This is a genomic window from Streptosporangium sp. NPDC002721 (genome assembly GCF_042888905.1).
Taxonomy (GTDB): domain Bacteria; phylum Actinomycetota; class Actinomycetes; order Streptosporangiales; family Streptosporangiaceae; genus Streptosporangium.
Window position 1 is genome coordinate 112,297 of record NZ_JBIAQI010000019.1, and the last position, 57,274, is coordinate 169,570.

Consider the following 57,274-nt stretch of genomic DNA (forward strand, 5'->3'; position numbering starts at 1 on the left):
CCACCGCGTGGAAGGACAGGCTCTTGGCGAACGGCGCGAGCGGCAGCGGCCTGTTCTCCGCGATGTCGCGCTTGCCGAGCTCCACGAACCGGCCGAAGGGCGCCAGGACGCGCAGTCCCTCGTCGACGGCCTCCCCGGCCAGGCAGTTGACCACCATGTCGACCCCGGCACCGCCGGTGACCTCCATGACGCGGTCGGCGAAGTCCAGGGAACGCGAGTCGAAGACGTGCTCCACGCCCTGTTCCCGCAGCCAGGCCCGCTTGGCGGGCGAGCCCGCGGTGGCGATGACCTCCGCGCCCGCGCGCCTGGCCAGCCGCACCGCCGCCTGGCCGACGCCCCCGGCCGCGGCGTGGATCAGCACCCGGTCCCCGGCCTCCAGGCGGGCCAGCCGCTCCATGCCGTAGACCACGGTGACGTACGCCGCGGGCAGCGTCGCCGCCTCGGTGCAGCCGAGGTCGTCGGGGATGGGGACGGCGAGGCGGGCGTCCACCGTGACGTGCGAGGCCATCGCGCCGATCTCGGCGACCAGGGCCGCCACCCGGTCGCCCGGGGCCAGGCCGGTGACGCCGTCGCCGACGGCGACCACCTCGCCCGCGCACTCCAGGCCGTAGCCGAGGGGTTCGGGCTGCTCGCCCAGCATGCCGATCCCGCGCAGCACGTCGTTGAAGTTGAGCCCGGCGGCGTGCACCCGGATCCGCACCTGCCCCGCTTCGAGCTCGCGGGAAAGGTCCTCCTCGACCAGGGTCAACGTGGCGAGGTCCTGCTGGGCGCGCTGGACGAGCCGGTGCGGGCCGCGCGGCCCGGCCGGTCGCGGGGTGAGGCGCGGCGCGAACGCCCGGCCGCCGCGCAGGGCGACCTCGTTCTCACTCCCCAGGTCCCAGATCGGCCGCTCGTCCACGGAACCAGCCGGGGTCCAGGTGGACGGGTCGTCCCCGGCGTCCAGGTCGATGAGAACGCAGCGCAGTTCGGGGTGCTCGTGCCTGACCGTGCGGGCCATCCCCCACACGGCGGCGGCATCGGGGTCGACCGGGTCGCCGGGCTCCACGGGCTGGGCGTTCCTGGTCACCACCCACAGCCGCTCCGGCTCCGGCGCGGCGGCCAGCTCCTGGACCAGCTCCAGCAGCGAGCGCAGCGACTCCTCGGCGGGCCGTCCGGGCTCGACCCGGTGGACCACGCCCTCGAACGGCTCGCCCTCGCCGGGCTCCACCCGCACCCAGCGGGTGGTGTGGACCCAGCCTCCGGCCCCGGCCTCGCGCTCGATCGCCCGCAGCCGCACCCCGCGCAGCGCCAGGACGACCCGGCCGTCCTCGTCGCAGGCGTCCACATCAAGCGACACGTCCGTGTCACTCACGCCCGCTTCGGCGACCCTGGCGTACGCCCAGCGGGCCGTGCCGAGCTCGCCCGGCACCGACACCCGGTCCACCGCGCGGGGCAGGAGCAGGTCGTCGCCGCCGCCGAGGGCGGGCGCCGCCGCCTGCAGGCAGGCGTCGATCAGGGCCACGTCCAGGCGGTACGGCCCGGACGCGGCGGCGGGACGCAGGCGGGCGAGGGACTCGCCGGGGGCGGTGAAAACCTCCTCGACCCGCCGGAAGGCGGGCCCGTACTGCATGCCCCTGGCGGTGAAGCCCGCGTAGAGCTCGTCCGCGCCGGTCCGGGCCGCGCAACGCGCCCCGATCGCCGGAAGGTCCAGGCGATCGGCGGGCTCCGGCGTCGCGCGGCGGGCCGAGGCGTGCGCGCGTCCCTCCACCACGAGGTCGATCGCGTCGCCGTCGAGAACGGCGCCCAGGCGGCGCGGGGCGTCCAGCGTCAGCGGGACGCGGAACTCCACCCCGGCCAGCGCGTCCGAGTGCTCCAGGGCGGCGGCCACGTACCCGGCGCCGGGGAAGACCGGCCGGCCCTCGACCCGGTGGTCGCCCAGCGGGCCGTCGGCGGTGAGCTCCACCTCGCGCAGCCGGGCGAGGGAGCCCGCGAAGGCCGCGGTGTCCTCCTTGTGCACGGACGGCAGCAGCAGGGCGTCGACGTCGCGCAGCCCCGACAGCAGGGTGGGGTGCGGGCTGAGCTCGACGAACGTGTCGTGTCCATCGGCCAGCAGCTGCCGGATCACCGGCCAGAACAGCACCGGCTCGCGCAGGTTGCGGCACCAGTAGGCGGCGTCGGGCGTCGCGCCGGGGCGGCCGGTGACGGTCGACCAGAGCGGGACCGTGGCGGGGAGCGGCGCCAGGGCGGCCAGCTCCTCGCGCAGCTCGGGCAGGAGCGGGTCGACGTGGTGGCTGTGGCCGGCGACGTCGGCGCCGACCAGGCGGCAGAAGACGTCCTCCCAGCGCAGCTGCTCGACGAGCGCGTGGACCGCGTCGTGGTCGCCGGCCACCACGGTCGAGCCGGGCGCGTTGGACGCGGCCAGGCAGATGCGGCCACCGTGCCGGTCGCCGTGCCGGTCGTCCTGCTCGGCGACGACGGTGGCGGCCTCCTCCCAGCCGAGGCCGAGCAGCGCCATCGCGCCCGTACCGCTGAGCCTGCGGTAGAGGCGGCTGCGGACGCCGACGATCCTGGCGGCCTCCTTGAGGGTGACGGCGCCCGCGACGTACGCGGCGGCGACCTCGCCCAGGCTGTGCCCGACCACGGCGGCGGGCACGACGCCGTTGGCCTCCCACAGGCGGGCGAGCCCGACCTGCAGGGCGAAGAGGGCGGGCTGGACGACGTCGATCCTGTCGGCGTCGGCCCTGCCCGCGAGCACGTCGGTGACGGAGCGGTCCAGATACGGTTCGAGCGCGAGCTCGCACTCCCGGATCGCCGCGGCGAAGACCGGTTCCTGCTCCAGCAGGGCACTTCCCATGCCGCGCCACTGGGCACCCTGGCCGGGAAAGACGAAAACGACACCGTTCATGCCGAGAAGCATCGCCAGGCGCGGCCCCGGCGTCTTCCGCCGCAGGGCGCGGACCGTACCTAGCCTCCAGGCCGGGTCGCCGGGGGAAGCCTAGCCCGCCGACGAATACCCATATGTCGTCCTATTGGAGATCGTCCTGACCTGTGGACGAAGAATTCGGCTCCCTGGCCTCGGCCTTCTACGAGCACGTGCTGCGGCGGCCCGACGCGCTCGCCGTCACCGACGAACACCGATCCGTGAGCTACGCCGAGCTGGCGGACGCCGCCTCCGGGATCCGCCGCTCGCTCGGCGAGCTGGGCCTGGTCCCCGGCGACCAGGTCGGCGTCTTCATGCGGCGCTCCTGGCGGGTCGTCGCCGCCGTCGTGGCGGTGATCGGCCACGGCTGCACGTACGTCCCCCTCGACCCCGACTACCCCGCCGAGCGGGTGCGGTTCATGGCCGGCGACAGCGGGCTGCGCGCGATCTGCGCCGACCCGGACGGGCCCTGGCCCTTCGCCGGGGTGCCGAGGATCGAGGTGACCGGCGCGCTCGCGGGCGGGAAGGTCCTGCCGCCCGCCCGGCGCTCCCCGGAGATCCCCACCCACATCATCTACACCTCCGGCTCCACCGGGACGCCCAAGGGCGTCGCCACCCCCGAGGGGGCGGTGCTGGAGCTGTTCCGCTCCGCCCGCGAGCGGTTCTCCTTCAGCGGGGACGACGTGTGGAGCTGGTTCCACAGCCACTGCTTCGACTTCTCCGTCTGGGAGATGTGGGGGGCGCTGCTGCACGGCGGGCGCGTGGTGGCCGTCCCGGTCTCGGCCGGACGCGACCCGAGGCTGCTGCTGGAGACGCTGGACGCCGAGCGGGTGACCGTGCTCTGCCAGGTGCCCAGCATGTTCAGGTACCTGGCCTGGGCGATGGAGCAGAGCCCCCGCCCGCTCGCGCTGCGCTACCTGATCTTCGGCGGCGAGGCCATCGACCGCGACACCATCCGCGCCTGGATGGACCTCACCGGCGGGCGCGAGGAGATCGTCAACATCTACGGCCCCACCGAGACGACCGTCTTCTCCACCTGCGCGGTCGTGGACCGCGCGACGGTGGAGGACACCTCCGGGCCCACGAACATCGGCCGGGCGCTGCGCCACGTCCGCACCGCCGTCGTCGGCCCGGACGGCCGCACGGTGCCGACCGGCGTGGAGGGCGAGCTGTGGGTGGGCGGCACCGCGCTGGCCGCCGGCTACGTCGGGCGCCCGGAGCTCAACGCCGAACGGTTCCCGCTGGCGGACCTGGGTGACGGGGAGCGGCGCTGGTACCGCACCGGCGACCTGGTGCGGCAGCTGGAGTCCGGGTCGTTCGAGTACCTGGGCCGCATCGACTCCCAGGTCAAGATCCGCGGGTTCCGCGTCGAGCTGGGCGAGATCGAGGCCGTGCTGCGGCACACCCCCGGCGTGAGCGACGCGGCCGTGATCGTGCGGACCCCGCCGGGCGGCGAGCCGCTGATCGTGGCCTACCTGGTCGGCGAGCCGGTCTCCCCCCGCGAGCTGCGCGCCCTGTGCGGGGAGCGGCTGCCCGCGCACATGATCCCGGCCCAGTTCCGGACCGTGCCCGTACTGCCCCTGAACCCCAACGGCAAGCTCGACCGACTCGCCCTGGAGGCAACGCGATGACCGACGCGATCAGAGACGCCGTCCTGTCCGGCGAGAGCGACCCCGGCCACTTCGCGGCACTGGCCGTGCCGGAGTCCTACTGGGGCGTCACCGTGCACGCCGACGAGGTCGACATGTTCGCCGGGATGCGCGGCGAGGACAAGGACCCGCGCAAGTCCCTGCACGTGGAGGAGGTCGCCACCCCGGAGGTGGGGCCCGGCGAGGCGCTGCTCGCGGTGATGGCCAGCTCGGTCAACTACAACACCGTCTGGTCGGCGATCTTCGAGCCGGTGGCCACCTTCGGGTTCCTGCGCCGCTACGGCCGCCGCAGCGAGCTCGCCCGCCGCCACGACCTGCCGTACCACGTGCTCGGTTCCGACGTCTCGGGCGTGGTGCTGCGGGTGGGGCCGGGCGTCACCAAGTGGAAGCCGGGCGACCGGGTCGTCGCGCACTGCCTGTCGGTGGAGCTGGAGGACCCCGAGGGGCACGACGACACGATGCTCGACCCGCAGCAGCGGATCTGGGGCTTCGAGACCAACTTCGGCGGCCTGGCGGAGCTCGCGCTCGTCAAGGCGAACCAGCTGATGCCCATGCCCGCCCACCTGACCTGGGAGGAGGCGGCCTGCTCGGGGCTGGTCAACTCCACCGCCTACCGGCAGCTGGTCTCGCGCAACGGCGCGGCCATGAAGCAGGGCGACACCGTCCTGATCTGGGGCGCCTCCGGCGGGCTCGGCTCCTACGCCACGCAGTACGCCCTCAACGGCGGGGCCACCCCGGTCTGCGTGGTCTCCTCCCCCGAGAAGGCCGAGCTGGCCAGGAGCGCGGGCGCCTCCCTGATCATCGACAGGTCCGCCGAGGGGTACTCCTTCTGGCAGGACGAGCACACCCCCGACGTCGCCGAGTGGCGGCGCTTCGGCAAGCGCATCCGCGACCTGACCGGCGGCGACGACCCCGACATCGTGTTCGAGCACCCCGGCAGGGACACCTTCGGCGCGAGCGTCTACGTCTGCCGACGCGGCGGGACGATCGTGACCTGCGCCTCCACCACCGGGTTCATGCACTCCTTCGACAACCGGTACCTGTGGATGAGCCTCAAGCGCGTCGTCGGCACGCACTTCGCCAACTACCACGAGGCCTGGCAGGCCAACCGGCTGGTCGCCCAGGGGCGTATCCACCCCACCCTGTCACGCACCTACTCCCTGGAGCAGAGCGCCGAGGCCGTGCACGACGTCCGGCGCAACGTGCACCAGGGCAAGATCGGCGTTCTCTGCCTCGCCCCCGCCGAGGGTCTCGGCGTGCGCGACCAGGAGCTCCGCGAGCGGCACCTGCCGGCCATCACGCGCTACCGGTCCTCCTAAGGAGAGAGCCATGACCTCGACAATCCTCGAACCCGGCGGGCCACCGGCAAGCGGGAGCGACAGGCCGCTGGACATCTGCGTCTTCTGCGGCGCGGGACGGAGCAACTCCCAGGCCATCGTCGACACGGCCAGGACCACCGGCAGGCTCATCGGCGAGCGCGGCCACCACCTGGTCTACGGCGGCGGCGGCTCGGGCCTGATGGGCGAGGTGGCCTGGGCGGCCTCGGAGAGCGGCGCGGCCATCCGGGGGATCATCCCGCGCTTCCTGTACGAGCGGGAGCGGGCGATCGCCGCGCCGATCCAGGAGACGCACCTGACCGACACCCTGCACCGGCGCAAGGAGCACATGCTGCGCTGCTCCGACGCCTTCATCGCGCTGCCCGGCGGCTACGGGACGCTGGACGAGATCCTTGAGGTGATCTCCGCCACCTACCTGGGCAGGACGGCGAAACCGCTCGTCCTGGTGAACACCGACGGCTTCTGGGACGGCTTCGTCAACCTCGTCGACACGCTGCGGCGCTACGAGCTGATCGCCACGACGGGTTCGTCGGCGCAGCCGGTGTTCCACTCCGTCCCCTCCCCCGAGGCGGCCCTCTCCCTCGTCGAGCAGCTGGCCGTCCCGTCGGCCTGACCCCTTACCGGAGGACTTCGATGGAGACCCGAGCACCACTGTCGCCCGCGGACAAGCGCGCCCTGCTCGCCAGGCTGATGAGGTCGGGCGACGCGCCCTTCCCGCTCTCGTACGGGCAGCAGTCCCTGTGGTTCATGGACCGCGTGCGCCGGGAGGCGAGCGTCGCCTACAACATGCCGTTCGCGTGGACGGTGCACGACGACGCCGACCCGGTCGCGCTGCGCGGCGCGTTCGAGTGGCTGATCGCCCGGCACCCGATCTTCCGCACGACGTACGGGCACGTCAAGGGCACCCCGGTGCAGCGGGTCGCCCCGACGAGCGGCCTGGACTTCTTCGTCGCCGACCTCGCGCCCGGCCAGGACCTCGCGGCCCTGCTGGGCGCCGAGGCGGCCCGCCCGTTCGACCTGGAGCACGGGCCGGTGCTGCGGGTGGTGCTGGTACGGCGCCCGGCGGCGGCGCCCGTGCTGCTCTGGGTCACCCACCACATCGCGATCGACGGCTGGTCGCTGTTCCAGCTGCTGGAGGAGCTGGGGCAGGCGTACACGGCGCTGCGCAACGGGGTCCGGCCGTCCGCCGCGCCGCCCGCCGCGACCTACGCCGACTTCGTGGCGTGGCAGGCGGCGATGCTCGCCGGTCCCGACGGCGCCCGGATGGAGGCGTACTGGACCGGGCTGCTGGCGGACCCGCCGCCGGTGCTGGCGCTGCCCACCGACCGGCCCCGCCCCGCCGACCAGGGCTTCCAGGGCTCCTCGTACGCCTTCCGGCTGGGCGCGGAGCGGTCGGCGGCGGTCGAGAAGCTGGCCGCGAGGGGCGGCTCCACGCTGTACACGACGTTGCTGGCCGCCTTCCAGGTGCTGCTGGGCAGGGCGTCCGGCCAGGAGGACTTCCTGCTGGGCACCTGGACCTCCGGGCGCAGCCGCCCGGAGTTCTCCGACGTGGTCGGCTACTTCGTCAACCCGGTCGTGCTGCGCGCCGACCTGTCGGGGGACCCCGGGTTCTCCGAGGTGCTCGGCCGCACCCGGGAGGCGGTGCTCGACGCCCTGGACAACCAGGACTACCCCTTCCCCCGGCTGGTGGAGCGGCTGGGCGCGCACCGCGACCCGAGCCGTTCCCCGCTGTTCGACGTGGCGTTCACGCTGCGCGCCTCGCAGCGGGGGGAGATCGTCCGGGCCGACTCGCCCGAGGCGGTGTCGCCGCTGGGCGCCTCCTCGGCGGGCGAGCGGGGCATGCTGCTGCGGCTGGGCGAGCTGGCCCTGTCGACGTACCCCCTCGACCAGGCGACCGTCCGCTTCGACGTGGAGCTGGAGCTGGTCTCGGCGGACGGCGAGATCTCCGGCCTGCTGCGCTACGACACCGGCCTGTTCGACGAGGCCACGATCGCCTGGCTCGCCGAGGGCTACCTGCGAGTGCTGGACTTCGCGGCCGGGGACCCCGGCCGCCCTGTCGGCGCCGTGCCGTGGGAACCGCGGCCCGGCGTCGTGACACGCGACGGCGCCCCCACCCCGAGGGCTCCGGCGACGTCCCGAGGCGACCGGGCACCCCACACGGGCCCCCCGGACGCCGGAGCCCGTGCCACCACGACCGGGGAGACCCCCACGGCCGGGAGCACGGGCAAGACGGGAACCGGCACGGCCGGGACGGGCACGACAGGAGCGAGCACGTCGGGAACGAGCACGTCGGAAACGAGCACGTCGGAAACGAGCACGGAAGGGAGGAACGCGACAGGGGCGGGCGCGACCGAGCTGCTGGAGACCGTCGTCGGCATCTGGAGCGAGGTGCTCGGCCTGGACCCCGGGGAGATCGCCCCGGACGACGACTTCTTCGACCTGGGCGGCCACTCCCTCGCCGCCGTCCAGGTGGCGATGCGTATCCAGGACCGGCTGGGCGTGGAGGTGTCCATCTCCGACGTCTTCCACCACCTGACGCCCGCCGAGCTGGCCGGCTGGCTGGCCGGGCCCACCGAGGCCGGGCCGCGACCGGTGCCCAGGACACCCGGCGCCACCTACCCGCTCTCCCACGCGCAGGAGAGCCTGTGGGTACTCAACCAGCTGGCCCCGAGGAGTCCCGCCTACAACGCGCCGCACGCCTTCCGGCTGCGCGGCCCGCTGGACGTCGAGGCGCTGGAATGGGCGATCGGGCGGGTGGTCTCCCGGCACGAGTCGCTGCGGACCACGTTCACGATGACCAGGCGGGGGCCGGTGCAGCGGGTGACCGGCCCGGCGCCGGTGCCGCTGCCCGTGGTGGAGACGGCCGACGCCGCCGGGCTCGTCCTGGAGGAGTACCGCAGGCCGTTCGACCTGGCCAGGGGCCCGCTGCTGCGGCCGGTCCTCTACCGGGTCTCCCCCACCGAGCACGTGCTGCTCGTCCTGGCGCACCACATCGTCTTCGACGGCTGGTCGACGGCGGTCTTCTGGCGGGAGCTGTGCGCCTTCTACCGCCTGCGGGCCGAGGGCTCCGGCTCCTGCGCGGAACCGCCGGAGCCCGGCGTGCAGTACGTCGACTTCGCCGTCTGGGAGCGCGAGTCGCTGACCGGCGACCGGCTCGCCGGCCTGGTGGACTACTGGCGGGAGCGGCTGGCCGACTCCAAGGGCACCGCGCTGCCCACCGACCTGCCGCGCCCCAGGCGGCCGCTGTTCCAGGGTGCCCAGCACGCGTTCGACCTGCCGGTCGACGTCCGGGAGCTGTGCCGGGCCACCGACACCACCCCGCACATGGTCTACCTGGCCGCGTTCAAGGTCTGGCTGGCCCGCCGCGCCGGGACCCGGGACGTGGTGGTCGGCTCGGTGGTCTCCGGCCGGTCCAGGACCGAGGTCGCCGACCTGGTCGGGCACTTCGTCAACACGCTGGCCGTCCGCACGCACCTGGGCGGGACGCGCACCTTCAGCGAGGTCGTCGGCCGGGTGCGGCAGAGCCTGCTCGGCGCCTACGAGCACCAGGAGCTGCCGCTGTCGCGGCTCACCGCGGAGCTGGGCACGGGCCGCGGGACCCTGTTCGACGTGCTGTTCACCCTGCACGACCGGCGCCTGCTGGAGTCGGCCGACGACGGGCTGCCGGGGGTGACGGCCGAGCGGCTGTTCGTCCCGCTGGGCACCTCGCAGTTCGACCTCGCCCTGGAGGTCACCGACCTGGGCGGCTCGGCGCGGGCGGTGCTGGAGTACGACACGGCGCTGTTCCGCCCGGAGACGGTCGCCGGGATGGCCGCCGAGCTGGAACGGACGATCACCGCCCTGGTGACCGCCCCGGACCTCCCCCTCTCACCGTGAGACTCACCGTGAGACCGGTGAGGCGGCGGGGCGACGAGATGACGACGTGTGAGGTGACGCGATGACGACGACGCGCGTGCTCGACCGCGCGGCGCGGGCGGTGAGCTTCCCCGCCCCCCGCCCGCGGGCCGCGATCCGGCTGTTCTGCCTGCCGTACGCGGGCGGCGGCTCCGTGGAGTACCAGCAGTGGGCCGACCTGCTCCCCGACACGGTGGAGGTGGTGCCGGTGCACCTGCCGGGACGCGAGCGGCGGTTCCGCGAGGCCCCGCACGCCGCGATGGACGGCCTGGTCACCGAGCTGGCCGACTCCCTCACCCCGCACCTGGGACGGCCGTACGCGCTGTTCGGCTACAGCATGGGCTCCTGGGTGGCGTTCGAGCTGGCCAGGGAGCTGCGGCGGAGGGGCGCGCCCGCGCCCCGGGCTCTGCTGGCCGCGGCGGCCGGGGCGCCGGACGGCCCGCGCGCCCCCGCCGTCCACGACGCCCCCGACGAGGAGCTGGTGGCCTGGATGCGCCGCCTGGGCGGCAGCGGCGGCCTGCCGCTGGACGACCCGCGGCTGCTGGCGGTGATCCTGCCGCGGGTGCGGGCCGACCTGCGGGTGACCGAGACCTACCTGCCCGCGGCCGAGGCGCCGCTGGCGTGCCCGCTGGTCGTCTACACCGGCGACGGGGACGAGATCGTCTCGCCCGGCGAGGCCCTGCTGTGGGGCCCGCACACCGGCGGGGACTTCCGGCTCCGGGTGCTGGACGGCGACCACTTCTTCCTGCACGAGCGCCGGGCGGAACTGCTCGGCCACATCATCCGCGACATCGGCGACCTGGAGGTCTGACGTGAGCACGTACGCAGTGGTGGTCAACGACGAGGAACAGTACTCCCTCTGGCCGCACGGGCGGGCCCTGCCCGCGGGGTGGACCGCCACCGGGACCACGGGCGGCCGCGACGAGTGCCTGGCCCACATCGAGCGGGTGTGGACGGACATGCGTCCCCGATCGCTGCGCACGCCATGACCGTCCTGCAGGGGACCCGGCCCCGTGTCAACGCCGGGCGCCTGGTGGACCACGTGGCCCGGCTGGGCGCGATCGGCGCGGTCCCCGGCGGCGGGGTGACGCGGCTGGCGTTCACCCCGCAGGACGTGGAGGGGCGCGCGTACGTGGCGCGGCTGATGGAGGAGGCGGCCCTGGCCGTGGAGGTCGACGCGGCCGGCAACCTGATCGGCCGCCGCCCCGGCTCGGTGCCGGGGGCGGCCGCGCTGGTGCTGGGCTCGCACATCGACACGGTGCTCGACGGCGGCGCCTACGACGGCGCCTACGGGGTGCTGGCCGGCATCGAGGTGGCCAGGACCCTGTACGAGGAGGGCGTGCGGCTGAACCACCCGCTCGCGGTGGTCGCCTTCAGCGACGAGGAGGGCGCCCACGGCACGATGGGGATGCTGGGCTCGCACGGGTTCGCCGGCGCGCTGCCCCCGGGGGCGGCCCTCGCCCTCGACGACCGCGGCGTCGCGGTCGCCGACCTGCTGGCGGCGGTCGGGGGCGACGCGGACCGGCTCGCCGAGGCCGCCTGGTCGCCCCGCGACGTCGCCGCCTACCTGGAGCTGCACGTCGAGCAGGGGGACGTGCTGGAGCGGCTGGGCGTGCCCATCGGGGTGGTCGAGACGATCACCGGGCGGGTGAACGTCTCGGTCACCGTCGAGGGCACGGCCGGTCACGCGGGCACCACGCCCATGGAGCACCGGGCCGACGCGCTGGACGGCGCCGCCCGGCTGGTGCTGGCCGTGCGGGCCATCGCCGCCGCCGAGCGGCTGGTGCTGCGCGCCACCACCGGCACGTGCTCCGTCGAACCCGGCATGTGGAACGTCATCCCCGGACGGGTCCGGCTGGGGGTGGAGTTCCGTGACACCTCGGCCGGGGCCCTGGACGCGGCGCTGGCGCGACTGGCCGAGGTCGCCGCCGAGGTCGCGGGCGCGACCGGCACCCGCGTCACGGTCGTGCCCGGGGCGCGCACCGCGCCGGTCGACTGCGACCCGGGGCTGCGCGAGATCGTCGCCCGCTCCGCGGCCGGGCAGGGCCTGCCGTACCACCGCCTGCCCAGCGGGGCCGGCCACGACGCGCAGATCGTGGCGCGGATCGCGCCCGTCGGCATGATATTCGTGCCGAGCCGGGGCGGCGTGAGCCACGCTCCCGCGGAGTACACGGCGCCCGAACACCTCGCCTGGGGGGCGGACGTGCTGCTCACAGCGGTGCTGATGCGCGACGCGACCCCGGATATCGGCCGGTTGCCGATGTGATATCGACTCGATCGCGCCTCATTCTACGTTTGTCGCAGAACGGAAGAAGGAAAGAAAACAACAAGACGAATGAGGTCGGAAAATGTCTCGGTGGATTATCTGGGCCGCGAAAGTCACCGCCACTGCCACGCTCTTCACGCTCCCCGTGGCCGTCGTTCAGGGCACGGTCTCCGCGGCGGCTTCAATCGCCCACACCACCGGCGACAGCACATGGACCTGATGATCCGGAGGGAATGACGGATAAAGTCGCCAACCGCTCGGTGATCAGCCGATAATCCTCGGAACCGGTGTCGGCACAATAATCCAGAGCACGATTCAGCGCATCAAAGGCCGCGGGCTCGTCCCCCTTGAGGATAAACACCTCACCCAGCGCGGACAGGGCCCGGAAACGCCACAACCGGGTGTCCATCTCGGTGGATATCTCCAGCGCCTCCCGCAGGTGGGCCACAGCCTCGTCGAACCGGCCGCACCGGGCGTGCAACCGGCCGAAGGCCAGGTGGATCCGCGCCTCCACGAACCTCTCCCGCACCCCCTGGGCGATGACGAGCGCCTCGTCCAGGCTCTCCACCGCGGCGTCCGTCAGGTCCTGGCGGATCTGGATCTCCCCCAGCCCGCACAGGATGTACGCCTGCCCGATACCGTCCTGCCTCTTCCTGACCAGGGCGAGCGCGGCCCGCACGGTCTCCTCCGCCTCCACGGTCCGGTCCTGGCGCAGCAGCGCCTCCCCCAGCCTGTTGAGGATCTGCGCCTGCCCCCGCTCGCTGCCCAGCGTGCGGAAGACCTCCAGCGCCTGCCTCAGCAGGGGCTCGGCGAGCTCCAGCCTCCCCCGGTCCACGTGGACCTGGGCGATGCCGCCGAGCACGTGGGCCTCGGCGAAGTGGTCGCCGACCTCGGCGAAGACCCTCTTCGCCGCGAGGAACCCGTCGAGCGCCATGTCGAAACGACCCGCGAGCCGGTCGAGCAGCGAGGTGTTGCGCAGCGCCAGCGCCATCCCGTACCGGTCGTCGAGCCTCTCGAACAGCTCGCGCGCCGCGCCCAGGTACTCCCCCGCCGGCTCCGGTACCTGCTGGAAGAGATACATGCTCCCCATCGAGCACAGCACGGCCGCCTCGCCGCGCGTGTCACCCGCCTTGCGCGCGGCGTCCAGGGCCGTCTCGTGGGTGGTACGCCAGTCGTCGAAGTAGCTGCGGACCTCGAAGAGGGTCGTGGCGGTGACGGCGAGGTCCCAGCACAGCTCGGACTCGCCGAGGTGGGCGGCCTGGGAGATCGCGGCGACGAGGGCGCCGCGCTCGGCGTCCAGCCAGTCGAGGGGCCGTTCCAGCAACTCGTCCGGGTCGGCGGGCCGCCAGCGGGGCACCGAGCCGTGCAGCTGGGTGAAGGCGCCGCCGTACTCCCGCTGGTGGGCCTCCTCGGCCAGCGCGAGCCAGCAGCTCAGGGCGCGGGTGATCGCGGCGACGCGGTCCCCGGCCGCCTCCTCGGCGTGGGCGCACTCCCTGGCGTACAACCTGACCAGGTCGTGGAAGCGGTAACGGATCTGGTCGGCGCCGTCGCGGCCCAGCACCTCGACCAGCTGGGCGTCCACCAGCTGGTCGATCAGGTCCTCGGCGTCGAGGTCGTCGATGCCGAGCAGCGCCGCCCCCGCCCAGGAGGCGAAGTCGGGCGCCTCCAGCAGCCCCAGCCTGCGGAACATCAGCGCCGCCTGCGGGCTCAGGTCGCGGTAGCTGAGGGCGAAGCTGGCCCGTACGGTCAGCTGGCCGTAGCTCAGCTCGTCCAGGCGGCGGCGCTCGTCGGCGAGACGCTTGGCCAGGCGGGCGGGGGTCCAGTACGAGCGGGCGGTGAGGCGGGCGCCCACGATCCGCAACGCCAGCGGCAGCCCGTCGCACAGCTCGCCCAGCCGGGCGGCGGCCTTGGGGTCCTCCTCCATCACCACCGAGTCGGCGACCCCGGCGAGCAGCGCGGCGGAGTCGGCCGAGCCCAGCACCTCCAGGTGGATCACGCTGGCCCCCTCCCTGGGGGCGAGGTCTCCCAGCGGGTCCCGGCTGGTCACGATCACGCAGCAGGTGCCCGAGCCGGGCAGCAGCGGCCTGACCTGGTCGATGACGCGGGCGTTGTCCAGCACCAGCAGCACCTGGCGCTTGCCGATGACGGTGCGCAGCAGGCCCGCGCGCTCGTCCAGGTCCTCGGGGATGCGCTCGCCGCCGATGCCGAAGGCCCGCAGGAAGCGGTCCATCACCGCGCCGGGCGTGAGCGGCTGGGCGTTGAGGTCGTAGCCGCGCAGGTTCACGAAGAGCTGGCCGTCGGGGAAGCGGGAGGCGACCCGGTGCGCCCAGTGCACGGCGAGCCCCGACTTGCCGACCCCGCCCACCCCGGTGATGAGCGCGATGGTGAGCAGCCCCTGCCCGAGCCGCTTGTCCAGCAGGGCGTCCAGCTCGGCGATCTCGCCGGCCCTGCCGACGAAGTGCGGCACGTCCGCGGGCAGCTGCGCGGGCACCACCCCGTGCTCGACCTGGCCCGGCTGGCCCGCCTGGCCCGCCGCGGGCTCGGCGGGCGCGGGTACGTCCTCCTCGGCGACCTCGGGCTCGGGCGTGCGGGCGGGCGTGCGGGCGTGCGGCGGCGCGGGCGCCGGGGTCAGCTCCGGGTCGTCGCGGAGGATGGCGTCGTGCAGGGCCTGCAGCTCGGTGCCCGGTTCGATGCCGAGCTCCTCGACCAGCTGCATCCGCCCGATCCGGTACGTGTCGAGCGCCTCCGCCCGGCGCCCGCCCCGGTACCTGGCCAGCATCAGCTGGGCGCGCAGCCGCTCGCGCAGCGGGTTGGCGTCGACGAGGACGGCGAGGTCGTCGATGAGCTCCCGGTGCCTGCCCAGGGCGAGCTCCAGCTGGACGCGCTCCTCGGTGAGCGTCAGCTGGCGGTCGTCCAGCCTGCGCGCCTCGGACTCGACGAACGCGCTCTCGATGCCCGCCATGACCGGGCCGCGCCACAGGCCGCACGCCTCGGCGAACAGCCGGGCGGCTCCGGCGAGGTCGCCCGCGCTCTCCGCGGACCGCGCCTGGGAGGCGAGGCGCTCGGCGAGCAGGACGTCGACCTGCGAGGGATCGGCCTGCAGGACGTAGCCGGGAGAGGAGGTGCCGAGCAGGTTCGCCGGGGCGCCCGCCTCAAGGAAGGCGCGACGGAGCCCGGAGACGCAGATGACCACCTGGCTCCGGGCGGTGGGAGGCGGGCGTTCGCCCCAGATCGCCGTGGCGAGCAGGTCGACGGGGACGACCCTGCCCGCGCGCAGGATGAGCGTGGCGAGAATGATGCGCTGGCGTGAACCGCCGATCGAGACCCGTTGCTCACCTACCAGGACTTCAAGTGGACCGAGAACTCGAAACGACAGAGCAGTGTCCATGCGCCACCATCAGGAAGTGTCCGACTGCCCCTTACGCAGGGTGAATCACTTACTCACGAAAAACCTCATTCCAACAGCATTTGTCATGGCATGTCCAGTCTTTATGGTGTGAGTGCTCCCGAACACGGTTCCAGTTGCGGGATTGTTGAGACTTTCGACGACCGGATGTCCGTATTCACGCCGACCGGCGCGGCCGGAATCGGACGAAAGGGCGGGTCGCGTCAGTTGCCGCGGTCACCGGCACCATCGCCACCGGCCCTGTCGTCACCCTCCGGCGCGGACCCGGCGGCGGTGCCGACACCGGCACCGGCGATGGCATTGGTGGTGGCGTTGGTGGTGGCGTTGGTGGTGGCGCCGACGTTGGCGGCGGCGCCCTCCGTCACGGGTGCGCCGTCCGCGGGCCGGGCACCGGTTCCCCCCGTCCCCCCGGTCCCCTTGGTCCCGCCGCCCCTGACCAGCCTGGCGGTGCGCAGCCCCAGCCAGAGCAGCACGGCCAGCACGGCGACCAGCAGGTACTCGATGGCGGGGATGCGGACGATCTCGTCGATCCTGCCGGAACCGCGCATGCCGTACACCAGCAGGACGGCACCGGCGTAGAGGGCGGCGAGGACCCACCTGGTGGCGCGGGACAGGCCCAGGCCGTGCATCTGGGTGATCACGAAGATCCCGAGGAAACCGAACAGGAACATCGGCCACATGCCGCCGGGGCCGCTGTTCATCACCGCCACGAGGGTGCCGTGCACGGCGACGAGGAGCTCCAGCGTCACCGTCCACCAGCGGTTGGTGTGCGCGCGGGTCATGAACAGGCTGCCCTGCAGCAGGAGCAGGAACATGTAGAAGAAGCCGATCAGGTGGCCGCTCGAACTCTCCATCGGGTGGTACCAGAAGGTGAATATCGCCGCCCAGCTGAACAGGTAGCCGTGATATTTGCGGGCGAACCCCACCACCTCCGTGGAGATGGGAGCGGGCCGCCCGGCGAACAGGCCCCGGCGGCCGTTCTCCATCAGCAGGACCATCACCAGCAGCAGGACCACCGACCCCTGCGAGCTGAAGATCGACACGTCCTGCGCGAGCCCGTCGTAGAACAGGTGGGTCTGCAGGGTGTGCAGGACGATGAAGCCGAAGTTGACCGCCAGCGCCAGGACGTTCACCCGGTGCAGGCCGGCGGTGTAGCGGCGCACCCTCGTCTGGGCGTAGTAGATCAGCCCCCAGACCGCGAGCTGGTGGGCCGCGTAACCGAGCCACGCGGAGGCGCGGGTCCAGAAGGTGGGCTCGGGCAGTTTCCAGTAGTACCAGGAGGCGCCCTGGTCGGGCAGCAGCCGGATGCCCTGCAGCCGCTGGCCCAGCAGCCAGACCAGCCCGGTGAGAACCGCGCTGGCCACGATCCCCAGCACGAGGGTACGACCGGCACTCGGGCGGCGAATATCGTTCAGCACACTGAGCATTATGCATTTACTCAGCTTGCTGAACAAATAGGTGTTCCGACCTTCCGTGCCCCCGCACGATCAGGAAACCGGGAGAGCTCAGGTCTCGGCCGCCCTCAGCCAGGCGCCGATCCCGGCCAGCGCGCCGGAGCCGTAGTCGGAGGTGACGTCGCGGGCCAGGTCTGCCACCGAGACGGCCCGCAGGGCGTCCCGCCAGACGGCCTCGGCGGCGGCCATGGCGCGCCTGATGGCGCAGGGGGCGGTGCAGGACTCCGGCGAGGCGGCCATCGGGCCGCGCTGGCGAATCTCGGTGCAGACGAAGGCCGGGCCGGGCCCGTCGACGGCCTCGACGACGTCGAGCACGGTGATCAGCTCTGGCGAGCGGGTGAGGACGTAGCCCCCCGCCTTGCCCTGGACGGATTGGACGAGCCCGGCGCGCGAGAGGGCCTGGAGCTGTTTGGCCAGGTAGCTGGGCGAGACGTCGTGCAGTTGCGCCAGCCGCGCGGCCGGTGCCGGCTCCTCCACCGAGGTCAGTACGACGCAGCAGTGCAGAGCCCACTCGACCCCACCAGACATCTTCACCTCTTCACCCTAATCCACCACCCGTTGACTCGGATAAAAAATGTCCGTGTAGCATCCCGGATAACAGATGTCCGAGTTAGCGGGCATGGATCGTCAACGAAAGGCAGGACGTGTCATGAAGTTCGCAGTCATCGGCGGAACCGGGCTCATCGGGTCGAAGGTCGTGAGGATCCTGAACGAGGCCGGGCACGAGGCTGTGCCGCACTCGCTGTCCACCGGGGTCGACGTGCTCACCGGCCAGGGGGTGGACGCGGCGCTGGCCGGCGCCGACGTGGTCGTCAACCTGACCAACTCCCCGACCTTCGACGAGGCCTCCCCCGCGTTCTTCCAGACCTCGATGGACACCCTGCTCGCCGCGGCCGGGCGCGCGGGCACCAAGCACTTCGTCATCCTGTCCATCATCGGCGTCGACCAGGTCCCCACCGACTACTACCGCGCCAAGACCCTCCAGGAGGACCTGCTCAAGGCCGGTCCCGTCCCCTACTCCATCGTGCGCGCCGCCCAGTTCATGGAGTTCGTCGACGCCATCCTGTCCTGGACCGCCGACGACGAGACCGTCCGCCTGCCCCGCACCCCCCTCCAGCCGGTCGCCGCGGCGGACGTCGCCGCCACCGTCGCCGACGTCGCGGCCGGTGCGCCCCTGAACGGCATCGTCGACCTGGCCGGCCCCGACGTGTACCCGCTGGACGAGCTGGGCCGGATCACCCTCGCCGCCAGGGGCGACAAGCGCTCGGTGACCACCGACGACACCGGCGGCATGTTCGCCGCCGTCCCCGGCGACGTCCTCACCGCCAAGGACGGCGCCCGCATCGCCCCCACCCACTACGCCGACTGGCTGAAGAAGTAGGACCGCGCGTCCCGGGCCGGTACGACCCTCGTGAGAAGGGGGCGGCCCCGGCTGCCGCCCCGGACTCAGGTGAGTTCCAGGCCGCCGTCGACGGTGAGGACCTGGCCGGTGATCCAGGTGGCCGCGGGGTCGGCCAGGTGCACGATCCAGGCGGCCACCTCCTCGGGGGTCCCGCGGCGGCCGAGCGGGATGCTCGCGGCCTCGTCCCGCTTGATCCGCTCGACCGCCGCCTCGGACAACCCGGCGGCGGCCAGGGCCTCGCTCTCCGTGGGGCCGGGGGCCAGCGCGTTGACCCGGATGCCGTCGGCGGCCAGCTCCAGCGCCCAGCTGCGGGTCAGCTGCTCCAGGGCGGCCTTGGACGCGGCGTAGTGGGCCGCGCCGGGCAGCGGCCGGTGCCCGTAGGTGGAGGAGACGTTGACGATCGCGCCGCGACCGGCGCGAAGGTGGGGCAGGGCCGCGTGGGCGAGCACGCTGGGCGCGGTGACGTTGAGGGCGAACAGGTCGTCGACGCGCCTGGCGTCGGTGTCGGCCAGCGGCATCATCGCGGTGGCCCCGGCGTTGTTCACCAGGACGTCCAGCCGCCCCCACCGCTCGATCACCTCGTCGACGATCGCCCGCGCGGCCCCGTCGGCGCGGATGTCGACGGCCAGGAAGGCGATGCCGGGATGCCCGTCGGCCGTGTCCCGCAGAGGTTCCTCGCGGCGCCCCACCCCGAGGACGTGCGCTCCGGCGCGGGCGAAGGCGAGCGCGGTGGCACGGCCGATCCCGGATCCGGCTCCGGTCACGATCACGGCACCGCCCCGCAGGCGGCCGGCGAGCTGGTCTGTCATGGGGTCCCCCTTGTTCGATGTTTATGAAACATCGAACAACGTATAACATCGCAGGATGAGGCAGGCACACCACCCCGAGACAGGCGAGATCGAGCTGACCAGGGTGATGGCCGCCCTCAGCGACCCGATCCGGGTCGGGCTGGTGCGCGTGCTGGCCGACGGGCGCGAGCGCGGCTGGGGGGAGCTACGGGCACCGGTGGCCAAATCCACGCTCAGCCACCACCTGCGGGCCCTGCGCGACGCCGGGCTGACCCGCACCCGCCAGGAGGGCACCCGCTGCTACGTGGTCCTGCGTCAGGAGGATCTGCAGGCGCGCTTCCCCGAGCTGCTGCGTACGGTGCTCGCCGCGGCCGAGACCGACGACGTCGGCGGCCACGTCGGCCTGCAGGGCGACCCCGACACCACCCGGACGAGCGGGCTCGACGACGGGTGCTGAGGACCATCCACCCAGTCCGCTTTCGACAGGGAGGCGGCCCCGGTCTACCAGAAGGCCCTGGGCTGCTGGACCGGCTCCATCGTCTGGACGGCCCCCCGCTCACGTCGCCGCTTCGGGCTACTCACGTCAGCACCGCGGCGGCGACCGTGTCGGTGTACCAGCGCTCGAACCGCTCGACCGGCCAGCCGCGCCGGCGTACGAGCCAGTCGTAGTTGCGGAAGTCCATGGCCAGCCACAGGACGTCGGCGACGCTGTCGACATCGTGGTCGGAACGAACGGATCCGGTGGCGACGATCTCGGCGGCGAGCATGGTCATGCCGCGCCTGCGGTCTTCGACGTTCTTGTCCCAGATGCGCGCGGCGTCGGCGTCCGCGGTGGCCGCGCCGGCCAGCGCGATCATCACCTCGGTCTGGCGGGCGTGGGTGACGACGAGGTGCCGGGCGTAGCGGGCGAGCTTGGCGCGAGGGTCGGAAAGGGCCCGGATCTCGGCCACGAACGGCCGGTCGGGCAGTGCGACCGGCTCGTCGTCGCCGGCGACGGTGACGTCGACGAGTTCGGACAGCAGCTGGTGTTTGCTGCCGAAGGCCGCGTAGATCGTCTGGACCGCCACTCCGGCCTCGGTGGCGATGGCGGTCAGCGGAGTGGCCGCGTAGCCGGGGTCGACGAACAGCCTGCCGGCCGCGTCCAGGATCGCCCTGCGGGTCTGGCGGGCCCGCTCCCGGCGTTGCGCCGACTGGTAGCTCCGCTTGCCCTCCACCCGCGTTAGTATAAGGTTCGATTAGATAGAGTCTCACTCTATCCAATAGAGAGGCGATCGCGATGCCGTTCGGAGTGCTGCAGGAGATGCCCGGCGTGACCGAGGAGGAGTACCTCGCGGTGGAGCGCAATCTGGGCCCGGACCGGCCGCCGGGCCTGCTCGCCCATGTCGCGGGACCGGTCGAGGGCGGCTGGCGGATCATCAACGTCTGGCAGGACGCGGAGGCGTTCCGTCGATTCCAGTCCGAGCGGCTCGTGCGCGCCGCCGGTCTGGCCGCCCAGACGGACGGGTTCGACGCGGGCAAGGCCGCGAATTTCCGGTCCGTGACGGTCGACGGCGCCGAGATGCCCTTCCAGTGACCGACATCGCCGGCATGCGGGCCCGCAACATCACGTTCTGGGCGCGGGCAGCGCCGGGATGGATACATCACGCCGACCGTCAGGACGAGTACGGCCGGCCGCTGGGCGCCGCGGCGCTCGACTGGCTGCGCCCCCGGCCCGGGGAGCGGATCCTCGACGTCGGCTGCGGGTGCGGCGGTACCACCGCGGAGCTCGCGGCGGCGGTCGCCCCTACCGGCGCGGTGGTCGGCCTGGACCTGGACGACTCCATGGTGGCCGCCGCGGCCGCGCGGTTCCCGGGTGACCGCCATCCCGGCCTGAGCTTCGCCGCCGCCGACATCGAGACCGTCGGCACCATAGCGGGGGCGCCCTTCGACGCGGTCTTCTCCCGGACGGTCCTCATGCTGCTGGCCGACCCCGTCACCGGCTGCTCCACGATCCGGCGGGCGCTGCGTCCGGGGGGACGCATGGCCGCCACCGTCTTCCGTGACGGCGCGGCCTGCCCCTGGATGCACGCGGTGCTGCTCGGCGCCGCGCCGCATCTCGGGCCGCTTCCGCCGATGCCCGCCGGCGACGAGCCGGGCCCGTTCGCGTTCGCCGACTCCGAACGGGTGATTCGCATCCTGACCGAGGCCGGTTTCGAGACCGTCACCGTCCAGCCGCGCGACATCACCCTGTACGCCCCCGACGACCCCGGCACCGTGGCCGAATGGCTGATCGAGATCGGCCCGGCCGGAGCCGCGTACCGTGACGCCGCACCGGCACAGCGGGCGGCCGCACGGGCCGGGGCCGCACGGCTGCTGGCCCGCTTCCGCGAGCCGGAGTCCGGCTACCGGTTGACGACCGGGATCTGGCTCATCACCGCGACGACCGCCCCGTGAGGCGGGCGTCGTCGTGACTTTCGCGGCTTCGGGATCATCAGGCCGTGACAGCCGGTGGCGCGAGGTCCAGTGGCTCTCGCGTCTGTGACAATTGGCGGGTGGCCAAGGAAGATGAGCAGCGAGTCGCTTCGGATCCGGAGGCGATGCGGGCGGACATCCGCTCGTGGCCCACGGGCCGTCTGCTGTCGGTGGCCGCCCGCATGGTCGAGGGGCGCTTCCACGACTTCCTCGCCGCGCACGGCCTCACCCACGCGGGCATGATCGCCCTGCACCACGTCGTCGACGGCCGCCTGTCGCAGCGGGAGCTCGCGACGCTGTGCCGGGTGACCGACCAGACGATGAGCCGGACGATCGAGGGGCTGCGGCGGGCCGGTTACGTGGTGCGCGCGACCGACGAGCGCGACCGGCGGCGTACGCTCGTCGAGATCACCCCCGAGGGGCGGGAGGTACTGGAGACCGCGCGCCGTGAGGAGCGCGACTCCGACGTCCTGCTGGGCGCGGTCGACGAGTACGACCACTTCCGCGAGCAACTGATCAAGTTGATCACGATCGTGTGAGGCACCCGCCGACCGCCCCGGGAACTACCTGGTGATGGTGAAGGTGTCCACGTCGAACAGCGAGCCCGAGCCGCCGCTGAAGGTCAGGAAGATCGGCCCTGAGCCCGTCGCGGTGAGGGTGGTGGAGACGGTCCTGAAGGTGTCCCAGCTGCCGGTGTTGGGCACGTTCACCGTGCCGAGCACCGTCCCGGTCTGCGAACCGGCGCGGACCCGGATCGTGCCGCCGGGACCCGCCGAGGAGACGCGGGCGCTGAAGGTCTTCGCCCCGGAGGCGTTCACCGACGCGTACCCGGCCCAGTCGCCGTTGTCGATGTAGCCGACCGTCCTGCCGCCGCTGGCCGGGCCGTGGTTCGCCGGCTGCACGCCGGAGTTGGAGGTGTAGGCCTCGCCCTCGACCGTGGTGGACCCGCCGGTCCTCGGGCTGCAGTCGGCCGCGACCTGTCCCGCCGCGTACCTGATGCCGCCGAGCAGCAGGCTGCGGAAGCCCGTCTCCGCGTAGGACTGGATGGTGTGGCCCAGGCCCGTGTAGAACGAGCGGCCCGAACCCTGCGGGTGACACCAGGTGATGGGGTGGTCGCCGTTCATGGTGCCGCCGCTGTAGCTGCCCTCGTCGAGGGACTGCAGGACGCGCGCGGTGGAGCGGGGGTTGGTGCCGTAGTTGTACCACTCGTCGCTGCGGCTCCAGGTGGCGCCGAGGTGGGAGGTGGCCGGGTGGGTGTTGTCCTCGGTCCTCACGGTCGCCTGCTGGATCGCGGGGTGGCCGCTGAACCAGGCGCCGACGAGCTGGCCGTAGTAGGCCCAGCCGTACTCGGTGTCGGCCGCGGCGTGGATGCCGAGGTAGCCGCCGCCGCCGTTGACGTAGTTCTGGAACGCGGTCTGCTGGGTGTCGTTGAGCACGTCACCGGTGGTGCTGAGGAAGACCACGGCCTCGTAGGTGGCCAGGTTGGACGCGTTGAAGGCGTTCGCGTCCTCGGTCGCGGTGACGCTGAAGCCGTTGGCGGTGCCCAGGTCCCTGATGGTCTGGATGCCGGTCGGGATGGAGTCGTGGCGGAATCCGGCCGTCTTGGAGAAGACCAGCACCTCGAACGGAGCCGCGGCGGCCTGGGCCGCCGCCGGGACGAGCACGGTCGCGGCCGCCATGGTGGCCGCCGCGACTGTCGCCAGGCCTCGTGCGATGAGACTGCGCATCGCTGTCCTTTCGTATGCGGAAAATCATGTGCGGGAAGTCGCGCGTAGGAAGTCGTACGCGGGAAGTTCTGTGCGGGAAGTCGCGAGTGAAGCCGTACGCGGGAAGTTCTGTGCGGGAAGTCGCGAGTGAAGCCGTACGCGTGAAGATCCCCGGCGCGGCGGGAGAGCGCCGCGCCGGGGATCCGTCGCTACTTGGTGATGGTGAGGGTGTCGACGTCCAGCAGGGAGCCGGTGCCGCCGGTGAAGGTCAGGAAGATCGACCCCGAGCCCGTCCCGGTGAGGTTGGTGGAGACGTTCTGGAAGGTGTCCCAGCTGCCGGTGTTGGGCACGGCCACCGAGCCGAGCACCGTCCCGGTCTGCGAGCCCGCGCGGATCTGGATGGTGCCGCCGGGACCGCCCGAGGAGACGCGCGCGGTGAAGGTCTTCGCCCCCGACGCGGTCAGCGTGGAGTACCCGGCCCAGTCGCCGTTGTCGATGTAGCCCATGGTGGTACCGCCGCTGGCCGCGGCGTGGGCGGCCGGCTGCACGCCGGAGTTGGAGGTGTAGGCCTCCCCCTCGACCGTGGTGCTGTTACCGCTCCCGCCGGTGTTCAGGGTGAAGGCGTCCAGGTCGAAGAGGTTGCCCTGACCCGTGACCCCCTTGAACACCAGGAACAGCGTGGTGGTGCCCGAGGGCGCGTTGCTCAGGTTGGCCGAGACGTTCTGGAAGGTCTCCCAGCCGCCGGTGACCGGCACGGTGGCCGTGCCGAGCAGCGTGCCGGTGGCCGACCCCGCCCTCACCTCCAGCGTTCCGCCGACACCGCCGGAGGAGACGCGGGCGGTGATGGAGGTGGCGTTGCCGAGCGCGTACGGCGTGAAGGAGATCCAGTCGCCGTTGTCGATGAACCCGGCGGTCTTGGCGCCCTCGGCGGGACCGTGCTCGGCGATCTGGATGCCGGACTGGGCGCCGAAGTGCTCGGCCTGGCGGTGGCGAGGCTGCAGGGTGCGGGTGTTCTGGCTGGTCAGTCCACCCTTGTCGGTGTAGCTGGCGACGAAGACGCCGTAGATGTTCGCGGCGCTGTCGTGCTCACCGTCGGTCGGGACCGTGATGCTCCCCGAGCAGCCGTTCTTGCTGGTGATCTCGTGCGCGTGGCTGTCGTGGCCGAGGAGGTAGGTGACCTTGACCTTGGTGCAGTCGATGGTCCCGTCCTCGGGGTCGCTCACGTTGACCTGGTAGGACACCGTGTCACCGAAGGAGAACAGCTGCCCGTTGACGGGCTGGGCGAAGTTCACCGTGGGCGCGGTGTTGCCGACCGTGACGGTCACGTTGGCGGTGCCGGTCAGCCCGGCGGAGTCCCTGACGGTCAGCGTGGCGGTGTAGGTGCCGTTGGCCGTGTAGGTGTAGGTGGGGTTGGCCGCGGTGGAGGTCGCGCCGTTGCCGAAGTTCCAGGAGTAGGTCAGCGCGCCGCCCTCGGGGTCGGAGCTGCCGGCCGAGGAGAAGGTGACGGCGAGCGGGGCGGGCCCGGAGGTCCTGTTCGCGGCGGCCTTGGCGATCGGGTTGCGGTTGGTCCCGGCGATGTACTCGACCCGGTAGAGGGCCTGGTTGCCGGAGCCGGTGCCGTAGTCGAGCACGTACAGGGCGCCGTCGGGGCCGAAGGTCAGGTCCATGACCTGGGTGCCGGTCCACGGGAAGGCCTCGATCACGCCGGGCGCGCCGGAGGAGGTGACCTCGATGGCCTTGATCCAGCGGCGGCCGTACTCGGCGGCGAAGTAGCGGCCGTTGAGCGAGGCGGGGAACTTGACGGACGAGTTCAGGTTCGCGTCGTAGCGGTAGACCGGGCCGCCCATCGGCGACTCGGAGCCGCCGCCGAACTCCGGCGGGGAACCGGCCTCGCCGCCGTAGCGGATCCAGCTGGGCTTGGCCGCGGGCAGGGTGGTCAGACCCGTGTTGCGGAACGAGTTGTTCGTCGGGCCTCCGGCGCAGTTGTACTTGGCCGAGGAGGGGCCGGACGGGAAGGTGTACTCGTTGTAGGTCTCGGCCGTGGTGTTGGTGCCGGTGCAGTACGGCCAGCCGTAGTTGCCCGGACCCGTGATGCGGTTGAACTCCACCTGTCCGCCGGGACCGCGGTTGGCGTCGGCGCCACCGGCGTCCGGGCCGTAGTCGCCCAGGTAGACGATGCCGGTGGCCTTGTCGACCGACATCCTGAACGGGTTGCGGAAGCCCATCGCGTAGATCTCGGGGCGGGTCTTGGCCGTGCCCGGGGCGAACATGTTCCCGCTGGGGATGGTGTAGGTCCCGTCGGCCTGCGGCTTGATGCGGAGCACCTTGCCGCGCAGGTCGTTGGTGTTGCCCGAGGAACGCTGCGCGTCGAACTGCGGGTTGCGGTCGGTGCGCTCGTCGATCGGGGTGTAGGAGTTCGACTCGAACGGGTTGGTGTCGTCGCCCGTAGTCAGGTACAGGTTCCCGGCCGCGTCGAAGTCGATGTCACCGCCCACGTGGCAGCACTGGCCACGGTCGTTGGCCACCTGCAGGACGACCTTCTCGCTGGCCAGGTCCAGCGTGTTGTCGGCCTTGAGGGTGAACCTGGAGAGGTTCAGGTGCCCCTTCCACTGCTCGAAGGTCGCCGCGCTGCCGCTGGTGGGCGCGTCGCCGCCCGGGGTGTTCAGCTTCGGCGAGTAGTACACGTACACGAAGCGGTTGGTGGCGAAGGCGGGGTCGGCGGCGATGCCCTGCAGCCCCTCCTCGTCGTGCGTGTAGACGTCGAGCTTGCCGGCCGTCGCGGTGTCGCCGGCGGCGGTCGTACGGCGGATCGTGCCGTCGCGCGCCGTGTGCAGGATCGACCTGTCGGGCAGCACCGTCAGCGACATGGCCTCGCCGAGCTCACCCGGGCCGGTGGCCAGGGAGACCTGCTGGTAGTCGGAGGCCGGGATGTCGGCCATCGCGCGGGCCGCCGCGCCGGTGGCCGATCCGGCGGCCGCGGAGGCCGTCGATCCGGTGGCCGCGGAGGCCGCCGGGCCGGTGGCCGCGGCGCCGGTGGTGATGAGCAGGGCTGCGGTCAGCAGCCTGGCCCACGGCCGAGGGCGTGGGGACATTGAGGGTCCTTTCCTGACTTGGGGGAGCAGTCAGGCAAGGCGCGCGCCGCCGCGCTTATGCCGTCCGGAGGCGCTGTCACGCGCTGCCGGATGATGCCGGGTTCGTTCGTGCGGTGGTGCGGTAATGCGCGCGGTCCCGGAGGGTGCCGTCCCCGGGACAGACTGATGAAAGCCAACAGTCTGTTTTTTTCGCGACTCGATGTGCGAGTTACAGATTTTTAACACGCAAGCAACTTCGTGTAAACCCCCTGTCAGGGCTTCCCAGGTCAGTCCCCTGATGCGGGAGCGCCGCGGGCGCCGGGAGTTTCGCGCTCACGTTCCCGGGGTCCGTGGGGCGGAAGCCGGAGTGACGGGCCGGGCGGCGAGTCAGGGATGAGCATGGGGGGTGCGCGCGCAGGAGAGGTGTGTGCGCCGGAGGGATGCGCGCGTCGGCGGAGTGATCGTTCCACCTCGATGAGTGAAAACAGGCAAAAGCTGGGTAGATCGGGCACGGTGACCGAAGACAACTGGTTTCTTGACCGCGAGGAGCGCGGCAACCCGGCGTCCCGGATCGACACCCGGCACGACGGCGGGACCGCCTGGTCGCACGGCAACACCGTGCGGCCCATCCCGCACGGCGCACCCTACTTCACCGAGCTGCTCGCCCGCGTCCGCGAGCTGCGCTCGGGGGACCTGCTGATGTTCACCGACTGGCGCGGCGACCCCGGGGAGAGGCTGGACGGCCCCGGTACGGAGGTCGCCGACGTGTTCGCCGAGGCCGCCAGGCGCGGCGTCGTGGTCAAGGGCCTCCTGTGGCGCTCGCACTGGGACAAGCTCTTCTTCAGCGCGGAGGAGAACCGCCACCTCGGCGACGCCATCGAGGAGGCGGGCGGGGAGTGCCTGCGCGACATGCGCGTCCCCATGGGCGGCTCGCACCACCAGAAGCTCGTGGTGCTGCGCCACCGCGACGACCCCCGGCGCGACATCGCGTTCGTCGGTGGCATCGACCTGTGCTGGAGCCGCCGCGACGACTCCTCCCACGAGGGCGACGCGCAGGCCGCGCCCATGGCCAAGGTGTACGGCAGCCGCCCGCCCTGGCACGACGTGCAGGCCGCGATCCAGGGACCGGCCGTCGGCGACGTCGAGACCGTGTTCAGGGAGCGCTGGGAGGACCCCCAGCCGCTGACCCGCAACCCCGTGCACCGCGTCGTCGACCTGGTCCGGCGCGAGGACACCCAGCCGGACCCGCTGCCCCCGCAGCCGCCCGACCCTCCGGTCTGCGGCCCGCACTCCGTACAGCTCCTGCGCACCTACGCCCACCGCAGGACCAGCTACTCCTTCGCCCCGCGCGGGGAGCGCAGCGTGGCCCGCGGCTACCTCAAGGCCCTGCGCCGCGCCCGCAGCCTGATCTACATCGAGGACCAGTACCTGTGGTCGCCCCAGGTCGCCGAGTCCTTCGCCGAGGCGCTGAAGGCCAACCCGGAGCTGAGGATGATCAGCGTCCTGCCGCTCCACCCCGACCAGGACGGCCTGATCGGCGGTGTCCCGCAGATCCTGGGACGCAACCAGGCGCTGAACGTCCTGAAGCGCGCGGGCGGCGACCGGGTCGCGGTCTACGGGGTCGAGAACCGGGAGGGCACCCCGGTGTACGTCCACGCCAAGGTCTGCGTCATCGACGACGTGTGGTCGACCATCGGCTCCGACAACTTCAACCGGCGCTCCTGGACCTACGACTCCGAGCTGACCTGCGCGGTGCTCGACGAGACCCCCGACGGCCGCGAACCCCTCGACCCAGGAGGGCTCGGCGACGGCGCCCGCCGCCTGCCCAGGGACCTGCGCCTCACCCTCGCCCGCGAGCACCTCGACCGGCACGACGGCTCCGACGCGGACCTGCTCGACCCCGCCTCCTTCTTCGACGCCTTCGCCTCGTCGGCGGCGGAACTGGAACGCTGGTACGCCGGCGGTCGCCGGGGCCCCCGCCCGCCCGGACGGCTCCGCGCCTACGAGGTGTCGCGGATGTCCCCGCTGACCACCGCCTGGGCCACCCCGTTCTACCGCTTCCTCTGCGACCCCGACGGCCGCCCCCGCGCCATGCGCCGCGCCGGAAGATACTGACCTCGCCCGGCTCGCACGACGGTGGCCGGGCTCGGGGTCACCGCGCCTAGGGCAGGCCGTTCCTGGTCTTGTAGTCGTTCCAGACCCGTACGCAGTAGGCGTGGCGCCAGTCACCGGCGGGCAGGTGGCGGCAGGCGTAGGCGGCGCTGATGCCCGTGGCGCTCCCGGTGGCCGGTGGCCTGTTCCGGGAGGCCGAGGGCGTGCCCGTCCTGCCCGCCCGGCTCCGCGCCCCGCCCTCCTGCGCCCCGGCGCCTTGCGCCCTGGACCGCTGTGTCCCGGAGTCCCGTGTCCCGGCGCCTTGTGTCCTGGAACCCTGCGTCCTGGAACCCTGCGTCCTGGAACCCTGCGTCCCGGAGCCCTGCGTCCCGGAGCCCTGTGCTCCGGAACCCTGCGTCCCGGAGCGCGGCCGTCCCGCCGTCCTGGCGCTCCCGGCGTCCCCGCCGCTGCTCGCGGTACTTCCGGTGCGCCCGGTGCTCCCCTCACCCCGCCCGGCACCGCCGGTCCCCCGCGCGCTCTCGTGTCCGGCGCCTCCGTTCGCCCGCCTGGCGCCGGTCTGGGGCGCGGAGGCTCCCGTCCGTGACCTGGCGCCCGCCGTCCCTCCGGGCCCGGCCTTCCCGGCGCCGGCCCGGGTGGAGCCTCCGCCCTCGCGGTGCCGTCCGGACCGCTCGACCGGCTTGACCGGCTTCTTGACAGTTTTGGCGCGCTCCACCCGCTCGACCCACTCGTCCCGGATGTCTCCGGCGCCGGAGAGGGCCCGTTCCGCCGGGAGCTCCCGCACCGGCTCACGCCCCGGGACCTTCCCCTTCCCGCCCGTCCCCTTCCCGTCCCCGGGCTTTCCTCTCCCCGCCGGGGCCTTCGCGTCAGCCCCGGCCACCGCCGGGGCCCGCGAGGGGGCGATCACCGTGTCGCGCCCCGCGAGGAGGCGTCCCCCCGGAGACGCGGGCGACGTGTCGGCGACGGGCAGCCGATCCCATGGGGACCAGCCGGACGACCAGACGCCGACCCCCGCGGCGGCGAGGAACCCCGCGATCAGGGCGGGCCTGACGAGCTGGTCGCGCGAGAGACGCGACCACGGCCGCCGCCACGGGCTGGGGGGCGGGGGCATGGAGAACGGCCTGCTGTCGAGATAGGTCCAGGAGCGCCGGACCATCGGACGCGTGACCGCGCCGTCCATGTCATTCGCGCCGTCCATGTCGTCCATGTCGTCCATGTCATTCATGTCGTCCGCGTCGTCCGCTCCCCCGTCCTTCCGATGCCGCGCGGGCCCGCGAGGCGCCGGAACCCCCTCGCCCTCCCCCTCGCGCCCGCCGGACACCGAGGGGAGCGCCGCCCCCACGGGCATCCGGGACTCCGGAGACGGCCCGGGGCACGAAGGCTCGGCGGGCTCCGAAGGACGTACGGGTAGCGGAGGTTCCGCGGAGCCGGAGGATCCGGCGGGACGCGAAGGACCGGCGGCCTGCGAAGGGCCGACGGCCCGAGAAGGACCGGCGGGTTGCGAAGGCGGCGGGTCGCCGTACGGCATGCGCCCCCGCGGTCTCGCCTTGAGGCCGTGGCCGTGAGTCCGATCGTGCTCACCGTGCATCTCGCCTCCCGTGTCGCGTCTGGCCTCCCCACCCTGGCAAAATCACCCACTGTATGCGGCCCATGACAGTACGGTCTTACCGATCTGTTATCAGCAGCAGGCCGCAAAGATAAATAAATACGGCGAAAAACCGGCCTGACCGGTAAGGGACGGACATCGCGCACGGCCCCGGAACGAGGACTCGCGGAATCAGGACTCGCGGGGGCGGGGAGGGCGGCGCCTGGCGGGGGCGGCGAAGGCGCGCAGGAAGGTGTTCACGCCGTCGCGGACCGCGGCGGCGAGGGCGTCGGGGCCGACCGGGCGGGTGCCCAGCGCGGACAGCGCGGGAAGGTTGCCCGCGACGAGCGCCATGAACTGGCCCGCCGCGACCCGCGGGTCGTCGATCTCCAGGTGGCCCCGGTTGGCCAGGCCCGCCAGCCGTCCGGCGAGGACGTTCAGCGCGGGCGTGCCCGCTCGGGCGACCACCTCGTCGTAGAGGTCGGGCAGGCGCGCGGCCTCGGCGTACAGCAGCCGCTGCAGCGCCCAGCCCTCCTCGCTGAGCTGGCACTCGACCATGAGGTGGCCCACCCTCTCCAGCTCGGCGGCGAGGTCGGCGCCGTCGTCGGGGAGGGTGGCGAACGCGGCGGTGATCCTGGCCGTCGACCGGTCGGCGCTGTCGCGCATGACCGTGCGGAACAGGGTCTCCTTGTCGTGGAAGTGGTTGTAGACGGTGGGCTTGGCGACCCCCGCGAGGCTCGCGATCGCGTCGATGTTCGTCTGGGCGTAGCCCTCCTGGGAGAAGACCTTCACGGCGGCGTCCAGGATCGCCGTGCGCTTGTCGATCCGTCCCCTGCCAGGCATCGCGCGTTCGGTGGTGGTCACGGTCCGAGATTACCGCAGCGATCGCCGCATTCCGCTTGCCAATCTGAACTCATGAGTTCAAAATAATGGCCACCCGAGTAAAGAATGGAGAAGCGTATGGCCACCGATGTCAACACCGGCGACTCCCCGGGCGGGATCTCGCCCGCCAGGGCTCCGGGCCTGCTGCTCGCCGCGATCGTCGGCTGCGAGTTCATGCTGCAGCTCGACGGCACCATCGTGACGGTCGCCCTGCCGGACCTGCAGAACGACCTCGGCCTGTCGGCGGCCGCCCTGTCCTGGGTGGTCAACGCGTTCCTGCTGTCCTTCGGCGGCGTGCTGCTGCTGGGCGGCCGGCTGGGCGACCTGTTCGGCCACCGGACGGTCTTCCTGGCCGGGACGGGCCTGCTCGCGGCGGCCTCCCTGCTCGCCGGGCTCGCCCCCGATCTCGGCTGGCTGCTCGCGGGCCGGGCGCTGCAGGGAGTCGGCGCGGCCCTGGCCGGTCCCGCCGGGCTGGCCCTGCTGTCCGTCACCTACACCGGCGAGCGGCGACAGCGGGCGTTCGGCCTCTACTCCACGGTGACGGGCCTGGCCGCGGCGGCGGGCATGATCCTGGGCGGCGTGCTGACCTGGGCCGCGGACTGGCGCTGGACCCTGCTGGTCAACGTGCCCGTCGGGCTCGCCATCGTCGCGCTCGGCGCGCGGACGATCGCCCCCCGGGGGCCCGCCGGGCGCGAGGGCACCCGTGCCCTCGACCTGCCGGGGGCGCTGCTCTCGGTGCTGGGGATGACGGCGGTCGTCCACGGCTTCGTACGGGCCGCCGAGGAGGGGTGGGGAGACGCGGTCGTCGTCGGCTCCCTCGCCGGCGGGGCGGCGGTGCTGGCGGCGTTCGCGTTCCTGGAGTCGCGCGTCGCCTCGCCCGTCCTGCCCTCGCGGGTGTTCGCCCACCGGGCCAGGGCCGGGGCCTTCGTCACCCTGGTGCTGCTCGCGTTCGTCCTGACCGGCTTCCTGTTCTTCCTCACCCAGTTCCTTCAGCGGGTCCTGGGCCTGGGGCCGCTGCTCACCGGCCTCGCCTTCCTGCCCTTCGGGCTGGCCCTGCTGGTGACCGCCAGGTCGGCGCCCACACTGATCGCCAGGGCGCGCGGCCCGAGGAACCTGGCCGTCGCCGGGCTCGCGCTCGTCGTGGTCGCGACCCTGTGGCTGGGCGGGGTGGACGGGGACAGCGCGTACCCGGCGGCGGTTCTCGGCCCGCTGGTGATCATGGGGGTGGGAGCGGGGGCGGCGATCGTCCCCTTCAACATCATCGTCCTGTCCGAGACCCCGCCCGAGGACGCCGGGATCACCTCGGGGGTCCTGCAGGCGTCGCTGGCCCTGGGCGGCTCGCTCGGGCCGGCGGTGCTGCTGACCGCGTTCGCCGGCGGCGGGCAGGACGTCGCCGCCGGGGTGTCGCGGGCCTTCACCGCCTCCGCCGTCGTCGCCGGGCTGGCGATCGCCGTCGGGATCGCGGCCTGGTTCCTCCCTTCCCGGAACGAAGTCACCCGCTGACAATGAACGCATGAGTTCAATAATCAGGCAGCGCACATGTCCGGCCTCGACAGTGTCACGGGTTGTCGTTCCCCCGCCTTGACGGTGATGCCCCACACTCCCTCGCGACGACTTCGGACGGTCGGGGCCGCGCACGCATCACGTGAGTGAGTAGAACGTTCGGTCTTGACAGGCCGCGCCGCGGGTTGCCATGCTGTGTCGCGATAGAACGTTCGGTATTGCGGGGAGTTGTTCCAGTGGCTCGTGGACGGGCGCATCGGGCCGGGGCCCACGTCGAAGGGGTTAACTCCTCCGCCGCCCTGGCCGGCCACGCCGGGCCGGTCGCCCACCCGATCGGGAGAACCGATCGCGGGACGCGCCGAACCGCTCTCCTCGTCACTCATCCGCTGAAAGGATCATCATGAGCACCATCGCCGCCTCGCCTGATATCTCCGGGACCGCGTCCGCGCTTCGGCGGCTGTACTTCGTCCGGTTCGTGTTCGCCATCGTCTGGGCCCTCGCGATGTTCACGACCGCCTCGGAGCTGGGGCCGGTCGCGGTCACCCTGCTCGTGCTCTACCCGCTGTTCGACGTGGCCGCCGCCGTCATCGACGCCCGCGCGTCGCGCACCACCGGATCCCCCACCCTGCTGTACGTGAACGTCGCGGTCAGCCTGATCACCGCCGTCGGCGTGGGCATCGCCTGCGCGTCCGGCATCCCGGCGGTGCTGCGCGTGTGGGGCGCCTGGGCCGTCGTGGCCGGGCTGGTCCAGCTGATCGTTGGTGTCACCCGCCGCAAGATGGGCGGCCAGTGGCCGATGATCATCAGCGGCGGCATCTCCGTGCTCGCCGGTACGTCGTTCATCCTCGGCGCCTCCGCGCCCGACCCGACGCTGACCAACGCGGCCGGCTACGCCATCCCCGGCGGCATCTTCTTCCTCATCTCGGCCCTGCGTCTCGGCCGCGCCGCGAAGGGGAACTGAGATGGGCGGCGGCACCTACGACGTCGTCGTCCTCGGGGCCGGCCCGGTCGGGGAGAACGTCGCCGACCGGGTGGTGCGGGGCGGGCTGAGCGCCGCCGTCGTCGAGCGCGAGCTCGTCGGCGGGGAATGCTCCTACTGGGCCTGCATGCCGACCAAGGCACTGCTGCGCAGCGCGGCGGCGCTGCGGGCGGCGCGCCGGTTGCCGGGAGCGCGCGAGGCGGTGACCGGCGATCTCGACGCGGCCGCGGTGCTGGGCCGCCGTGACTCCTTCGCCTCGCACTGGAAGGACGACGGCCAGGTCGGCTGGCTCGATTCGGCCGGGATCGCCCTGCACCGCGGCCAGGGCCGGATCGTGTCCGCGAAGGTGGTCGAGGTGACCGGCGACGACGGCGTCCCGGTCACGTTGACGGCCCGGCACGCGGTGGTCGTCGCGACCGGAAGCGGCGCGCTGCTGCCGGACGTTCCCGGCCTGCGCGAGGCCGCGCCGTGGACCAGCCGGGAGGCGGCCGCCGCGAGCGCGGTCCCCGGCCGGCTCGCGATCATCGGCGGTGGCGTGGTGGCGTCGGAGATGGCGACCGCCTTCGCCGCCCTGGGGTCCTCGGTGACGATGCTGGCTCGTGACGGTGTGCTGCCGTCGGCCGAGCCGTTCGCCGGCGAGCTGGTCACCGAGTCGTTGCGGGAGGCCGGTGTGTCGGTACGCCTCGGCGCGGGGGCCGCGTCGGCGCACCGCGACGAGACCGGAACGGTGCGCGTCACGACGACCGGCGGCGAGCGGGTCGAGGCCGACGAGGTCCTGGTGGCGGTCGGCCGGACACCGAACACCCGGGACATCGGCCTCGGTTCCGTCGGCCTGACGCCGGGCGCCTGGCTCACGGTGGACGACACGCTGCGCGTGGTCGGACAGGACGGGACGCCGGTCGGCGGCGGGTGGCTGTACGCCGCCGGTGACGTCAACCGGCGGGTGCTGCTGACCCATCAGGGCAAGTACCAGGCCCGCGCGGTCGGCGACGTCATCGTGGCGCGGGCGAGGGGCGAGGCGGTCGAGGACGGCCGCTGGGGCCGGCACGCGGCCACGGCCGACGAGCGCGCGGTGCCCCAGGTGGTCTTCACCGACCCGGAAGTCGCGTCGGTGGGGCTGACCGCGGCCGAGGCCGAGGCCGCGGGGACACGGATCCGCGTCGTCGACCACGACCTGGGCGCCGTCGCCGGGTCGGCCCTGCACGCCGACGGCTACCGGGGGCACGCCCGCATGGTCGTCGACGAGGACCGGAAAGTGATCGTCGGTTTGACCCTCGTCGGCCCGGACGTCGCGGAACTGCTGCACGCCGCGACGATCGCGATCGCCGGCGAGGTCCCGCTGGACCGGCTGTGGCACGCGGTCCCGTCGTTCCCCACGGTCAGCGAGGTGTGGTTGCGGCTGCTGGAGGCGTACGGCCGCTGACCACGCGGCCGAGCGCCGGGACCGGACACCCGCCCGGCGGCGGGCTCGTCACGGTCACTCGTCACGGTCACTCGTCACGGTCACTCGTCACGGCCTGGACAGTCCGGGATCGTCCGGGATGAACGTGCCCTCGGCGATCGCCCGGAGCGCCGCGCGGTGCGCGGCGAACGCCGCCCTGCCTCGGCACGCGAGCCCCGCGCCCGTCGCGACGTGGGTTTCCGGGACGGGTCAGTCCCAGGCGGGGAGCATGCCCTCGGGGTAGCGGGCGCCGAAGCCGCCGTCCGGGAGGATCTCGGCGACGCGCTTCAGGTCGGTGTCGTCGAGGGTGAGACCGACGGCCGCGACGTTCTCCTCCAGGCGCCGGGGGTTGCGGGTGCCGGGGATGGGGACGATGTCGTCGCCCTGGGCGAGAAGCCAGGCCAGGGCGAGCTGGGCCACGGTGGCGTCCTTGGTGGCGGCCAGTTCGGTGAGCCCGCGGGTGGCCTCGACGTTCTTCTCGTAGTTGCCGGGCTGGAAGCGGGCGTCCCAGCTGCGCATGTCGCCGGGATCGTACTCGGCGCCGGGCTTGGCCTGGCCGGTGAGGAAACCCCTGCCGAGCGGCGAGTAGGGGACGAACCCGATCCCGAGCTCGCGCAGTACGGGGAAGAGCCTCTCGACGTCGCGTTCGAACAGGGAGTACTCGGTCTGCAGGACCGAGACGGGCCGGACGGCGTGCGCGCGGCGGATGGTGTTCTCCCCCGCCTCGCTCAGGCCTAAGTAGCGGACCTTGCCGGCGTCGATGAACTCCCCGACCGTCCCGGCCACGTCCTCGATCGGCACGTCGGGGTCGACGCGGTGCTGGTAGAGCACGTCGATGACGTCGACGCCGAGGTGGCGCAGGCTGTTGTCGACGACCTCGCGGATGTGCTCGGGACGGCTGTCGACACCGCTCTTCCGGGTGCCGGTGAAGTCGAACCCGAACTTGGTGGCGATGACGACCTCGTCCCGGACCGGCGCGAGCGCGGCGCCGACGATCCGCTCGTTCTCGCCCTGCCCGTACAGCTCGGCCGTGTCGAAGAACGTCACCCCCAGGTCGTGGGCCCGGCGGATCGTCGCGGCCCCCTCCTTCTCGTCGGAGGGCCCGTACGCCAGGGAGATCCCCATCGCGCCGTAGCCGAGTTCCGACACCGTCAGACCCTGCTGTCCGAGGTTTCGCTGCCGCATGAGCGTCCTTTCCCCGCACCCGGAGCCCTTTCTCGCAAAACGGGCTCCGGCCTGCGTTCATGGTCGATGTTAGAGTGCTCTTACATTGATGTAAGAGCACTCTAACATCAGGAAGGGGGCAGAATCGTTCGCCGTGAGCAGTCCCACGACACCGCGACGCGGTTACCACCACGGCGACCTGCGGGCCAGGTTGATCAGCGAGGGTGTCGCACTCCTGGCCGAGACGGGCGTCGCGGGCTTCTCCGTGGCCAAGGTCGCCGTTCGCGCGGGCGTGTCGTCGGCCGCGCCCTACCGCCACTTCCCCGATCGCGAGGCCCTGCTGGCCGCCTGCGCGGCCTCTCTCACCGCCGCCCTCACCGACCTCCTCACCCGGGCGGCCGAGCTGGCCGGACCCGACCCGGTCGACCGGCTCGCCGCCACCGCGGGGGCCTACACCCGCTACGCCCTGGAGCGGCGCGCCGGTCTCGACCTCATCCACTCCCATGACTTCGCCGCCGCCCACCGCCCGGTCGTCCAGGAGCAGAGCCGTCGCCTCATGGACGCCCTGATGGCTCTGACCTCGGCGGTCCTGCCCGAGGACGCCTCCTGGGCCGACACCGCCGACCTCGCCTACGTCCACCTGTCCACCACGCACGGCTACGCCACCCTGCTCCCGAGGGACTCCCGCCGGACCGGGGACGTCGACGGCATCGCCGCCAGCGCCGTCACCGTCGCCCGCGACCACCTCACCGGCCACCTCCTGCGCCTGCGGGGCCACGGCTCCCCCTGAAGCGGCGGCCCCGGATCAGAGGGAGCGCAGGGCGTCGGCGATCGCGGCCAGACGCGACCGGGAGGCCAGGCCCGCGTGGTAGACGTGGATCTCGTCGGCTCCGGCCGAGCGGTAGGCGGTCAGGGTCTCCGGAGTCAGGCCGGCGGGCGGGAGGGCGAGGACGGACGCGCCGACGCGGGTGCCCGGGGCGGCCAGGGCGCGAAGCCGCCGGAGGCGGTCGGTGCCGGAGGCGGGGTCGTCCCAGCAGCCGGCGACGAGGACGTCGGCGTCCGGGGCCGCGGTGACCTGGCTGAAGGCGCTCGCGGCCCAGGCGTCGGGGCTGGCGTGCAGGGTGACCGGCAGGCCGGCCGCCTCCGGCCGCAACGCGCGCCGCAGTTCCCTGCCGAGGCCGCCGCGCAGGTCCTGGACGACGGGCGCGAGGTCGCCGAGGGCGGCCTCGACCGACGGGGAGGCCGTGTCGACTCCGGCCCGGACCCGCTCGCGGGTTCCCGCCGGGTAGCGCGGGGCGCAGACCGCGCAGAAGCACAGGGACAGGAGGTCGAGCTGGGCCGCGGTCCAGTCGGCCCCGTCGGTCTTCTCGTGCGTGCCGGCGTGGCGGACGCCGAGCGGGCCGCAGGCCTCGAGGACGAACCCGTCCGGGGCGCCGAGTTCGGCGATCTCCCGGACCAGGGTCCGGCAGTAGTCGACGACGTCGGGATGGGACGGGCACAGGGCGTAGGGGTAACGGTCGCCGAAGGCGTTCCGGACGGCCAGGGACGGGTGGGCGGTTCCGAGGTGGGAGTTGTGGGTGAGGATCGTCCAGGCGTGGACGGCGAGCCCCACCGCGCGCAGCGCGTCCGCGGCCTGGACGAACGCGTCGGGAGCCGTCCAGGTGGGGGCGGCAGGGACGAGCCTGCCCCAGGAGCCCGTACGGACGGGGACGTACAGGGCGGGCCGGGCCTCGACGAGCCGGTGGGCGGGATGGAAGGGAGTGGCCGCCCGCACCGAGTGGTACGAGGCGGCCAGCGCCACCGTGTCCGCGCCGAGCCGGGCGAGGCGTTCGGGGGCGGCGGGATCCCCGACGACGTCCCAGGGATAGGCGTAGATCACTTTTGTGGTCACCGACGGGGCCTCACGTATCCACCACTCCATTCACATATGTGAACCCTGGCCTAGGTTGTGAACAGCGTGTCGCAACTGTAAAAATCACTCACAACGCTGTCAACGGATCCGGCAGCCGAGCCGGTGGGGGGTGCGGGTTGTCGGCAGGTGAGAATCCGCCGGAAAGACGTCCCGTCAAATCAGCCGACCGGACGATCGAGTTGCTAGAGGCACTGGCCCGTGCCGACCGGCCGGTCACGCTCACCGAGCTCCAACGGGATCTCGGCTACCCGAAGTCGAGTCTCCACATGCTGCTGCGGACCCTGATCGGCAGGGGCTGGGTGGAGACCGACCGGCACGGCGTGACGTACTCCGTCGGCGTGCGGGCCCTGCTGGTCGGCACCTCCTACCTGGACCGCGATCCCGTCGTCCGGGCGGCGGCGGTGGTGCTCGAGCAGGTCCGCGCCGAGATCAACGAGACCGTCCACCTGGCCCGCCTCGACGGGTCCGACGTGGTGTACCTCGCCAGCCGCGAATCCCTGCACCACCTGCGGTTCACCTCCCGTGTGGGCCGCAGGCAGCCCGCCTGGGCGACCGCGCTGGGCCGCGCGGTCCTGTCCGGGCGCGACGACGGTGAGAGACACATCCCCGACGTCCTCGCACCGCTGACCAAGCACACCGTGACCAGCCGTCAGGACCTGCTGCGGGAGCTGGAGGACGCCCGGCTGCGCGGCTACGCGGACGAGAGGGAGCAGAACACCCCCGGCCTGGGCTGCGTCGCGGTGCCGCTCCCCCACGCCTCGCCGGTGACCGACGCGATCAGCGCGTCCGTCCCGCTGGTCCGGCTCGACGAGGCGCACCACGCGCGGATCGTGACGGTGCTCGGCGAAGCGGCCCGCCAGATCGGCCGGCTCTTCCGGCAGGAGGCGATCTGACGTGCGAATCCTTCTCACCGGCGCGGCCGGCGCGGTGGCGACCGCGCTCCGGCCGCGGCTCGCCCGGCCCGGCCGGGTGCTGCGGCTCGCCGACGTCGTCCCGATCGCGGACCGTCAGGCCGGCGAGGAGACGATCCTCGCCGACCTGACCGACGAGAGCGCGACGGCCGCGGCGATGGACGGCGTCGACGCGGTCGTCCACCTGGGCGGGCTGAGCCGCGAACATCCGTGGGAGGACATCCTGCGTGTCAACGTCCACGGCACGCAGGTGCTCCTGGAGGCGGCCCGCCGGGAGAACGTCCGGCAGGTAGTGCTCGTCGGCAGCCACCACGCGGCCGGGTTCCACCCCCGCCCGTACGCCCCCGACGGCCTCTCCCCCAGGCCGGACACCTACTACGGCTTCAGCAAGGCGGCGATGGAGGCGCTCGGCAGTCTCTACCACGACCGGTTCTCGATGAACGTCGTGGTGATCCGGCTGGGCTCGTGCGCCGAGCGGCCCCGCGACCTCCGGGCACTGTCGACCTGGCTGTCGTACGACGACTGCGCCCGGCTGGTCGAGGCGTCCCTCACCGCCCGGGGCTTCCACCTCGTGTGGGGGGTCTCGGCGAACACCCGCCGCTGGTGGTCGCTCGACGCGGCTCGCGCTCTCGGGTACGCCCCGCGGGACGACGCCGAGGTCCACGCCCCTCGGCTGCTGGCCGAGTCCGGCGAGCCCGACCTCACCGATCCGGTCCAGAACCTGGTGGGAGGCGTGTTCTGCGAACGTGAACTCGGCGTCTTCTGGTGACCCCCGGCCCTCCCTTCCCGGTGACGCCCGCCCCTCCCCGCGGACTTCCCGTCGCGGGCTTCGCCCAGGGTCGCGGGGAGACGGTGAACGCCCGTGGAGGAGCGGTGGGCCCTGTCGTTCGCACCGGGCACGCACCGGTGAGACGGGAACTCCCGCAAGGGAGAACGCCGCCCCGGCAGCACGGCGGCTCGCCGGTTCTCACAGCCAGACACCGGGAACCGGCGAACGGAAATACTCTCGACGGCCACCGGCCGGTGTTCCCTCGGTGTGACAGGATCGGTTCCAGTGCCGCCGGTCGGCGTGGCCGCCCGTCCCCGCCGCCGCGGCGCGCAACGATGGCAAGCCCCGAGTCGTCAGGATCCTCACGATGCTGAAAGCCGGTCGGTCCCAGGAGGAGATCCGCCAGCGCAACCTTGGCGCTCTGCTCCGGCACGTGCACCTGGGCGGCCCGCTCTCCCGTACGGAACTCGCCGACCGGATGGGCCTGAACCGCAGCACGATCATGGGACTGACCGGGGAGCTCACCTCGGCGGGCCTGGTGCGTGAGGAGCTTCCCGGGGACACCGGCAGGGCGGGCCGTCCCTCGCTGGTGGTCCGGCCGGAGTCCGACCGGGTCTACGCGATGGCCTTCGACGTCCGGGTGGACCGGCTGGTCGCCGCCAGGGTCGGGCTGGGCGGGGCGGTCCTGGACCGCAGGGAGGCGGTCAGGCGGCGCGCCGGGGCCGACCTCGACGACGTGGTCGGGACCCTCGCCGGATTCGCCCGGCAGATGCATCGCGAGGCGCCCCGGGACGCTGTGTGCGTCGGGGTCGGCGCGGCCTACTGCGGCATGATCCGGCCCGGTGACGGGATGGTGCGCTTCGGCCCGAACATGGGCTGGGTGGACCAGGCCTTCGGCACCGAGCTCGGCCACCGGCTGGGGCTCGGGCTGCCGGTGGCGGTGGGCAACGAGGCCCACCTGGGCGCGCTGGCCGAGCACGAGCGCGGGGTGGGCGTCGGCTTCCAGAACCTGGTCTACCTGCACGGGGACGTCGGCGTGGGCGGCGGGATCATCGTCGGCGGCAAGCTGCTCGACGGCGACGGCGGGTACGGCTGCGAGCTCGGGCACATGATGGTGAACCCGTACAACGGGCGGCCCTGCGGCTGCGGCTCGCGCGGCTGCCTGGAGGCGGAGGTCGGCGAGCAGGCCCTGATCGACGCCGCCGGCCGCTCCTCCGAGCTGTCAGGGCGCGAGGGCGTGCGGGCCGTGGTGGACGCCGCCGGACGCGGGGACGTCGCGGCCGTGGAGGCGCTGCGCCGGATCGGCGACTGGCTCGGCATCGGGGTGGCGAACCTGATCAACCTGTTCAACCCCGGCCTGGTGATCTTCGGCGGGATGCTGCGCGAGGTCTACCAGGGCTCGGCGGCCCAGGTCCACAGCCGGGTCGAGGCCAATGTGCTGGTGATCTCCCGGGAGAGGGTGCGGCTGCGCACCTCGGCCCTCGGCGACGACGCCACCCTGACCGGCGCGGCCGAACTCGCCTTCGCCGACGTGCTGGCCAACCCCCTGGAGGTGCTCGCCCACGGCCTCGGCCGGGCCGGGACCCACCCTACTTCCCGGTGAACGAGCGGCCCGCGTCGGCACGTGACCCTTTTCCTTCCCGGCCCGCCTTCCCGGCACAGCCAGGCGATCCGGCCCGCCTTCCCGGCACAGCCAGGCGATCCGGCCGTCCCGCCCTTTCCCCGCGTTCCCTCCCGGTGATCGCCTTCACTCCGGGGGGCGGAGGCGTTCGCGCCAGGGGTGGGTGCCGTGCTCGGTGGCCAGGGCCTCGTCCAGCCAGGCCCTCCGCGCCCCGTCCAGCCGGGGCAGGACCTCGGTGAAGTCGCGCTCGTCCTTGGGGCGCCGCCCCTTGGCCTTGTACAGGAGCTGGATCTCCGGCGCGATCCGCGAGAAGCCGTCCTCGGCGACCGTGAACGACGCCAGCGAGCGGCGGATCCTCGAATCTCGCCGGTAGACCCAGTCGTCACCGTCGGCCTCGTCGAGCATCAGCTGGATCCGCCAGGGCCCTTCCGGATCCTCGCGGACCCAGATGTCGTGGACGCCTGCGGGAAGGATCTCGCCCTGTGGCCACGGGCGCAGCGTGCCCGGCGGGTCGGCGGCCCAGCAGTCCCATCCCGCGAGCAGCCCGCGCGCCGCGGCCTGGTCGCGGCGGAGGAGGCCCACGTCGATGTCGCCGTGCTCGCGGTAGGCGTGGCCGACCTCCAGCTCGATCGCGTACCCCCCGCCGATCCACCAGGGTGTCCCCAGCCCCCGGAACAGCTCGACGACCTCGGCCGGCGAAGCCGGTTCCCACGGGCCCCACGGTGTTTCCGTACGCGGCATGTCGCCATTGTCACCGAGCCGAGCCGAGCGGGAAAGCGAGGCCTCACGCCGGGTCGGGGACCGACAGGTGCCATCTGAGCCATTCGACGACGTTCTTGACGAAGGTCACCCGGTTGGCGATCTGCCGGATCTCGTGTCCCTCGTCCTCGAACAGCAGGAGCTCGCAGGGCACCTCGCGGGCCCGCGCGGCCTGAAGCACCTGCTCGGCCTCGTACAGGGGGACGTTGGTGTCGCGGGCGCCGTGCACGACCAGCAGCGGGGCGGCGAGCCGGTCGAAGGAGTGCAGGGGCGACAGGGCCCGCAGCAGGTCGCGGTCGGCGACGGGGTGGCCGTACTCGCTGACGGCCGCCGCGGCGATCCACGGCTCGGTCCGCTCGTAGAAGGTCTCGAAGTCGGCCATGCCGCAGACGTCGACCCCGGCGCGGAAGAGGCGCGGGTGGGTGACGAGGGCGGCCAGCGTCATGTAGCCGCCGTACGAGCGTCCCATGCAGGCGATCCTGGCCGGGTCGGCGATGCCCGCCCGCGCCAGCTCCAGGGCGCAGTCGGCGACGTCGTTGATCGCGTCGAAGCGGAGGGCGTGGTTGTCGGCGTTGCGGAAGGCCCGCCCGAACCCCGACGAGCCGCGGATGTTGGCCGCGAGCACCCCGATCCCGGCGGCGAGCAGGTTCTGGAACAGCGGGTTGAAGGTTGGCCTCTCCTGGCTCTCGGGACCGCCGTGCAGGTAGACGACGAAGGGCGCCGGGCCGCGGGCGCCGGGGACCCGGTAGAGCCAGCCGGTCAGCTCCATGCCGTCGCCCGCCTGGAAGCGCGCCAGCTCCGCGCCGGCCGCGCCGGGGATCGGCCCCGAGCCCGCGATCCGCCGGTAGCCGCCGGTAGCCAGGTCGCAGAGCAGCACGTGGGAGGGGTGGCCGGGCGCCTCGGCCGCCAGGACGGCCAGGCTGCCGTCCAGGGACACCCTGATCGAGGACACCACCTCGGCGGGCAGGGGCGGGAGCGGGCGCGTCCGGCCGGTGGCCGTCTCGACCACCTCCAGCTCCGAGCGGCCGGAGTCGTTCCACACCAGGACGGCGAGACGGCCGTCGGCGCTCAGCGCGAACTGGTCCAGCTCGGCGCCGGAACGCTCGGCCAGCACGGTCGCCGCCCCGTCCTCGCCCACCGCGATCAGCGCGGCCCGGTCGCGGCCGACGTCGGACAGCAGGTAGGCGGTCGTCCCGTCGGGAGAGAGGATCCCGTAGTCGGTGGTGCCGGTCAGCCCGGCCAGCAGCGGCCGTTCCGCGTGACCCGGCAGGTCGCCCGCGGCCTCGTCGGGAAGGCTCGCGGGCAGGCCCGGCGGGACGTCGGAGAGATCGCCCGCGGGAAGGTCGAAGCGGATCCCGGCGGGAGCGTCGGCGGGGAGGCCGGGCGGGATGTCATGGGTGTCGCCGGGCGGGAGATCGAAGCGGACCACGACGGGAAGGTCGGCGGGGAGGTTGACGGGAAAGTCGGCTGGAAGGTTGGCGGGGAGCCCGCCGTGCGGCTCCGGGGCGAGATCTCCGGGGTGCGACAGGCCCGGGGCGAGGGCGCCGGGATGGGAGAAGTCGGTCGCCAGGCCGTCCGGATGGGAGAGGCCGGGAGCGGGAGGGTGACCCGCGGGGTCGCCGGGCAGGGCCGGGAGATCGGCCACGTACATCCGGCGCACGCCGCGCGGGCCGCGGCGCAGCAGCATCCGCCGGTGGTCGCGGCTGACCGCGGCCGGGTGCAGGAGCGCCCCGCCCGCGATGACCTCCCGGCTTCCCGAGGCCGCGTCGATCAGCACCGCCTCCGTACGGCCCGACGAGGAGACCTCCGCGACCAGGAGGGTCTCCCCCTGGCCGGTCCAGCGCACGAACGACGCCGATCCGCCCTCGGGCGCGGCCAGCGGGCGCAGGTCGCCGCCGTCAGGCCGCACCGTCCAGACCTGCGTGTGCTCCCCGCCGCCCGGTACGACGAGGACGGCCAGCCTCCGGGCGTCGGGGGACCAGCTCACGTCGGCGACGGGCTCGGGGCCCGTGTCGACCGGCCAGGCCTCGGGTTCCTCCCCCCGGGAAGCCTGCGGGCTCTCCCCCGGACGCCACGCCTGCGACTCCTCCCCCTGAGAAGCCTGCGGGCTTTCCCCCCGAAGGGCCTGCGGGGCCTTCCCAGGGCGCCACGCCCGCGACTCCTCCTCCGGGCGCCTCGCCGCCGGCTTCCCCTGAGGAGCCTGCGGGCTCTCCTCCGGGCGCCATGCCTCCAGTTCCGCGCCGAGGGGCTGGATCCAGACGCGCGGCGAGCCGTCCCGGTCGCCGACGAAGGCGACGGCGCTCAGGTCGGGCGCCAGCGCGGGCGCCCGGCAGCTCCAGGCGGTCAGGCCCGTGCCCATCGAGGGACGGGAACGGGCGCCGAGAATTTCGGTCATCAAACTCCTTGTGCCTGCAACCACAGCTCCAGGAGTCCGAGTTGCCACAACGCGTTCGCACCCAGGGTAGTGCGATGCTCGTCCGGTGCCGCGAGCAGCTTGTCGACGTAGGCCCGGTCGAACAGGCCCCGTGACCTGGCCGCCTGCCCGCTCAGCGCGTCCCTGACGAGCTCCAGGAACGGGCCGTGGATGTGCTTGATCGCCGGGACCGGGAAGTACCCCTTGGGCCGGTCGATGATCTCGGCGGGCAGCAGCTTGCGGGCGGCGCCCTTCAGGACGCCCTTGCCGCCGGAGGCGAGCTTGAGCTCGGGCGGGCAGGCCGCCGCCAGCTCGACCAGTTCGTGGTCGAGGAACGGGGTCCTGGCCTCCAGCCCGAAGGCCATGGTCATGTTGTCCACGCGCTTGACCGGGTCGTCGACGAGCATGACGCCCGTGTCCAGGCGCAGCGCCGCGTCGAGCGCGGTGTCGGCGCCGGGCCGCGCGAGGTGGCGCCGGACGAAGTCGCCGCTGACGTCCTCGTCCGGCATGTACTCCGGCGAAAGGATCGCGCCCAGCGTCCCGTGCGAGCGGTCGAAGAACTCCTTTTCGTACACGGCGGCGGCGTCCTCGCGCGGCACGCCGGCCAGCGGCGGGTACCAGCTGTACCCGGCGAACACCTCGTCGGCGCCCTGCCCGGACTGGACGACCTTGACGCGCTTGGAGACCTCCTCCGACAGCAGGTAGAAGGCGACGCAGTCGTGGCTGACCATCGGCTCGCTCATGGCCCGCACCGCGCGTTCCAGGGCGGGCAGCAGGCGGGTGTCGTCGATGGGGATGCGCTGATGATCGGTGCCGAACTCCCCGGCGACCAGGTCGGAGTAGGCGAACTCGTCCCCCCGCTCCCCGCCCGCCGAGGAGAACCCGATGCTGAAGGTCGACAGGCCCCGCTGCCCCTCCTCGGCCAGCAGCGCGACGATCAGGCTGGAGTCCAGGCCGCCGGAGAGCAGCACGCCCACGGGCACGTCCGCGACCATGCGCCTGCGCACGGCCGCCCGCAGCCGGTCGAGCACGACCTCGACCCACTCGTCCGGGGTGAGCCCGGCGTACTCGGGCAGGGCCGAGCGGGTGTGGGAGGGCTGCCAGTAGAGGTGGTCGGCGACGGTCCCGTCGGGCTCGACGGTGCGCACGGTGGCCGGGGGAAGCTTGCGCACCCCGGCCAGGACGGTGCGCTCGGCGGGCACCACCGAGTGGAAGGTCATGTAGTGGTGCAGGGCCACCCGGTCGATGCCGGTGTCCACCCCTCCCCCGGCGAGCAGCGCGGGCAGCGAGGAGGCGAAGCGCAGCCGCGCGGCGTCCTGGGTGACGTAGAGCGGCTTGATCCCCAGCCGGTCGCGGCCGAGTGTGAGCCTGCCGGTGTCGCGCTCGGTGACCGCGAAGGCGAACATGCCCTTGAAGCGGTCGACGCAGCCGTTCCCCCAGCGGTGGAAGGACTTGACCAGCACCTCGGTGTCGGAGGTGGAGAAGAAGCGGTAGCCCAGGCCCTCCAGTTCCCCGCGCAGCTCGCGGTAGTTGTACAGGCACCCGTTGAAGACGCCCGTCAGGCCGAGGTCGCTGTCCACCATCGGCTGGGCGCCCCGGTCCGACAGGTCGATGATCCTCAGGCGCCGGTGGCCGAGGGCGACCGGCCCCAGCGACCACAGGCCCGTCCCGTCCGGTCCCCTGTCGTGCATCACGTCGTTCATCCGGGCCACGGCGGCGACGTCCGCCGGGCGGCCGTCGAACCGGAGCTCACCGCTCAGACCACACATCGAAACCCCCCGGTGACCGGCTCGGGCCGGAGCCCTTCGCCCGGATCACACGTCTCGCGCGTCTCACACATCGAATCCTCCGGTGACCGGCTCGGGCCTGGGTCCCTCGCCCGGATCACACGTCTCGCGCGTCCCGCGCGTCGAACCTCTCACCGACCGCCCCACGCCCGGCCTCACCGTCCGGGCCGCGCGTCGGAGGTCCCCTTCAACAGCCAGGTGTCCTTGGAACCGCCTCCCTGGGAGGAGTTGACGATCATGCTTCCGGCCGGGGCGACGCGGGTCAGCGCCGTCGACGGCACCGTCGCCGTCTCGCCGAAGCAGACGAAGGCCCGCAGGTCGACCACGCGCGGGCTCAGCCGGTCCCCGTCGATGGTCGGGTGCGTCGACAGCCGGATCGTCTCCTGGGCGACCCAGCCCTCGGGCGCGGCGAGGATCGTCTTCCTGACCTCCTCGAGCTCCTCGGGCGAGGCGTCGGGGCCGACGACCACGCCCTGCCCGCCGAAGCCGTCCACCGGCTTGACGACCAGCTCGGGCAGCCGGTCGAGCACCTGCTCGCGGTCTCCGGCGTCGCGGCACAGGTAGGTGGTGACGTTGTCGATGAGGGGCCGCTCGCCCAGGTAGTACTCGATGAGGCGCGGCACGTACCGGTACAGGCACTTGTCGTCGGCGACGCCGTTGCCCGGCGCGTTGGCCAGGACGAGCGCGGACCGCTCGACGGCGTCCATGATCTCCAGCCCGAGGTGGCCCTCGAGCAGGTCGCTCTCGTCGATCCTGCGGTAGAGCACCTCGATCCTGCGCCCGTCGATCTCCAGGTTGCCGTTCCTGAAGGACAGGTCGGACGGCAGGGCCAGGGTCACCCCCAGCTCCTCGGCGAGCATCCTGTGCTCGTAGTAGGCGGAGTCCCGGGGCCCCGAGGAGACCACGGCGAGGGCCGACGGATCGCCGGAGCCCGCCGCGAGCAGGGCCTCCCGCAGCGTCCGCAGTCCCTCCGCCGGGTCGGCGACCTCGGCTCCGGGGGCGAGTTCCGGCATCAGCTCGTTGATCAGCCGCCTGTTGGTCACGGCGTACCCGAGGCCCGAGGGCACCCTCAGGTTGTCCTCCAGCACCGCCCAGCGGCCGACGTTGTCGCGGACCAGGTCAAGCCCGGCCACGGCGCAGCGCACGACGTCCTGCGGCACCCGGCGGCCGAACCTGCGGTAACCGGGGGACTCGTCGACCACCCACGCGGGGATCGTGCCGTCCCTGATGATCTCGCGCCCGTCGTAGACGTCGTGCAGGAACGCCTCCAGCGCGCGCACCCGCTGCGGCAGGGCCCGCTGGATCTCGGCCCACTCACCGGCCTGGACCAGCCGGGGGACCATGTCGAACGGGTAGATGCGGCTCTCGTCACCGTCCCCCACCTGGAAGGTCATGCCGTTGTCGCGCTGGTAGGCGTCGCGCCTCTCCTCCCGGTCGCGCAGCCCTTCGGCGCCCAGGCGGTCGAGGACCCGCAGCACCGGCTGGTAGGACTCGCGCACCGTGCCCTCGATGATCGCCTCGTCGCCGGGGGCCTCGTAGCCGTCGAGGAGGTTGGTGTGCATCCTCGGCATCGGGCCGCCGAAGGCGGTCTCCCACTCCTCCGAGCGCGTCTCGGCGATGACGAGGTCGACCACGTCCGACAGCCGGCCGCTGCGGGCGTAGGCCTCGCGCTGGCGGGCCGAGGAGCTTCCCCGCGCCAGCGACTCCCTGGCCAGGGACGTGACGAGCTCCCAGTCGCCGCACTGCTCCAGCTGCGGGCGCAGGCCGTTGATCATCCGCCGGATCACCTCTCCGGCCGGTGCCGGGGTGCCCTCGACCGGGTCGACGAGGTCGCCCTCCAGCCCGGAGCGCGACGCCCGCCAGGAGGCCGCGCGGACCATCTCCAGCCGGACCGTGCGCTCGGGGCCGCTCTGCGCCGCCTCCAGCTCCCTGGCCACCAGTGCCCTGAACAGCCCGGCGATCAGCACGATGTCGCCCACGCGGGGGCAGGCGTCGCACACCCGCAGCTCGATGGTCGGCAGGTGCGCCGAGGGCCGGATGTCGAAGTAGATCATTCCGGGGTCGGTGATCACCCCGGAGGCGACAAGGTCGTGCACCACCTGGTCGTACTCGGCGGCCGACTCGAACCTGGGCACCGGACCGGCGGTGGGCCAGCGCTGCCACAGCAGCGGGCGGTAGCTGGCGTACCCGGTGTCGGATCCCAGCCAGTACGGCGAGCTGGAGCTCAGGGCGAGCAGCGGGGGGATCCAGGGGGCCAGGCGGTGGGCGACGGCCACCGCCAGGTCGCGGTCCTCGACGTCGGCGTGGAACTGCGTCCCGCAGATCAGCTGCTCGCGGGTGAGCAGCTGGTAGTCGGCGAGCATCTGCTCGTAGCGGGGATCCGGGGAGATCTTCAGCGCCTCCAGATCCACCAGCGGCACGCTGCCCGCCGCCACGATTCCCAGGCCGAGACCGTCCGCCGCCTGGATCACCGTGCGGCGCAGCGCGGTCAGGTCGTGCCCGAGGTCCTCCAGATGCATGAAGGGCCTGCTGTTGGCCTCGACCACCGAACGCTGCAGCTCGTGCGTGAAACGCTCCGCGGGCAGCTGCTCCAGCAGGACACCGGCCCGTGGTACGAGGTGCCGGGTGTCGACATCGACGACGTGGAACTCCTCTTCGACACCGACCGCGATCGGCCCCGCAAGACCCGCCATTTCATCACTCCTGAAGTACGCCGGTTCATGGGGTTTTTTATTCTTTGCCCGAAAAAAGGGGTTCCGCACTTCACGGGCCACTTTGGGAGAAAGTGAGGTCGTGCGGTCGCTCCCTGATGCCGGGGCAGACCCGCTTCCCATCCGGCGTGCGGACTCACCTTTCCCGCCGGAGATCTTCTGACAAGTCCTGAAACGGGACACCGACGACCGCCGGGACGGGCTCCCCTTCGAAGAGACTCCTCACCGAGGGCGGAACGCGGCCCGCCATGTCCGGCCCATAAACGGACGGTCGGCCTCACACCCGGCTCGGCGGCCGGGGCGGGACCTCGGCGGGTGACGCCTCACGCCCGCCGCGATGACCGAGGCGTACGCGGACGGTTATCCGGCCGGAGACTCGTCACGCCCCGGCGGCCCGGCGTCCGGCCGCTCCCGCGCCGGGAAAGCCTCGGACTGGCCGGACGGGCCGGAGGAACTGGACGGTTCAAGCGGGTCAAGCGGGTCAAGCGGGTCCGGCGAGCCCGACGGGCCGGGGAGCGGCCCGGCCTCGTCCGGGCGTGACTCGATCATGCGTCGCGGCCGGGACGCGTCCTCCGGAGGCGGCCCGAACGTGTCGGGAAAGGCGTTGATCCCGAGCGTCTCCGGACGATCGCCCGACGGATCGGGCGGGTCGAGGAGCTGCCGCACGGGCGGGCTGTCGAGGAACGTGGAGACCGCGTCGACCACTCCCTCCCCCAGAGGACGGAACGCGTCGACCACGGCCTGGGCGGGCGGGCCGAGGCGGGTGCCGACCTCCTGGAGGAGATCTTCCAGCACCTGCGGCAGCGGCGGCACCGGCAGGCCGAACTGGGGCTTCGGTCGTGCCTTCTCCGGCGGCGTCCAGCGCATCGAGTCGTCGCTCATGGCGAGCCATTCGTCGACGGCGCCGTCGATGGAGTCGAGCACGTGATCGGAATCGTCTGGCATGGCGGCTCCCCTCATGACCGGGATCCGATAAGACGACGGTACCTCGCCCCGCCTCTCCCGGGCAGGGGCGGGTGGGAACCGCCACCGGTGTCGTTCCCCGGCCACCGGGCCGGGCGGCCGTACATTGGTGGTACGGCGGCTGTACGGGAGCTGTACGGCGGCCGTACGGCGACGGAGCCCGATCATCAAAGCCCGTTAAACTGGCATAACCCCCTCAACTGGGGGAATAAGCTGTCGATGCTCTCTCAAACTCGTCCTGCCGGTAGTGACACGCTCACATTCCTCGGCGCGATCATGCGTAATCCCCATCAGCTGGGGGCGATCGCTCCCAGCTCGAAGGCCGTCGCCCGCCTGGTGGCCTCGATCGTTCCCACGACCCCCGGCGCCGTGGTCGTCGAACTCGGCGCCGGCGGCGGAGTGATCAGCGACGCGATCCGCGACCGGCTGCCCCCGGGCGGGCGGCAGCTCGCCGTGGAGGTCAACGAGGGCATGGTCGACCACCTGCGGCGCAGCAGGCCCTGGCTTGAGGTGATCCCCGGCGACGCGGGCGACCTCGGCAAGCTGCTGCGCGAGGCCGGCCTGTCGCACGCGGACGCGATCGTCTCCTCTCTCCCCTGGACCCTGTTCGAGGACGCCCAGCAGAAGCGCATCCTCGACGAGATCGCGGCCTCGCTCGCCCCCGGTGGCGCCTTCAGCACCATCACGACGCTGACCGTGATGCCGTTCCGGCGCTTCCGGCACTTTCGCGGTCTCATGAGCAGCACGTTCGCCACCGTCGACACCCTGGGCCCGATCTGGCGCAACGTACCGCCCGCACTGGTGTACGCCGGGGTCGTGGCGCACGACCGGCTGCCCGGCGAGGCGGCCGACGGCTGGACGGCCGACGGGCGACCGGCCGGGGACACCGGCGGCGAATAAGGCGAGCGAGGCAAGTAAGGCAAGTGAGGCGAGCGAAAGGCCCGCCGGGGACTCACCCGGCGGGCGGACGAGCGAAGAGCGCCGACCCGGCGGGCCGGGTCGGCGGAAGGCGGGCGAGGGCCTCGCGATAACCGCGAGGCCCGGCCGCCACCGTGAAGCCGGGCCGTCACCGTGAAGCCGGGCCGTCACCGTGAAGCCGGGCCGTCACCGTGAAGCCGGGCCGTCACCATGAAGTCCGGTCGTCACCGCGAAGCCCCGCCGCCACCGTGAAGCCGGGTCATCGTCACAAGGCCGCCGTCAACCGTGAGACCTGCCGTCACCGCGAGGCCCGGTCGTCACCGTGAGGTCAGGACCGGCCCCGTCCACGTGAGGTCGTCCAGGTTGACCACGATGGCGTCCTGGGTGCTGCGGGCGATGACCACGATCGCCTCCAGGTCGGGGTCGGGGTTCTCCTCCCTGTGCGGGACGAAGGGCGGCACGAAGATGTAGTCGCCCGGTTCGGTGTCGATGCGCACCTCGACGGGCTCCTCCCCCTCGATGTCGGCGAAGACGAACGAGGGGTTGCCGCTGACGACGTAGATGGCGGTCTCGGAGTCTCCGTGGTGGTGGTTCGCCGAGGCGGTGGCGGGCGCAACATGGGTCTGCCCCATCCACAGGCGGCTGGAGCCGACGGTGGCGCCGCTGATGGCCGCCCGGCGGCGCATGCCACCGGTCTGGGCGGTCTCGGCGGTGAGACCGCCGGGCGCGATGTGGTGCAGGCGGCGGTGGAACGGGTCTTCGGGAAGGACGATCGGCATCAGTCACTCCTGGTTCGGTCGGAAGGGTGCGGCGCGAGCGCCCCGAAACTCCCGTCGTGGTACAGCGGCGGGGGTGGGCGGGATCGGTGTGCCCCTCCACGACCCGGCCGACGACCAGCCGGTGGTCTCCCGCGATGAACCGCTCCTGGGGGCGGCAGAGCAGCCACGCGGCGGTCCCGTACAGCAGCGGCTCCCCTCCCGGGAGGGATTCCCAGCGGTCCCGGTCGGCGAACCTGTCGGCGCCCTTCGTGGCGAACGGCTCCGCCACGTCCCGCTGGTCCCCGGCGAGGATGTGGACCACGAACCCGTCCGCGTCGCGGATCGCGGGCCAGCTCGACGAGCCGACCGAGATGCCGAACGACAGCAGCGGCGGGTCGAGCGACATCAAGGCTTCGCCCGCTACACCGACACCACGATCACCACCCGCGCCGGGCTGGAGACCGAGCTCGACCGCATCCGCGCCCGGGGTACGGCCGTCAACTTCGAGGAACGCGTCCCCGGCGTGCGGGCCGTGGCCGTCCCGGTCCACGACGGCCACGGCAACGTGCTGGCCGCGCTGGCCATCCAGGGCCCGGCCGTACGGCCGAAGGGTGGTCAGGGGACGCCCCGGGGGCCGGGCCGTCGGGATCGACTCCAGGACATCGACGCTCACACCATCTGGACGGGTAGCTGAAGGTAGGAGGCACGCGATCCGCCGGTGTGGATGACGTGCTGTCCGCTGTTGTGCGGGATGTAGTCACGGACTCCGGGCATCATCGGGCCGAACAGGTTCTGGGCGCTGACGATGAGCCGGAGCTGCTGGCCGGGGCGGAAGGCCAGGCCGAGCGGGGAGAGCTCGACCTCGATCTCCGCGACCTGGCCCGGCCGCAGCTTCTCGACCCGGTCGAAGGTGTGGTTCGGGATGTCGTCACTCGACAGCGTCTGGTCCAGGTGCCGCATCGACACGCGCAGGCGGCCGTCGGCTCCCTTGTAGCGCAGGATCGTCGAGCCTCGTTCGGTGAGGTCCTGCATCATGGCGCCCTGGTTGGGGACGGTGAACTCCTGCAGTGGCGTCCCGTGGGCGTCCAGCTTCTGGACGAAGACGAACAGGTCCATGTCGTCGGCGCCCTTCGCCTCGACCCAGAGCCGTGCTTTGGGATAGCCGACCAGCACGGTCTCCTCGTCGAAGCGGACGGTGAAGGACACCAGGCCCGGGTTGGCCTGCGCGTTGTAGGCCACCGTCACCTCGTCCGCGGGTGCTTGCGCCCGCAGGGTACGTGAGCGGCCGTCGAGGTAGTACTTGGTGGAGGTGACCCCCTGCGGCGGGAACCGGTCGGCGGGCTCGTTGACCCGGGCGTCGCCTTCGAGGTCGAGTACGGCATAGCGAACACGCGGGGTCTGCTCCCAGCCGTTGTCCTGGCCCTTCAGGAAGTGGTCGAAGAAGCGGCGCAGATCCTCCCTGTTGGCCTCGTCGTAGTAGTCGGGCCACTCCTGGCCGTTGTGGATGCGCAGCCACTTGTCCTGCGAGGCCATCCGTCGCCAGGCACGGAAGGTGCCCACCGTGTGCAGGGTGTTGGAGTAGCTGGCCACTACGTAGGCCGGCACGGTGATCCGGTCGAAGCGCGGGATCTTGTTCGCCCACAGGTCGTTCATCAGCGGGTAGCGCTCAACCTCGGCGAGGATGTCTTCTTTGCGGCCCTTGCCCAAAAACGACCCTTCCTGGAGTAGTTCGGCGAAGCCGGTGTCGGGCATGCCGCCGCGCAGCACCAGGTCGCGGTAGGTGTCGCTGACGCCTTCCCAGGGGTTGATCGCGGCCAGGTGCGAAGGCTGCTCGGCCGCGGTGAACCACTGCGAGGCGGCCAGATACGACGTGCCGCTCATCGCGACCTTGCCGTTGCACCAGTCCTGGACGCCCAGCCACTCGATCAGGTCGTGGCAGTCGCGGCCTTCCTGGCGATCCCACAGGACGCTGTCGCCCTCGGAGTTGGCGGTCCCACGAGCGTCCGGATGACAGATCGCGTACCCCTGGGCGCACCAGTAGGCCGGGTCGGGTCCCTCGAACTTCTCCAGGCCCGACACGATGGCGTTGTCGAGGCCGACCAGCCCGAACACGCCCATCGCGCTGCGGGAGCCGCCCTGGCCCTTGCCGTACGGGCTCCATGCCACGATGACCGGCACCTTCTCGCTGCCGACCGGCCGGAACACATCGACGTAGATGGTCACGCCATCGCGCAGGGTGACCGCGATGTCCTTGTCGAGCACGACGTCGACGGGCAGGGCTTTGAACGGCGGCGCAATCCGAAAGCCCGCCGGCAAGGTGCGAGTGCCGGGCGCGAAGTCACTCAGCACGCCGTACCTGTCGCCCGGCTCCAGCGGGCGTGATGGCACGAACATCATCTCTGACCTGGACATACGGAGTCCTTCCCGAGCTGTTTTCATCGTTTCGCTCACCGTAGGCGCCAAACCGGAATATATCAACAGCTGTTTATATCTGGCGGGTGTCGGATAGGATCCCGATGTGTCCTCCGCTGATGCTTCTGCACACCTCGACCGGCCGCGGCGAGGCCGAAGGCCGGGTTCCAACGCCACGCGGCAAGCGGTCCTGGCAGCCGCCCGCGCCCGATTCGCCCGAGACGGCTACACCGGTACGACGATCCGGGAGATCGCCGCGGACGCCGGCGTTGACGCTTCCCTGGTGATGCAGTTCTTCCGTTCCAAGGACCAGTTGTTCGCCGCGGTGATGTCGATCACCCCGGCCGCCCTTGCCCGCTTCGCGGGCGCGTTCAGTGGGCCAGAAGACCGGATCGGGGAGCGCGTGACCCGGGCGTTCCTTCAAATATGGGACGGCGACTCGAGCGATTCGGAGCCGCTGCTGGCCATGCTTCGTGGCGCGATCACGAATGAGCAGGCAGCGTCGCAGCTGAGCGAGTTCATCCAGGCGCGCCTGCTGACCGAGGTGCGGCCAGACCTGCACGACGATCCGGCGACTCGGATCCGGGTGGGGCTGGCCTCCTCGATGCTCGTCGGCGTGATCGTCGGACGGCGGCTGGTGCGGGTGCCGACACTCGTCGACGTGGACCCCGAAGCGCTCGTCGAGCTCATCACTCCAGCTGTGCAAGCCGTCCTGGCCGGCGCCCCCAAGACCGCGTCGCCGGCCGAGGAGTCACTGCCCCCCGCATGAGCGGGCGCCCTCTGCCAAGGCGGCGCCCAGCGCCGGACCGGGCCATCCTCGAACGGGGCCGGCACGCGACTCCTCGGCGACGATGGGGGGCTCAGGGAACCGTGGGGTTGTTCCTTTGTCTCGCAGGCGTCACCCTGGTGTCCATCATGCTCCGGCTCCACCACTCCGAATTGTCAGACAGGCCTTAGCAGGTGGCGCGGTCGTGCGGGCCCTGCCAGCCGGGGACGGTACGCCAGTCGCTGGAGACGACGGTCGCGCCCAGGCAGCCGAGCTGCCGGGTCCGGTCGAGGGCCTGCTGCGGGGTCGGGTTGTAGGTGTCCAGGGCGGGGGCGACGCCGTGGGCGCCGGTGACGGTGGTGAAGTAGTCGCCGTAGAACGCCCGCGCCGCCGCCGACAGCCCGGCGAAGCTCGTCGCGGCGCCGTCGAAGACCACGAACCAGGGACGCAGCGACTCCTCGTAGCTCTGGCGCGGGTCGCCGGCGCCGTACGCCCCCTGGGGAACCGGGAACACCTGCGCGTCCGCGGGGTGGTCGCGCAGGTGGCGGGCGTACTCCAGCTCGGTGGGCAGGCTGTCGTTCTCGACGGTGCCCCTGATGACGTAGACCAGGATCTTGCCGCGCGTGTCGGACGGCCAGGCACCGGCCCTGGCCGCCGCGTCGGGGGTGGGGTGGCCGCCCCGGAGCGTGGACGGCGTGATCATCGCCCCGGCGAACCGGTCGCGCAGGACGGTGTCGAGCTCGTCGGGCCCCTTGCCCCTGTTGTCGTGGAACCCGTCCTTCATCTCCAGCTTGACGACGAGAAGCTCGTGGGCGGGGTTGGCCTCGTGCCACGCCTTGATGTTGTCCAGGCAGCGGTTGAACGGCTGGTTGCGGGAGGAGTCGCGCAGCTCTCCGACGGTCGCGCCCTGCTCGCAGTTGTTGTCGTTGCCGAACGGGTTGGAGTGGCTCACGGTCCACTGGCCGAAGAAGGTCCACAGGTCGATCTCGATCATCCGGTTACCGGCGTCGAGCGCGTCGATCAGGTAGGGGTAGGCCGCTTTCTCGTAGGCGTTGTGGACGCCGCCGAAGGTGTGGCCGGTCAGGGTGGAGGCGCTCGCGTGGGCGGGGGCGCCGGTGATCGGGACGACCATGGACGCGACCAGCGCGGCCACGAGGGCGAGACGAGTGGATAAGCGGGTGAGGGGACGGGCGGGGAAACGCAAAGCGGCCTCCGGAGGGGGGTGGGGAAGCGTGCCCGTGGGCTGTGCGGTTTTCAAGTTTCATGACAAATCGTGACTCAGACTTGTCATCCAAGCAAGATCGATATCGAACGGCAGGCAGAAATAAACCCCCGCTTCACCTGGTTGCCGCCTACATGGCTGATGACGACATCCGCGGGACGGTCCGCGGCTCTTCCGAGGTGCCCCTGTCGATCCTGGAACTGGCGACCGTCGGTTCCGGGGTGACGCCCACCGAGACCCTGGAGGCGAGCACCGAGCTGGCCAGGCGCGCGGAGGAGTGGGGATACCACCGGATCTGGGTCGCCGAGCACCACGGCATGCCGTCCGTGGCCAGTTCCTCGCCCGCCGTGCTGATCGCCCATCTGGCCGCCGCGACCAGGACCATCCGGCTGGGCTCCGGCGGCGTCATGCTGCCCAACCACGCCCCGCTGGTCATCGCCGAGCAGTTCGGCACCCTGCAGGCGCTGCACCCGGGCCGCATCGACCTCGGGCTCGGCCGGGCCCCGGGCACCGACCCCGCCACGGCGAGGGCGCTGCGCGGGCGGCACGGCCTGGACGCCGACGACTTCCCCGAGCAGCTGGCCGAGCTGACGGCCTTCCTGGACGGCGCGTTCCCGAAGGGCCACCCGCTGGAGCGGGTCGTCGCCGTGCCCCGGTCGGAGTCGGGCCGCCCGCCGATCTGGCTGCTCGGCTCCAGCGGCTTCAGCGCCCAGCTCGCCGGGATGCTCGGTCTGCCGTTCGCCTTCGCGCACCACTTCAGCGGGAACAACACCATCCCGGCCCTGGAGCTGTACCGGTCGTCCTTCGAGCCCTCCGCCGTCCTCGACCGGCCGTACGCGATGATCGGCGTCTCCGCGATCGCCGCCGACACCCCCGAGCGGGCGCTGAGCCTGGCCCGTTCCGGCGGGCTGTCCATGCTGCGGCTGCGGCGCGGGGCACCGCAGCCGATCCCCACGCCCGAGGAGGCCGAGAGCTACCCCTACAGCCCGATCGAGCGCGACTTCCTCGACGACTACCTGTCCAAGCTGGTGCTCGGGGACGCCCCCGGGGTGCGGCAGGGGCTGGAGGAGCTCCGCAAGCGCACCGAGGCCGACGAGTTGATGATCACCACGATGGTCCACGACCCGGCCGAGCGGATCCGCTCCTACGAGCTCGTCGCCCAGGCGTACGACCTCACCCGGGGTCACTGACCCCGCCCTCCACGTGATCGTCAGCGCGGCCGGCTGCGTGAATAAAAGCGCCAATCTCCACCGAATCTGCACAGAAGCCCGTTACGCTCCCGATGCATGATCAGATCGAGATGGGTGAGCCTGCTGGTCTGGCTGGCGGTGCTGCCGTTCGCGGCCTGGGCGGTGCTCAGGGCCGG

45 protein-coding genes and 1 pseudogene (2 of these 46 running past the window's edge) are annotated in these 57,274 nt (G+C 72.5%); 25 read left to right on the top strand and 21 right to left on the bottom strand.

Annotated features, from left to right (window positions below; translation table 11 throughout):
• Positions 1 to 2,884 carry the 5' portion of an SDR family NAD(P)-dependent oxidoreductase gene (locus ACFYWM_RS26890; RefSeq protein WP_389918622.1) on the bottom strand. 1,355 nt of this gene lie to the left of the window's left edge, so only the first 2,884 of its 4,239 coding nucleotides appear in the window; it begins with the start codon at positions 2,882 to 2,884; its stop codon lies beyond the left edge, outside the window.
• A gap of 143 nt (positions 2,885 to 3,027) precedes the next feature.
• Here ACFYWM_RS26890 and ACFYWM_RS26895 point away from each other — a divergent pair, with 143 nt between their 5' ends.
• The 7 genes from ACFYWM_RS26895 (at position 3,028) to ACFYWM_RS26925 (ending at position 12,045) form a co-directional block, all read left to right on the top strand.
• Positions 3,028 to 4,530, top strand: coding sequence for an amino acid adenylation domain-containing protein (locus ACFYWM_RS26895; protein WP_389918625.1), 1,503 nt, complete (start codon positions 3,028 to 3,030; stop codon positions 4,528 to 4,530).
• Positions 4,527 to 5,867, top strand: a complete 1,341-nt coding sequence (gene ccrA / locus ACFYWM_RS26900) for a crotonyl-CoA carboxylase/reductase (RefSeq protein ID WP_389918628.1) — start codon at positions 4,527 to 4,529, stop codon at positions 5,865 to 5,867. The genes ACFYWM_RS26895 and ccrA overlap by 4 nt, the downstream gene beginning before the upstream one ends.
• Positions 5,868 to 5,877: 10 nt before the next feature.
• Positions 5,878 to 6,498, top strand: coding sequence for a TIGR00730 family Rossman fold protein (locus tag ACFYWM_RS26905; protein WP_389918631.1), 621 nt, complete (start codon positions 5,878 to 5,880; stop codon positions 6,496 to 6,498).
• A 20-nt stretch (positions 6,499 to 6,518) separates the two neighbouring features.
• Entirely contained in the window at positions 6,519 to 9,761 is a 3,243-nt protein-coding gene (locus tag ACFYWM_RS26910; RefSeq protein ID WP_389918634.1) for a condensation domain-containing protein, read from the top strand.
• A 61-nt stretch (positions 9,762 to 9,822) separates the two neighbouring features.
• Positions 9,823 to 10,590, top strand: coding sequence for a thioesterase II family protein (locus tag ACFYWM_RS26915; protein ID WP_389918637.1), 768 nt, complete (start codon positions 9,823 to 9,825; stop codon positions 10,588 to 10,590).
• Between the two features lies 1 nt (position 10,591).
• Positions 10,592 to 10,768 carry an MbtH family protein gene (locus tag ACFYWM_RS26920; RefSeq protein ID WP_389918640.1) on the top strand — a complete coding sequence of 59 codons (177 nt, stop codon included), beginning with the start codon at positions 10,592 to 10,594 and terminating at the stop codon, positions 10,766 to 10,768.
• Positions 10,765 to 12,045: a Zn-dependent hydrolase gene (locus tag ACFYWM_RS26925; RefSeq protein ID WP_389918643.1), complete on the top strand. Its 1,281-nt coding sequence runs from the start codon at positions 10,765 to 10,767 to the stop codon at positions 12,043 to 12,045. The genes ACFYWM_RS26920 and ACFYWM_RS26925 overlap by 4 nt, the downstream gene beginning before the upstream one ends.
• 181 nt (positions 12,046 to 12,226) lie before the next feature.
• Here ACFYWM_RS26925 and ACFYWM_RS26930 read toward each other — a convergent pair whose 3' ends face one another.
• From ACFYWM_RS26930 to ACFYWM_RS26940, 3 genes are all read right to left on the bottom strand, one after another.
• On the bottom strand, positions 12,227 to 15,433 hold the full coding sequence (locus ACFYWM_RS26930) for a BTAD domain-containing putative transcriptional regulator (RefSeq protein WP_389918646.1): 3,207 nt from the start codon (positions 15,431 to 15,433) through the stop codon (positions 12,227 to 12,229).
• A 221-nt stretch (positions 15,434 to 15,654) separates the two neighbouring features.
• On the bottom strand, positions 15,655 to 16,869 hold the full coding sequence (locus ACFYWM_RS26935) for a hypothetical protein (RefSeq protein WP_389918648.1): 1,215 nt from the start codon (positions 16,867 to 16,869) through the stop codon (positions 15,655 to 15,657).
• Positions 16,870 to 16,956: 87 nt separating this feature from the next.
• Positions 16,957 to 17,433 carry an RrF2 family transcriptional regulator gene (locus ACFYWM_RS26940; RefSeq protein ID WP_389918888.1) on the bottom strand — a complete coding sequence of 159 codons (477 nt, stop codon included), beginning with the start codon at positions 17,431 to 17,433 and terminating at the stop codon, positions 16,957 to 16,959.
• A 121-nt stretch (positions 17,434 to 17,554) separates the two neighbouring features.
• On the opposite strand from ACFYWM_RS26940, the gene ACFYWM_RS26945 reads away from it, so the two are divergent.
• Entirely contained in the window at positions 17,555 to 18,286 is a 732-nt protein-coding gene (locus ACFYWM_RS26945; protein ID WP_389918651.1) for an SDR family oxidoreductase, read from the top strand.
• Positions 18,287 to 18,351: 65 nt separating this feature from the next.
• On the opposite strand, the gene ACFYWM_RS26950 is transcribed toward ACFYWM_RS26945, so the two are convergent.
• Complete coding sequence (locus ACFYWM_RS26950) at positions 18,352 to 19,116, bottom strand: SDR family NAD(P)-dependent oxidoreductase (RefSeq protein ID WP_389918654.1); 765 nt, start codon at positions 19,114 to 19,116, stop codon at positions 18,352 to 18,354.
• 55 nt (positions 19,117 to 19,171) lie between these two features.
• On the opposite strand from ACFYWM_RS26950, the gene ACFYWM_RS26955 reads away from it, so the two are divergent.
• Positions 19,172 to 19,552, top strand: a complete 381-nt coding sequence (locus ACFYWM_RS26955) for an ArsR/SmtB family transcription factor (RefSeq protein WP_389918657.1) — start codon at positions 19,172 to 19,174, stop codon at positions 19,550 to 19,552.
• Between the two features lie 121 nt (positions 19,553 to 19,673).
• On the opposite strand, the gene ACFYWM_RS26960 is transcribed toward ACFYWM_RS26955, so the two are convergent.
• Positions 19,674 to 20,309, bottom strand: coding sequence for a TetR/AcrR family transcriptional regulator (locus tag ACFYWM_RS26960; protein ID WP_389918660.1), 636 nt, complete (start codon positions 20,307 to 20,309; stop codon positions 19,674 to 19,676).
• Positions 20,310 to 20,371: 62 nt separating this feature from the next.
• On the opposite strand from ACFYWM_RS26960, the gene ACFYWM_RS26965 reads away from it, so the two are divergent.
• From ACFYWM_RS26965 to ACFYWM_RS26975, 3 genes are all read left to right on the top strand, one after another.
• Positions 20,372 to 20,668 carry a hypothetical protein gene (locus ACFYWM_RS26965; protein ID WP_389918662.1) on the top strand — a complete coding sequence of 99 codons (297 nt, stop codon included), beginning with the start codon at positions 20,372 to 20,374 and terminating at the stop codon, positions 20,666 to 20,668.
• The gene (locus ACFYWM_RS26970) at positions 20,665 to 21,528 is read left to right on the top strand and encodes a class I SAM-dependent methyltransferase (protein WP_389918665.1); all 864 of its coding nucleotides are present in this window, start codon (positions 20,665 to 20,667) and stop codon (positions 21,526 to 21,528) included. The genes ACFYWM_RS26965 and ACFYWM_RS26970 overlap by 4 nt, the downstream gene beginning before the upstream one ends.
• A 98-nt stretch (positions 21,529 to 21,626) precedes the next feature.
• Complete coding sequence (locus ACFYWM_RS26975) at positions 21,627 to 22,085, top strand: MarR family winged helix-turn-helix transcriptional regulator (RefSeq protein WP_389918668.1); 459 nt, start codon at positions 21,627 to 21,629, stop codon at positions 22,083 to 22,085.
• 24 nt (positions 22,086 to 22,109) lie between these two features.
• Here the strand turns inward: ACFYWM_RS26975 and ACFYWM_RS26980 are convergent, their stop codons facing one another.
• Positions 22,110 to 23,273 carry a ThuA domain-containing protein gene (locus tag ACFYWM_RS26980; RefSeq protein ID WP_389918671.1) on the bottom strand — a complete coding sequence of 388 codons (1,164 nt, stop codon included), beginning with the start codon at positions 23,271 to 23,273 and terminating at the stop codon, positions 22,110 to 22,112.
• A 188-nt stretch (positions 23,274 to 23,461) separates the two neighbouring features.
• On the bottom strand, positions 23,462 to 26,344 hold the full coding sequence (locus tag ACFYWM_RS26985; protein WP_389918674.1) for a carbohydrate-binding protein: 2,883 nt from the start codon (positions 26,342 to 26,344) through the stop codon (positions 23,462 to 23,464).
• A gap of 492 nt (positions 26,345 to 26,836) precedes the next feature.
• On the opposite strand from ACFYWM_RS26985, the gene ACFYWM_RS26990 reads away from it, so the two are divergent.
• Positions 26,837 to 28,438 (top strand): phospholipase D family protein, encoded by a 1,602-nt coding sequence (locus ACFYWM_RS26990; RefSeq protein ID WP_389918677.1) that lies wholly within the window; start codon positions 26,837 to 26,839, stop codon positions 28,436 to 28,438.
• A gap of 46 nt (positions 28,439 to 28,484) precedes the next feature.
• On the opposite strand, the gene ACFYWM_RS26995 is transcribed toward ACFYWM_RS26990, so the two are convergent.
• On the bottom strand, positions 28,485 to 29,657 hold the full coding sequence (locus tag ACFYWM_RS26995) for a hypothetical protein (protein WP_389918680.1): 1,173 nt from the start codon (positions 29,655 to 29,657) through the stop codon (positions 28,485 to 28,487).
• Between the two features lie 552 nt (positions 29,658 to 30,209).
• A complete protein-coding gene (locus tag ACFYWM_RS27000) occupies positions 30,210 to 30,881 on the bottom strand; it encodes a TetR/AcrR family transcriptional regulator (protein ID WP_389918683.1) in 672 nt (223 codons plus the stop codon).
• Positions 30,882 to 30,977: 96 nt separating this feature from the next.
• Here ACFYWM_RS27000 and ACFYWM_RS27005 point away from each other — a divergent pair, with 96 nt between their 5' ends.
• The 3 genes from ACFYWM_RS27005 (at position 30,978) to ACFYWM_RS27015 (ending at position 34,804) form a co-directional block, all read left to right on the top strand.
• The gene (locus tag ACFYWM_RS27005) at positions 30,978 to 32,402 is read left to right on the top strand and encodes an MFS transporter (RefSeq protein WP_389918685.1); all 1,425 of its coding nucleotides are present in this window, start codon (positions 30,978 to 30,980) and stop codon (positions 32,400 to 32,402) included.
• 400 nt (positions 32,403 to 32,802) lie between these two features.
• Entirely contained in the window at positions 32,803 to 33,363 is a 561-nt protein-coding gene (locus ACFYWM_RS27010) for a hypothetical protein (protein ID WP_389918688.1), read from the top strand.
• 1 nt (position 33,364) lies between these two features.
• Positions 33,365 to 34,804, top strand: a complete 1,440-nt coding sequence (locus ACFYWM_RS27015; protein WP_389918691.1) for a dihydrolipoyl dehydrogenase family protein — start codon at positions 33,365 to 33,367, stop codon at positions 34,802 to 34,804.
• A 228-nt stretch (positions 34,805 to 35,032) separates the two neighbouring features.
• On the opposite strand, the gene ACFYWM_RS27020 is transcribed toward ACFYWM_RS27015, so the two are convergent.
• A complete protein-coding gene (locus tag ACFYWM_RS27020; protein ID WP_389918694.1) occupies positions 35,033 to 36,007 on the bottom strand; it encodes an aldo/keto reductase in 975 nt (324 codons plus the stop codon).
• Between the two features lie 133 nt (positions 36,008 to 36,140).
• Between ACFYWM_RS27020 and ACFYWM_RS27025 the strand changes: the two genes are divergently transcribed.
• Positions 36,141 to 36,776, top strand: a complete 636-nt coding sequence (locus ACFYWM_RS27025; protein ID WP_389918697.1) for a TetR/AcrR family transcriptional regulator — start codon at positions 36,141 to 36,143, stop codon at positions 36,774 to 36,776.
• A gap of 15 nt (positions 36,777 to 36,791) precedes the next feature.
• Here ACFYWM_RS27025 and ACFYWM_RS27030 read toward each other — a convergent pair whose 3' ends face one another.
• Positions 36,792 to 37,877 carry a hypothetical protein gene (locus tag ACFYWM_RS27030; protein WP_389918700.1) on the bottom strand — a complete coding sequence of 362 codons (1,086 nt, stop codon included), beginning with the start codon at positions 37,875 to 37,877 and terminating at the stop codon, positions 36,792 to 36,794.
• A gap of 137 nt (positions 37,878 to 38,014) precedes the next feature.
• On the opposite strand from ACFYWM_RS27030, the gene ACFYWM_RS27035 reads away from it, so the two are divergent.
• From ACFYWM_RS27035 to ACFYWM_RS27045, 3 genes are all read left to right on the top strand, one after another.
• Positions 38,015 to 38,791: an IclR family transcriptional regulator gene (locus ACFYWM_RS27035; protein WP_389918703.1), complete on the top strand. Its 777-nt coding sequence runs from the start codon at positions 38,015 to 38,017 to the stop codon at positions 38,789 to 38,791.
• Between the two features lies 1 nt (position 38,792).
• Positions 38,793 to 39,578, top strand: a complete 786-nt coding sequence (locus ACFYWM_RS27040) for an NAD-dependent epimerase/dehydratase family protein (protein ID WP_389918706.1) — start codon at positions 38,793 to 38,795, stop codon at positions 39,576 to 39,578.
• A gap of 367 nt (positions 39,579 to 39,945) precedes the next feature.
• Positions 39,946 to 41,181: an ROK family protein gene (locus ACFYWM_RS27045; protein ID WP_389918709.1), complete on the top strand. Its 1,236-nt coding sequence runs from the start codon at positions 39,946 to 39,948 to the stop codon at positions 41,179 to 41,181.
• Between the two features lie 144 nt (positions 41,182 to 41,325).
• Here ACFYWM_RS27045 and ACFYWM_RS27050 read toward each other — a convergent pair whose 3' ends face one another.
• From ACFYWM_RS27050 to ACFYWM_RS27070, 5 genes are all read right to left on the bottom strand, one after another.
• Entirely contained in the window at positions 41,326 to 41,940 is a 615-nt protein-coding gene (locus ACFYWM_RS27050; protein WP_389918712.1) for a nucleotidyltransferase domain-containing protein, read from the bottom strand.
• A gap of 43 nt (positions 41,941 to 41,983) precedes the next feature.
• Positions 41,984 to 44,353 (bottom strand): prolyl oligopeptidase family serine peptidase, encoded by a 2,370-nt coding sequence (locus ACFYWM_RS27055; protein WP_389918715.1) that lies wholly within the window; start codon positions 44,351 to 44,353, stop codon positions 41,984 to 41,986.
• Positions 44,353 to 46,140 (bottom strand): N-acetylglutaminylglutamine amidotransferase, encoded by a 1,788-nt coding sequence (locus tag ACFYWM_RS27060; protein ID WP_389918718.1) that lies wholly within the window; start codon positions 46,138 to 46,140, stop codon positions 44,353 to 44,355. Before ACFYWM_RS27060 ends, ACFYWM_RS27055 begins: the two co-directional genes overlap by 1 nt.
• 173 nt (positions 46,141 to 46,313) lie before the next feature.
• Positions 46,314 to 48,851 carry a glutamate--cysteine ligase gene (locus ACFYWM_RS27065; RefSeq protein ID WP_389918722.1) on the bottom strand — a complete coding sequence of 846 codons (2,538 nt, stop codon included), beginning with the start codon at positions 48,849 to 48,851 and terminating at the stop codon, positions 46,314 to 46,316.
• Between the two features lie 378 nt (positions 48,852 to 49,229).
• Positions 49,230 to 49,814: a hypothetical protein gene (locus ACFYWM_RS27070; RefSeq protein ID WP_389918725.1), complete on the bottom strand. Its 585-nt coding sequence runs from the start codon at positions 49,812 to 49,814 to the stop codon at positions 49,230 to 49,232.
• Positions 49,815 to 50,108: 294 nt separating this feature from the next.
• Here ACFYWM_RS27070 and ACFYWM_RS27075 point away from each other — a divergent pair, with 294 nt between their 5' ends.
• On the top strand, positions 50,109 to 50,732 hold the full coding sequence (locus ACFYWM_RS27075) for a class I SAM-dependent methyltransferase (protein WP_389918728.1): 624 nt from the start codon (positions 50,109 to 50,111) through the stop codon (positions 50,730 to 50,732).
• Between the two features lie 335 nt (positions 50,733 to 51,067).
• On the opposite strand, the gene ACFYWM_RS27080 is transcribed toward ACFYWM_RS27075, so the two are convergent.
• The gene (locus ACFYWM_RS27080) at positions 51,068 to 51,529 is read right to left on the bottom strand and encodes a cupin domain-containing protein (RefSeq protein ID WP_389918731.1); all 462 of its coding nucleotides are present in this window, start codon (positions 51,527 to 51,529) and stop codon (positions 51,068 to 51,070) included.
• 136 nt (positions 51,530 to 51,665) lie between these two features.
• Positions 51,666 to 51,914 (bottom strand): annotated as a pseudogene (locus tag ACFYWM_RS27085) (flavin reductase family protein); the annotation flags it as partial.
• Here ACFYWM_RS27085 and ACFYWM_RS27090 point away from each other — a divergent pair.
• Positions 51,822 to 52,202, top strand: a complete 381-nt coding sequence (locus ACFYWM_RS27090; RefSeq protein WP_389918891.1) for an IclR family transcriptional regulator C-terminal domain-containing protein — start codon at positions 51,822 to 51,824, stop codon at positions 52,200 to 52,202. The pseudogene ACFYWM_RS27085 and the gene ACFYWM_RS27090 sit on opposite strands and share 93 nt — an antisense overlap.
• On the opposite strand, the gene ACFYWM_RS27095 is transcribed toward ACFYWM_RS27090, so the two are convergent.
• Positions 52,178 to 53,920: a CocE/NonD family hydrolase gene (locus ACFYWM_RS27095; RefSeq protein ID WP_389918734.1), complete on the bottom strand. Its 1,743-nt coding sequence runs from the start codon at positions 53,918 to 53,920 to the stop codon at positions 52,178 to 52,180. The genes ACFYWM_RS27090 and ACFYWM_RS27095 overlap by 25 nt on opposite strands.
• Positions 53,921 to 54,026: 106 nt before the next feature.
• Between ACFYWM_RS27095 and ACFYWM_RS27100 the strand changes: the two genes are divergently transcribed.
• Positions 54,027 to 54,689 carry a TetR family transcriptional regulator gene (locus ACFYWM_RS27100; protein WP_389918737.1) on the top strand — a complete coding sequence of 221 codons (663 nt, stop codon included), beginning with the start codon at positions 54,027 to 54,029 and terminating at the stop codon, positions 54,687 to 54,689.
• Between the two features lie 184 nt (positions 54,690 to 54,873).
• Here ACFYWM_RS27100 and ACFYWM_RS27105 read toward each other — a convergent pair whose 3' ends face one another.
• Positions 54,874 to 55,839 carry a Ca2+-dependent phosphoinositide-specific phospholipase C gene (locus ACFYWM_RS27105; protein ID WP_389918740.1) on the bottom strand — a complete coding sequence of 322 codons (966 nt, stop codon included), beginning with the start codon at positions 55,837 to 55,839 and terminating at the stop codon, positions 54,874 to 54,876.
• Positions 55,840 to 56,042: 203 nt separating this feature from the next.
• Here ACFYWM_RS27105 and ACFYWM_RS27110 point away from each other — a divergent pair, with 203 nt between their 5' ends.
• On the top strand, positions 56,043 to 57,098 hold the full coding sequence (locus tag ACFYWM_RS27110; RefSeq protein ID WP_389918743.1) for an LLM class flavin-dependent oxidoreductase: 1,056 nt from the start codon (positions 56,043 to 56,045) through the stop codon (positions 57,096 to 57,098).
• A gap of 96 nt (positions 57,099 to 57,194) precedes the next feature.
• Positions 57,195 to 57,274, top strand: the beginning of a protein-coding gene (locus tag ACFYWM_RS27115; RefSeq protein WP_389918746.1) for an endonuclease/exonuclease/phosphatase family protein. Its footprint extends 883 nt past the window's final position; the window shows 80 of its 963 coding nt (coding positions 1-80); its start codon is at positions 57,195 to 57,197; its stop codon lies off the right edge, out of view.

What these genes read in the sequence shown, in the direction of transcription:
- ACFYWM_RS26980 (WP_389918671.1), bottom strand. Translation starts at nt 23,273, where the DNA reads ATGCGCAGTCTCATCGCACGAGGCCTGGCGACAGTCGCGGCGGCCACC.
- ACFYWM_RS27070 (WP_389918725.1), bottom strand. Translation starts at nt 49,814, where the DNA reads ATGCCAGACGATTCCGATCACGTGCTCGACTCCATCGACGGCGCCGTC.
- ACFYWM_RS26925 (WP_389918643.1), top strand. Translation starts at nt 10,765, where the DNA reads ATGACCGTCCTGCAGGGGACCCGGCCCCGTGTCAACGCCGGGCGCCTG.
- ACFYWM_RS27020 (WP_389918694.1), bottom strand. Translation starts at nt 36,007, where the DNA reads ATGCGGCAGCGAAACCTCGGACAGCAGGGTCTGACGGTGTCGGAACTC.
- ACFYWM_RS27045 (WP_389918709.1), top strand. Translation starts at nt 39,946, where the DNA reads ATGCTGAAAGCCGGTCGGTCCCAGGAGGAGATCCGCCAGCGCAACCTT.
- ACFYWM_RS26915 (WP_389918637.1), top strand. Translation starts at nt 9,823, where the DNA reads ATGACGACGACGCGCGTGCTCGACCGCGCGGCGCGGGCGGTGAGCTTC.
- ACFYWM_RS26910 (WP_389918634.1), top strand. Translation starts at nt 6,519, where the DNA reads ATGGAGACCCGAGCACCACTGTCGCCCGCGGACAAGCGCGCCCTGCTC.
- ACFYWM_RS26955 (WP_389918657.1), top strand. Translation starts at nt 19,172, where the DNA reads ATGAGGCAGGCACACCACCCCGAGACAGGCGAGATCGAGCTGACCAGG.
- ACFYWM_RS26985 (WP_389918674.1), bottom strand. Translation starts at nt 26,344, where the DNA reads ATGTCCCCACGCCCTCGGCCGTGGGCCAGGCTGCTGACCGCAGCCCTG.
- ACFYWM_RS27005 (WP_389918685.1), top strand. Translation starts at nt 30,978, where the DNA reads ATGGCCACCGATGTCAACACCGGCGACTCCCCGGGCGGGATCTCGCCC.
- ACFYWM_RS26950 (WP_389918654.1), bottom strand. Translation starts at nt 19,116, where the DNA reads ATGACAGACCAGCTCGCCGGCCGCCTGCGGGGCGGTGCCGTGATCGTG.
- ACFYWM_RS27060 (WP_389918718.1), bottom strand. Translation starts at nt 46,140, where the DNA reads ATGTGTGGTCTGAGCGGTGAGCTCCGGTTCGACGGCCGCCCGGCGGAC.
- ACFYWM_RS26930 (WP_389918646.1), bottom strand. Translation starts at nt 15,433, where the DNA reads ATGGACACTGCTCTGTCGTTTCGAGTTCTCGGTCCACTTGAAGTCCTG.
- ccrA (WP_389918628.1), top strand. Translation starts at nt 4,527, where the DNA reads ATGACCGACGCGATCAGAGACGCCGTCCTGTCCGGCGAGAGCGACCCC.
- ACFYWM_RS27110 (WP_389918743.1), top strand. Translation starts at nt 56,043, where the DNA reads ATGGCTGATGACGACATCCGCGGGACGGTCCGCGGCTCTTCCGAGGTG.
- ACFYWM_RS26940 (WP_389918888.1), bottom strand. Translation starts at nt 17,433, where the DNA reads ATGTCTGGTGGGGTCGAGTGGGCTCTGCACTGCTGCGTCGTACTGACC.
- ACFYWM_RS27050 (WP_389918712.1), bottom strand. Translation starts at nt 41,940, where the DNA reads ATGCCGCGTACGGAAACACCGTGGGGCCCGTGGGAACCGGCTTCGCCG.
- ACFYWM_RS27010 (WP_389918688.1), top strand. Translation starts at nt 32,803, where the DNA reads ATGAGCACCATCGCCGCCTCGCCTGATATCTCCGGGACCGCGTCCGCG.
- ACFYWM_RS27080 (WP_389918731.1), bottom strand. Translation starts at nt 51,529, where the DNA reads ATGCCGATCGTCCTTCCCGAAGACCCGTTCCACCGCCGCCTGCACCAC.
- ACFYWM_RS27075 (WP_389918728.1), top strand. Translation starts at nt 50,109, where the DNA reads ATGCGTAATCCCCATCAGCTGGGGGCGATCGCTCCCAGCTCGAAGGCC.
- ACFYWM_RS27055 (WP_389918715.1), bottom strand. Translation starts at nt 44,353, where the DNA reads ATGACCGAAATTCTCGGCGCCCGTTCCCGTCCCTCGATGGGCACGGGC.
- ACFYWM_RS26965 (WP_389918662.1), top strand. Translation starts at nt 20,372, where the DNA reads ATGCCGTTCGGAGTGCTGCAGGAGATGCCCGGCGTGACCGAGGAGGAG.
- ACFYWM_RS27065 (WP_389918722.1), bottom strand. Translation starts at nt 48,851, where the DNA reads ATGGCGGGTCTTGCGGGGCCGATCGCGGTCGGTGTCGAAGAGGAGTTC.
- ACFYWM_RS27015 (WP_389918691.1), top strand. Translation starts at nt 33,365, where the DNA reads ATGGGCGGCGGCACCTACGACGTCGTCGTCCTCGGGGCCGGCCCGGTC.
- ACFYWM_RS26945 (WP_389918651.1), top strand. Translation starts at nt 17,555, where the DNA reads ATGAAGTTCGCAGTCATCGGCGGAACCGGGCTCATCGGGTCGAAGGTC.
- ACFYWM_RS27095 (WP_389918734.1), bottom strand. Translation starts at nt 53,920, where the DNA reads ATGTCCAGGTCAGAGATGATGTTCGTGCCATCACGCCCGCTGGAGCCG.
- ACFYWM_RS26995 (WP_389918680.1), bottom strand. Translation starts at nt 29,657, where the DNA reads ATGAATGACATGGACGACATGGACGACATGGACGGCGCGAATGACATG.
- ACFYWM_RS26905 (WP_389918631.1), top strand. Translation starts at nt 5,878, where the DNA reads ATGACCTCGACAATCCTCGAACCCGGCGGGCCACCGGCAAGCGGGAGC.